52 protein-coding genes and 1 other RNA gene (1 of these 53 running past the window's edge) are annotated in these 48,532 nt (G+C 60.8%); 22 read left to right on the forward strand and 31 right to left on the reverse strand.

The window, feature by feature from the left end; genetic code table 11:
* The 4 genes in view from GRO01_RS11615 to GRO01_RS11630 are tightly spaced (at most 45 nt apart) and all read right to left on the reverse strand, a layout consistent with a single transcriptional unit that may run on beyond the window.
* Window positions 1-640 carry the 5' portion of a lysophospholipid acyltransferase family protein gene (locus GRO01_RS11615; protein WP_062509820.1) on the reverse strand. 110 nt of this gene lie to the left of the window's left edge, so 640 of the gene's 750 nt are visible here — the first part of the coding sequence; its start codon is at window positions 638-640; its stop codon lies off the left edge, out of view.
* A gap of 45 nt (window positions 641-685) precedes the next feature.
* Window positions 686-1,279: a YdcF family protein gene (locus GRO01_RS11620; protein WP_062509503.1), complete on the reverse strand. Its 594-nt coding sequence runs from the start codon at window positions 1,277-1,279 to the stop codon at window positions 686-688.
* Window positions 1,276-2,181, reverse strand: a complete 906-nt coding sequence (locus GRO01_RS11625) for a cell division protein FtsX (RefSeq protein WP_062509500.1) — start codon at window positions 2,179-2,181, stop codon at window positions 1,276-1,278. The genes GRO01_RS11620 and GRO01_RS11625 overlap by 4 nt, the downstream gene beginning before the upstream one ends.
* The gene (locus GRO01_RS11630; RefSeq protein ID WP_062509498.1) at window positions 2,178-2,879 is read right to left on the reverse strand and encodes a cell division ATP-binding protein FtsE; all 702 of its coding nucleotides are present in this window, start codon (window positions 2,877-2,879) and stop codon (window positions 2,178-2,180) included. The genes GRO01_RS11625 and GRO01_RS11630 overlap by 4 nt, the downstream gene beginning before the upstream one ends.
* A 123-nt stretch (window positions 2,880-3,002) precedes the next feature.
* On the opposite strand from GRO01_RS11630, the gene GRO01_RS11635 reads away from it, so the two are divergent.
* Complete coding sequence (locus GRO01_RS11635) at window positions 3,003-3,494, forward strand: zinc-ribbon domain-containing protein (RefSeq protein ID WP_062509497.1); 492 nt, start codon at window positions 3,003-3,005, stop codon at window positions 3,492-3,494.
* A gap of 12 nt (window positions 3,495-3,506) precedes the next feature.
* Here GRO01_RS11635 and GRO01_RS11640 read toward each other — a convergent pair whose 3' ends face one another.
* Window positions 3,507-3,917: a hypothetical protein gene (locus GRO01_RS11640; RefSeq protein ID WP_062509495.1), complete on the reverse strand. Its 411-nt coding sequence runs from the start codon at window positions 3,915-3,917 to the stop codon at window positions 3,507-3,509.
* Between the two features lie 158 nt (window positions 3,918-4,075).
* Here GRO01_RS11640 and GRO01_RS11645 point away from each other — a divergent pair, with 158 nt between their 5' ends.
* From GRO01_RS11645 to GRO01_RS11655, 3 genes are read left to right on the forward strand one after another with little or no spacing between them, the layout of a single operon-like run.
* Window positions 4,076-5,854 (forward strand): ATP-binding protein, encoded by a 1,779-nt coding sequence (locus GRO01_RS11645; protein WP_174787442.1) that lies wholly within the window; start codon window positions 4,076-4,078, stop codon window positions 5,852-5,854.
* Entirely contained in the window at window positions 5,851-7,788 is a 1,938-nt protein-coding gene (locus GRO01_RS11650) for an ATP-binding response regulator (protein ID WP_062509492.1), read from the forward strand. Before GRO01_RS11645 ends, GRO01_RS11650 begins: the two co-directional genes overlap by 4 nt.
* Before the next feature lie 54 nt (window positions 7,789-7,842).
* The gene (locus GRO01_RS11655; protein ID WP_062509490.1) at window positions 7,843-8,277 is read left to right on the forward strand and encodes a SufE family protein; all 435 of its coding nucleotides are present in this window, start codon (window positions 7,843-7,845) and stop codon (window positions 8,275-8,277) included.
* A gap of 49 nt (window positions 8,278-8,326) precedes the next feature.
* On the opposite strand, the gene GRO01_RS11660 is transcribed toward GRO01_RS11655, so the two are convergent.
* The 3 genes from GRO01_RS11660 to GRO01_RS11670 form a co-directional block, all read right to left on the reverse strand.
* Window positions 8,327-8,608 carry a hypothetical protein gene (locus GRO01_RS11660; RefSeq protein ID WP_062509489.1) on the reverse strand — a complete coding sequence of 94 codons (282 nt, stop codon included), beginning with the start codon at window positions 8,606-8,608 and terminating at the stop codon, window positions 8,327-8,329.
* A gap of 114 nt (window positions 8,609-8,722) precedes the next feature.
* Window positions 8,723-9,376 carry an energy transducer TonB gene (locus GRO01_RS11665; RefSeq protein ID WP_141307025.1) on the reverse strand — a complete coding sequence of 218 codons (654 nt, stop codon included), beginning with the start codon at window positions 9,374-9,376 and terminating at the stop codon, window positions 8,723-8,725.
* A 134-nt stretch (window positions 9,377-9,510) separates the two neighbouring features.
* Window positions 9,511-11,937, reverse strand: a complete 2,427-nt coding sequence (locus tag GRO01_RS11670; RefSeq protein WP_062509486.1) for a glucose/quinate/shikimate family membrane-bound PQQ-dependent dehydrogenase — start codon at window positions 11,935-11,937, stop codon at window positions 9,511-9,513.
* 308 nt (window positions 11,938-12,245) lie between these two features.
* Between GRO01_RS11670 and rpmI the strand changes: the two genes are divergently transcribed.
* From rpmI to lpxB, 5 genes are all read left to right on the forward strand, one after another.
* Window positions 12,246-12,449, forward strand: a complete 204-nt coding sequence (rpmI, locus tag GRO01_RS11675) for a 50S ribosomal protein L35 (protein ID WP_062509484.1) — start codon at window positions 12,246-12,248, stop codon at window positions 12,447-12,449.
* 13 nt (window positions 12,450-12,462) lie between these two features.
* Window positions 12,463-12,819 carry a 50S ribosomal protein L20 gene (rplT, locus tag GRO01_RS11680; RefSeq protein WP_011251849.1) on the forward strand — a complete coding sequence of 119 codons (357 nt, stop codon included), beginning with the start codon at window positions 12,463-12,465 and terminating at the stop codon, window positions 12,817-12,819.
* 97 nt (window positions 12,820-12,916) lie between these two features.
* On the forward strand, window positions 12,917-13,987 hold the full coding sequence (pheS, locus tag GRO01_RS11685; RefSeq protein WP_062509816.1) for a phenylalanine--tRNA ligase subunit alpha: 1,071 nt from the start codon (window positions 12,917-12,919) through the stop codon (window positions 13,985-13,987).
* Window position 13,988: 1 nt separating this feature from the next.
* Window positions 13,989-16,457, forward strand: coding sequence for a phenylalanine--tRNA ligase subunit beta (gene pheT, locus GRO01_RS11690; RefSeq protein WP_062509482.1), 2,469 nt, complete (start codon window positions 13,989-13,991; stop codon window positions 16,455-16,457).
* A complete protein-coding gene (gene lpxB / locus GRO01_RS11695) occupies window positions 16,454-17,701 on the forward strand; it encodes a lipid-A-disaccharide synthase (RefSeq protein ID WP_062509481.1) in 1,248 nt (415 codons plus the stop codon). The genes pheT and lpxB overlap by 4 nt, the downstream gene beginning before the upstream one ends.
* A gap of 4 nt (window positions 17,702-17,705) precedes the next feature.
* Here the strand turns inward: lpxB and trpS are convergent, their stop codons facing one another.
* Both trpS and GRO01_RS11705 read right to left on the reverse strand, forming a co-directional pair.
* On the reverse strand, window positions 17,706-18,695 hold the full coding sequence (trpS, locus tag GRO01_RS11700) for a tryptophan--tRNA ligase (RefSeq protein ID WP_062509479.1): 990 nt from the start codon (window positions 18,693-18,695) through the stop codon (window positions 17,706-17,708).
* A gap of 49 nt (window positions 18,696-18,744) precedes the next feature.
* Window positions 18,745-19,230, reverse strand: a complete 486-nt coding sequence (locus GRO01_RS11705; protein WP_062509478.1) for a c-type cytochrome — start codon at window positions 19,228-19,230, stop codon at window positions 18,745-18,747.
* A 94-nt stretch (window positions 19,231-19,324) separates the two neighbouring features.
* Here GRO01_RS11705 and GRO01_RS11710 point away from each other — a divergent pair, with 94 nt between their 5' ends.
* Window positions 19,325-19,867, forward strand: coding sequence for a thymidine kinase (locus GRO01_RS11710; RefSeq protein WP_062509476.1), 543 nt, complete (start codon window positions 19,325-19,327; stop codon window positions 19,865-19,867).
* A gap of 27 nt (window positions 19,868-19,894) precedes the next feature.
* Here GRO01_RS11710 and GRO01_RS11715 read toward each other — a convergent pair whose 3' ends face one another.
* From GRO01_RS11715 to GRO01_RS11750, 8 genes are all read right to left on the reverse strand, one after another.
* Complete coding sequence (locus GRO01_RS11715) at window positions 19,895-20,401, reverse strand: FKBP-type peptidyl-prolyl cis-trans isomerase (protein WP_062509474.1); 507 nt, start codon at window positions 20,399-20,401, stop codon at window positions 19,895-19,897.
* Window positions 20,402-20,427: 26 nt separating this feature from the next.
* Window positions 20,428-21,660 carry an argininosuccinate synthase gene (locus tag GRO01_RS11720; RefSeq protein ID WP_062509472.1) on the reverse strand — a complete coding sequence of 411 codons (1,233 nt, stop codon included), beginning with the start codon at window positions 21,658-21,660 and terminating at the stop codon, window positions 20,428-20,430.
* A 77-nt stretch (window positions 21,661-21,737) separates the two neighbouring features.
* Window positions 21,738-22,961 (reverse strand): 23S rRNA (adenine(2503)-C(2))-methyltransferase RlmN, encoded by a 1,224-nt coding sequence (gene rlmN, locus GRO01_RS11725; RefSeq protein ID WP_062509470.1) that lies wholly within the window; start codon window positions 22,959-22,961, stop codon window positions 21,738-21,740.
* Window positions 22,962-23,028: 67 nt separating this feature from the next.
* Window positions 23,029-23,790: a TlyA family RNA methyltransferase gene (locus GRO01_RS11730; RefSeq protein ID WP_062509468.1), complete on the reverse strand. Its 762-nt coding sequence runs from the start codon at window positions 23,788-23,790 to the stop codon at window positions 23,029-23,031.
* 7 nt (window positions 23,791-23,797) lie between these two features.
* A complete protein-coding gene (gene dxs, locus GRO01_RS11735) occupies window positions 23,798-25,780 on the reverse strand; it encodes a 1-deoxy-D-xylulose-5-phosphate synthase (protein WP_062509467.1) in 1,983 nt (660 codons plus the stop codon).
* A 4-nt stretch (window positions 25,781-25,784) separates the two neighbouring features.
* Window positions 25,785-26,690 carry a polyprenyl synthetase family protein gene (locus GRO01_RS11740; protein ID WP_062509466.1) on the reverse strand — a complete coding sequence of 302 codons (906 nt, stop codon included), beginning with the start codon at window positions 26,688-26,690 and terminating at the stop codon, window positions 25,785-25,787.
* On the reverse strand, window positions 26,687-26,938 hold the full coding sequence (locus tag GRO01_RS11745; protein WP_062509464.1) for an exodeoxyribonuclease VII small subunit: 252 nt from the start codon (window positions 26,936-26,938) through the stop codon (window positions 26,687-26,689). Before GRO01_RS11745 ends, GRO01_RS11740 begins: the two co-directional genes overlap by 4 nt.
* Window positions 26,939-27,035: 97 nt before the next feature.
* Entirely contained in the window at window positions 27,036-27,290 is a 255-nt protein-coding gene (locus GRO01_RS11750) for a sulfurtransferase TusA family protein (protein WP_062509462.1), read from the reverse strand.
* A 171-nt stretch (window positions 27,291-27,461) separates the two neighbouring features.
* On the opposite strand from GRO01_RS11750, the gene GRO01_RS11755 reads away from it, so the two are divergent.
* Together GRO01_RS11755 and GRO01_RS11760 are read left to right on the forward strand one after the other, a co-directional pair.
* On the forward strand, window positions 27,462-27,806 hold the full coding sequence (locus GRO01_RS11755; RefSeq protein ID WP_062509460.1) for a hypothetical protein: 345 nt from the start codon (window positions 27,462-27,464) through the stop codon (window positions 27,804-27,806).
* A 9-nt stretch (window positions 27,807-27,815) separates the two neighbouring features.
* Entirely contained in the window at window positions 27,816-28,295 is a 480-nt protein-coding gene (locus tag GRO01_RS11760) for a hypothetical protein (protein WP_062509458.1), read from the forward strand.
* Window positions 28,296-28,408: 113 nt separating this feature from the next.
* Here GRO01_RS11760 and GRO01_RS11765 read toward each other — a convergent pair whose 3' ends face one another.
* The 3 genes from GRO01_RS11765 to GRO01_RS11775 form a co-directional block, all read right to left on the reverse strand.
* On the reverse strand, window positions 28,409-29,197 hold the full coding sequence (locus tag GRO01_RS11765; protein ID WP_062509456.1) for a hypothetical protein: 789 nt from the start codon (window positions 29,195-29,197) through the stop codon (window positions 28,409-28,411).
* Window positions 29,198-29,257: 60 nt separating this feature from the next.
* On the reverse strand, window positions 29,258-30,589 hold the full coding sequence (locus GRO01_RS11770; RefSeq protein WP_062509814.1) for an NCS2 family permease: 1,332 nt from the start codon (window positions 30,587-30,589) through the stop codon (window positions 29,258-29,260).
* Window positions 30,590-30,674: 85 nt separating this feature from the next.
* The gene (locus GRO01_RS11775) at window positions 30,675-32,816 is read right to left on the reverse strand and encodes an AsmA family protein (RefSeq protein ID WP_062509454.1); all 2,142 of its coding nucleotides are present in this window, start codon (window positions 32,814-32,816) and stop codon (window positions 30,675-30,677) included.
* Window positions 32,817-32,930: 114 nt separating this feature from the next.
* On the opposite strand from GRO01_RS11775, the gene GRO01_RS11780 reads away from it, so the two are divergent.
* Window positions 32,931-33,494 (forward strand): biliverdin-producing heme oxygenase, encoded by a 564-nt coding sequence (locus GRO01_RS11780; RefSeq protein ID WP_062509452.1) that lies wholly within the window; start codon window positions 32,931-32,933, stop codon window positions 33,492-33,494.
* On the opposite strand, the gene GRO01_RS11785 is transcribed toward GRO01_RS11780, so the two are convergent.
* From GRO01_RS11785 to efp, 7 genes are all read right to left on the reverse strand, one after another.
* On the reverse strand, window positions 33,479-34,885 hold the full coding sequence (locus tag GRO01_RS11785; protein WP_062509450.1) for a glycosyltransferase family 2 protein: 1,407 nt from the start codon (window positions 34,883-34,885) through the stop codon (window positions 33,479-33,481). The genes GRO01_RS11780 and GRO01_RS11785 overlap by 16 nt on opposite strands.
* 10 nt (window positions 34,886-34,895) lie before the next feature.
* Window positions 34,896-36,698: a translation elongation factor 4 gene (lepA, locus tag GRO01_RS11790; protein ID WP_062509448.1), complete on the reverse strand. Its 1,803-nt coding sequence runs from the start codon at window positions 36,696-36,698 to the stop codon at window positions 34,896-34,898.
* Window positions 36,699-36,782: 84 nt separating this feature from the next.
* Entirely contained in the window at window positions 36,783-37,784 is a 1,002-nt protein-coding gene (locus GRO01_RS11795) for a peptidoglycan -binding protein (RefSeq protein WP_062509446.1), read from the reverse strand.
* Between the two features lie 3 nt (window positions 37,785-37,787).
* Window positions 37,788-38,924 carry a hypothetical protein gene (locus GRO01_RS11800; RefSeq protein ID WP_062509443.1) on the reverse strand — a complete coding sequence of 379 codons (1,137 nt, stop codon included), beginning with the start codon at window positions 38,922-38,924 and terminating at the stop codon, window positions 37,788-37,790.
* 18 nt (window positions 38,925-38,942) lie between these two features.
* Window positions 38,943-39,704 carry an OmpA family protein gene (locus GRO01_RS11805; protein ID WP_174787443.1) on the reverse strand — a complete coding sequence of 254 codons (762 nt, stop codon included), beginning with the start codon at window positions 39,702-39,704 and terminating at the stop codon, window positions 38,943-38,945.
* Window positions 39,705-39,764: 60 nt separating this feature from the next.
* Window positions 39,765-40,592, reverse strand: coding sequence for an inositol monophosphatase family protein (locus tag GRO01_RS11810; protein WP_062509441.1), 828 nt, complete (start codon window positions 40,590-40,592; stop codon window positions 39,765-39,767).
* Between the two features lie 6 nt (window positions 40,593-40,598).
* A complete protein-coding gene (gene efp / locus GRO01_RS11815) occupies window positions 40,599-41,165 on the reverse strand; it encodes an elongation factor P (protein ID WP_062509439.1) in 567 nt (188 codons plus the stop codon).
* A 216-nt stretch (window positions 41,166-41,381) separates the two neighbouring features.
* Here efp and GRO01_RS11820 point away from each other — a divergent pair, with 216 nt between their 5' ends.
* Window positions 41,382-41,690: a carboxymuconolactone decarboxylase family protein gene (locus tag GRO01_RS11820; protein ID WP_062501931.1), complete on the forward strand. Its 309-nt coding sequence runs from the start codon at window positions 41,382-41,384 to the stop codon at window positions 41,688-41,690.
* Window positions 41,691-41,714: 24 nt separating this feature from the next.
* Here the strand turns inward: GRO01_RS11820 and GRO01_RS11825 are convergent, their stop codons facing one another.
* The gene (locus tag GRO01_RS11825) at window positions 41,715-42,785 is read right to left on the reverse strand and encodes a lysine-2,3-aminomutase-like protein (protein ID WP_062509437.1); all 1,071 of its coding nucleotides are present in this window, start codon (window positions 42,783-42,785) and stop codon (window positions 41,715-41,717) included.
* A gap of 53 nt (window positions 42,786-42,838) precedes the next feature.
* Here GRO01_RS11825 and epmA point away from each other — a divergent pair, with 53 nt between their 5' ends.
* The 3 genes from epmA to GRO01_RS11840 all read left to right on the forward strand — a co-directional run bounded on the left by epmA (window position 42,839) and on the right by GRO01_RS11840 (window position 45,212).
* Window positions 42,839-43,834, forward strand: a complete 996-nt coding sequence (gene epmA / locus GRO01_RS11830; RefSeq protein WP_062509435.1) for an EF-P lysine aminoacylase EpmA — start codon at window positions 42,839-42,841, stop codon at window positions 43,832-43,834.
* A 104-nt stretch (window positions 43,835-43,938) separates the two neighbouring features.
* The gene (locus tag GRO01_RS13390; protein WP_176582814.1) at window positions 43,939-44,376 is read left to right on the forward strand and encodes a hypothetical protein; all 438 of its coding nucleotides are present in this window, start codon (window positions 43,939-43,941) and stop codon (window positions 44,374-44,376) included.
* 56 nt (window positions 44,377-44,432) lie between these two features.
* Window positions 44,433-45,212 carry a fasciclin domain-containing protein gene (locus GRO01_RS11840; RefSeq protein WP_062506842.1) on the forward strand — a complete coding sequence of 260 codons (780 nt, stop codon included), beginning with the start codon at window positions 44,433-44,435 and terminating at the stop codon, window positions 45,210-45,212.
* Here the strand turns inward: GRO01_RS11840 and GRO01_RS11845 are convergent.
* Window positions 45,183-45,761 carry a thiamine phosphate synthase gene (locus tag GRO01_RS11845; RefSeq protein WP_062506844.1) on the reverse strand — a complete coding sequence of 193 codons (579 nt, stop codon included), beginning with the start codon at window positions 45,759-45,761 and terminating at the stop codon, window positions 45,183-45,185. The two genes, GRO01_RS11840 and GRO01_RS11845, sit on opposite strands and share 30 nt — an antisense overlap.
* Window positions 45,748-46,182, reverse strand: coding sequence for a hypothetical protein (locus GRO01_RS11850; protein ID WP_231489980.1), 435 nt, complete (start codon window positions 46,180-46,182; stop codon window positions 45,748-45,750). Before GRO01_RS11850 ends, GRO01_RS11845 begins: the two co-directional genes overlap by 14 nt.
* A gap of 20 nt (window positions 46,183-46,202) precedes the next feature.
* Here GRO01_RS11850 and GRO01_RS11855 point away from each other — a divergent pair, with 20 nt between their 5' ends.
* The 5 genes from GRO01_RS11855 (at window position 46,203) to GRO01_RS11875 (ending at window position 48,382) form a co-directional block, all read left to right on the forward strand.
* Window positions 46,203-46,436 carry a hypothetical protein gene (locus GRO01_RS11855; RefSeq protein WP_062506846.1) on the forward strand — a complete coding sequence of 78 codons (234 nt, stop codon included), beginning with the start codon at window positions 46,203-46,205 and terminating at the stop codon, window positions 46,434-46,436.
* Between the two features lie 3 nt (window positions 46,437-46,439).
* Entirely contained in the window at window positions 46,440-46,784 is a 345-nt protein-coding gene (locus tag GRO01_RS11860; RefSeq protein ID WP_062506848.1) for a cell division protein ZapA, read from the forward strand.
* 49 nt (window positions 46,785-46,833) lie between these two features.
* A non-coding RNA gene (gene ssrS, locus GRO01_RS11865) (6S RNA) lies at window positions 46,834-46,990 on the forward strand.
* Window positions 46,977-47,552: a 5-formyltetrahydrofolate cyclo-ligase gene (locus tag GRO01_RS11870; RefSeq protein WP_062506850.1), complete on the forward strand. Its 576-nt coding sequence runs from the start codon at window positions 46,977-46,979 to the stop codon at window positions 47,550-47,552. The genes ssrS and GRO01_RS11870 overlap by 14 nt, the downstream gene beginning before the upstream one ends.
* Window positions 47,553-47,566: 14 nt before the next feature.
* Window positions 47,567-48,382, forward strand: a complete 816-nt coding sequence (locus GRO01_RS11875; protein ID WP_062506853.1) for a TIGR00282 family metallophosphoesterase — start codon at window positions 47,567-47,569, stop codon at window positions 48,380-48,382.
* Window positions 48,383-48,532 lie beyond the last annotated feature (150 nt).

The raw sequence follows: 48,532 nt of genomic DNA on the forward strand, positions 1-48,532 counted from the left end.
CCTGCTGTGGTGCAAGAGGTTGGCCGATGACGACATGCAGGACGCCCGGGTTTTTGATCCATGGATTGCGGTCCCAGAACAGTCCTGAATCAGTCGCGACGGGTACAACAGGAACGTCTGCCTGCCGTGCCAGGGCGATGATGCCCGGCTGGATCGGATGGCGCTCTCCGGGGAGGGTGCGCGTGCCCTCGGGGAAAATGATGATCTGGCGATTGGCAGCGTGAGCCGCCTTGGACGCCTGCATCATGTCGCGAAGGGCTTTTGAACCGGCTTTGCGGTCGACAGCGATCATGCCGGTCAGGAGCAGCATCGGGCCTACGACGGGGATGCGGGTCAGTTCGGATTTGATGATGTAATCGGGCCGGTCAACGAGGTTCATCCAGATGAAGCCATCGAAGAAAGACTGGTGCTGCGAGGCAATCAGCAGCGGACCGGAAGGCAAGTTTTCCTGCCCCGTGATCTCGATGCGGACCGAGCAGATCCGGGTGAAACCGGCCAGGACGGCCCGCGCCCAGAGTTTTGCATAGGACAGCGCCAGATCCTGCCGTTTCATCAGGCGGATCGGGATGGTCCCGAGGCCCATGAACAGAGTGATCCAGAACAGATAGAGATTGAACAGGACGCCGCGCAGAATGCTCATCATGACCGTCTGCACACCAGAAAAGCGGATTGGACACAAGGATTTTCAGGCACCATCCAGTCCCTCGCGCCCATCAGGAAGGCCGGTGAGGGCTCCGATTTGCGCACCGAGAAGCTTGTTATATTCACGGAACATCAGAAACAGGGTTCGTCGGGACATGGGCCCCTGAAGAGCAAGGGGGACAACCGGGTAGGCCACGAGATCCAGATCGGGGGCCATCCGGTGAATTTCGAGCATGGCGCGGCGAATATGGTAACCGGCCGTGACGATGAGGAGCCGTCGGAGGTGGTTGCCGTGGGCCCATTGCGCGGTTTCGTGGGCATTGCCGATCGTACTGGTGGCGCGGCGGCCGAGTGTGATCCGGTTTGCCAGCGGTGAGGACAGGGGTTCCTGCTGAAGATGCAGGATATGCTGGAGCGTGACGTGAGGGCCGACTCCCGAAATCAGGAGAAGGTGTCCATAACCGCCCCTAAGAAGCGAGATGGCTGTGTCAACGCGCTGCTCGCCTCCCGTCAGCGCGACGATGCCATCGCACATGGAAGCGGTTACGGACGTCTTGCCGGCATCCTGAATAAACCAGCCGAATCCCGCCAGCCAGAGGCCTCCCAGCGCCAGACATGCCGAGAGCAGGCGTTTCATGGCAGACGCCGGAGCCAGACGAGAACAACGGTCTGTGCAGTCATCCAGCCCAGACAAGCGGCAATCAGGGGTAAGGCTCCGAGCTCTTCAAGTAGCATGCGCGGCAGGACGTGCAGGGTTGCCCACCAGCTTGCGAACATGTCCGTCCATGTGTTCGTCGGAAGGGGCGGCGTAGCTTCATGCGAGAAAGGTGCCAGTTTCCGGGCCAGCATGGTGATGACCGGGCTGAGGAACAGCAGGCCCGTGAGACCTCCGGCGAGGCTCAGGAGTGCTGCGCGTCCTGCGATCCTGCTGGAGATCGTCAGATCGCCTGCGCCAAGAAAATGGACGATCTCGACGGCCTTGCGCTGGGCCATAACAGAACGCCGTACGGTCATGCCGACCGACAGGACTGCGATGGCTGCAATGAGGCTCACGGCCAGCCAGGCGCAGGCGACCAGACTGCTTCCCAGGCCGTTCAGGCGTTCACCCCAGCGGCGATCCTCTTCCACAACGGCTTCAGGAAGGGCTTCGTGAACGACGGCGCCGAGATCGGGTGTTCCTGTATGCGCGACGATCAGGACGACGGGCAGGGAAAGGCCCGGCAGGTGTCCGCTGCTGGAAACCTGACCCAGCCATGGCGCCAGAAGGGTCTGGACCTGCTGCGGGGAGAGTTCCCGGACGTTAGTGACCTCCGCTGTCCTGTGCAGGGTCTGGACCAGGGTGTGGGTGCGGTCTTCGAGTTGAGGTGTATCGGATGGGATCTCGATCGTGGTGGCGTTACGGGCAGCGCTCGACCAGCCTTCGGCAAGAGTTTGCACTCCCGTCAGTCCGGCGAGGGAGAGGCCAGCGAGCAGGGTCATCAGGGCCACAAGAAGGGGTAGGCTGCCGGAGCGCAGGCCGGGTGAGACAGGCGCGCTCACAGGGTTCCGCTCCTGTGGAGTGCGGGCTCGTCCTGCGGGGCTGGATCTGCGAGCGAACCGTCGCGAAGGTCAATGGATTTGGCCGGAGCTTCACGCACCAGAGCTTCGTTATGCGTGGCGACGATGACGGTTGTTCCCATGTCCACCAGTTCCTGAAACGTGCTCAGGAGGCGGCGGGCCTGTGCGTCTTCCAGGGCGTTAGTAGGTTCATCGGCGAGGAGCAGTTCCGGTCGGCCGATCAGGGCGCGGGCGATGGCGGCGCGCTGCTGCTCGCCACCGGACAGGGTGCCGGGCCGCTTGTCCGCGAGATGTACGACATCCAGCCATTCCAGCACGGCGAAGGCCTCTCGCCGTGTGTCGCGTTCGGAGGCGCCGCGCAGTCTCAGCGGAAGGGCCACATTGTCGAACACCGTCCATTCCCCGATCAGGCGATAATCCTGGGGTACAAACCCGATGCGTCGGCGCAGATTGCGCAGGGTGGATCGGCTGGCCTGACTGACGGAAACGCCGAGCAGGTCCATCTGACCTGCGGAGGGTCGTGTTTCGAGCGTCAGGAGACGAAGGAGACTCGATTTGCCGGCGCCCGATGGGCCGAGCAGCCAGCGGAACTCGCCCTTTGGTACGGTGAGCGTCAGATTCCGCAGAACGGGCTGTCCTACGCCGGGAGGCATCATCGAGACATTCAGAAGGCGGATCATAGCGCTTTCATTGAAAATACAGGCAATCTATTAACCATTTAATAACGATCTTTTCGTCATAACACAGAGGCACAAAGATCAGGCTATGCCGGATCGAAGCCGGCTGTCGAAGGGATTGATTGAATGCGCGTTGAATGCCCTCACTGTCATGCAGTCTTTGAGGTTCCGGAGGCACTGGCAAAGGGGGTCAAGCGGCTGCGCTGCGCCAACTGTGGAGACAGCTGGGATATCGCATCGCCGGCTGTCGCAGCTGAAGCGGCACCGGATGCCGGGGCGGCGGAACCTGCCATCTTCGAGGTTCCGGAAGAACCAGAAGCTCAGGCTCCTGCCGTGGCCGAAGCGCCGGTGTCCAGAAACGAGACGCAGGGGCCGGCGATCGGGAGCATGGCCAGCCGGAACAGTGCCCGTCGTTCTGCCGTGCTTCACTCGCGGTCTGCCGGCGATATCCGGACACGCACGGATAATGCCGGACCGTCGATGATCGGTTCCACGGGCGCCTGGATTGCAGCCTGGGGCGCCAGTCTTGTTGTGGCGGGATCGGGTGTTGCCGCGCTGTGGTACTGCAAGGGCGCAGGTATTTTCGGTTTTCTGCCCGGGGCCGGCCATCTTTCCTGACCCCGGCGCCGCTTACATGTTGCGGGCGGCGAGTGCCGAGACCGTGGCGCCAATGGCGGCGATGGCCATGAGCAGGATGCCGTCGAAAATGAGGGAACCTGGCGTGATCAGGTGACTGCCGATCTGCAGATGGTTCGGAAGCGTTCCGGCGACATGGTTCATGATGTCGCGGGCCTGGGGATCTGCGCTGGCCGCGCTTGTCGTAATGGCGTTGACGATATGCGGAAGGATGTACCAGCCAAGCCCCAGAATGAGCAGCAGGGGCGCCATGAGTTCCGCAACCTGCTGGGCCAGATAGAACGCGAAATAGCAGACGGACCACACGCCCATCCGGATCATGGATGAGGTTGTCACTGACGAATCACTTCGGCTTCTGCTGCCGAGCAGGCGGTCCGTGATATGGGGTGGGGGCTGCATGTCCATAGATATGGCTTCCAGTGGTCCGGCAACGGGAGTTAGTCTTCGCCCCTGAAATCGGACGAATGGTTTACTTCGGACTAGCTGCAAGAGAACGCCAATGCAAACTTTCCCGTGCTGTCATGCCTTTTCCTGAGTTCGAGATGCCTCCGGTGACGCCGAACATGCCTCGCGTCGTTCTGGTCGAGCCTGACTGTGATCATGCCCGCAAGATTGCCCGCGTTCTGGTCAAGGAAGGTTTTGCTCTGACCTGTGCCAGGAGCGGCGAAGAGGGGCTTGGTACGATCGAGGAGACCATGCCGGATCTGGTGGTTGCCTGTACCGAGCTGCCGGGCATGAGCGGAGGCCAGCTGGCGAGGCGCCTGCGTCTGGATGCGCTGACCCGCAATATCCCGATCCTAATGCTGACCGAGGATGCCTCGCCGGGCGTGGAGCGCGAGGGACTGGAGAGTGGCGCGGACGCCTATATCTCCAAATCGGCGCATCCGGATCTAATGGTTCTGCGGATGCGCGCTCTTCTGCGCGAAGGGCCGGAACTTCTGCAGGTTGACGAGGCATCGCGGTTGCGGCGGTCGCGGATCGTCATCGTCAATTCTCCACGGGAGGATGAGGACGAGGAAGATGTTGTCGAAGATGTGCCCGAGACCACGCTGGGCGAGTTGCTCTGGCGTGACGGGCATACTGTGACGTCTATCGAGCGGTCCGATGATCTGATCGAGGGCGGATGGCTGCGGGGGGCGGATAGTCCGGACTGTCTGGTGCTTGAACTGGGCAGCGGAGAGGAGGATTTGAAGTTCTGCCGTCTTCTGGATGCGCGTCGGCAGGCGGTGCTGGAAGCGGGTGGGATTCCGTTCCGGACGCTGGGCATCGTGGAGGCGTCGCGTTTTCGGCGGCAGTCTTCCGGTGAGTTCTTTGAGGCCGGGATTGATGATCTTGTGCCCAGCGATATTGCGCTTGAGGCTTTGGCCATGCGGATCCGCACGCTGGCGCAGCGCAGGATGGCGCAGGACGAGTTCCGTCAGCAGGAAATCGAGCGTCAGCAGAATGCCCTGACGCTGGAGGCTGCGCGTGCCAAGGCGGAAATGGCCGAAGCGCTGGCGCAGGCCAACATGGAACTGGCGCGAACGAACGAGCAGCTTCTTCAGGCCCAGTCCAAACTCGTGCAGACGGCGAAAATGGCGTCTCTGGGTGAACTGGTGGCGGGGATCGCGCATGAGATCAACAATCCGCTCGCCTTCACGATCGCTCATGCCGACACTGTGACGCGGACGCTCAAGCGGTTGCAGGGCGTCAATGCCTCTGACGAAGCGATGGCCCTGACGAAGAAAGGCATGTCCCGGCTGGAATCCATGAAGCTGGGATTGCAGCGCATCCAGAATCTGGTGCTGAGCCTGCGGAGATTTTCGCGTCTGGATGAAAGTTCGTTTCAGAAAGTCGATGTTCCGGCCGCTCTGGACACGGCACTTGCCCTTCTGGCTCACAAGCTGGGGCCGGGGATCGTGGTGGAGAAGGATCTTCAGGCGCCGGCTGAACTGGTCTGTCAGCCGGCATTTCTCAATCAGGTTGTCATGAACATCATCTCCAATGCGGCCGATGCGCTGGCGGACATGTCTGCGGATGGGGACGTGGTGCGGGGTCGGATTGTCATTGCATCGCGTCTTGAAAACGGACGTTATGAAATGAGCATCAGTGATGACGGGCCTGGCCTGCCGCATGAGCTTCGGACGCGGATTTTCGATCCGTTTTTCACGACGAAGCCTGTAGGAACCGGGACGGGTCTGGGTCTGGCCATTGCCTATAGCGTCATGGAGGCGCATGACGGTGCGATTGAGGTAACGGACGCCAATCTGCCGGGCGGGCATGGCATCGGAGCGTGTTTCCGGTTGAGTCTTCCCGTTCGCATGACCGAGGAGGGGCCGGTGGCGACTGGTCGCGCAGCATGACTTTCTGGAGCGCCAAAGGGCCGACACGGCCTTTGATCCTGCTTGTTGATGATGAGGAAGAAATCCTCGTTGCCCTGACGGATCTGCTGGAAGACCAGTATGAAATCCTGTCCACAACGGACCCGCTGCAGGCGCTGGAGCTGTTGCGTGAGCACCGAGACGTTGCGACCATCATTTCCGATCAGCGGATGCCGGGGCTGACCGGCGATCAACTGCTCATGCAGGCCCGGGCGTTTTCGGATGCCCGCAGTATTCTTCTGACGGGATATGCCGATCTGGAAGCCGTTGTGTCGGCCCTGAACCAGGGGCAGGTGCAGGCTTATGTGCATAAACCCTGGGATTCAGATGCACTGCGTTCTCTGGTTGGCGAAGTCACACAGCATTGTCTGGCGCAGCGGGCCCTGCGAACGGAACAGGCGCTTCTGCGTGGACTGATGGAAGCTTTGCCGATCGGGCTTGTTTTTTCGGACAGGGATGGCCGCTGCATTCGCAGCAATGTACGGGATGAAGCCGAAAGTGGAGCTGAAATCGAACAGGCTCATTTCTCGGAAACGCTGTGGCCCGAGATCACGGCCATGCGTGAAGACGTTCGTAGATCGGGGCAGGAAGAGCGTCTGGTCGGGGAAGTCCTGACCGAGGGAGATGGCAAGACATCCACGCGCTGGCATGAGCTGACACGGTTGGCGCTGGCCTGGCCGGAAGGGGCGTCTCCTGCGGATGCCTGGCAGGTCAGCATGGACCGGGACGTGACCTCGCGCGTCGTAATGGAGTCACGGCTTCGGCAGGCTGAGAAGCTCCAGTCGCTGGGAACGCTTGCGGGAGGGATTGCGCATGATTTCAACAATCTTCTTGCGGCGATTTCGGGGTCTCTCGAACTGTTGGAAGATATTGCCGATCTGGATGAGGCTTCGATGGCGCTGCTTCGTAATGCTGCGGACTCTGCACAGCGTGGGGCAGTACTGACGCGGAGGTTGCTGCAGTTTGGGCGTCCACGCGAAGCCCGTCTTTCGGCGGTGTCTCTGGAGCAGCTTCTGCCAGGTCTGGCGGATCTGCTGCGCCAGAGCCTCAAGAAGCGTGGTGTTCCGACGTCCTCGGCACCCTGTGCGCTGTGTATCGAGGAGTTTCCGCTGGATCTGCCGCCGGTCTGGTCAGATGCGGATCAATTGGAAATGGCGCTTCTGAATCTCTGTGTGAATGCGCGGGATGCGATGGCAGACGGTGGGACCGTGCGGATCAGCGTACGTGTTATCGAGCAGAAGCGGACCGATCTGCCGGCTGAGTGCTGTCCGGATCAAGCGGTGGCGCTTGAGGTCATCGATGAAGGTGCGGGCATGCCGCCGGAGGTTGCGGCGAGGATCTTTGACCCATTCTTTACGACCAAGGATGTCGGGCGCGGGACCGGGCTGGGTCTGTCGAGCGTTTATGGGTTTCTGAGCCGGAGTTATGGCGAGATCATTGTCGATAGTGTGGTGGGTGAAGGGACACGCATGACACTGGTGTTGCCGGTCGCGCGTGTCTCGCAGGAGCGGGTAGCGCTTCCTGAAGGCAGCACGGACGAAATCGGTCGGCCCCTGAAGGTTCTGGTGCTGGACGATGAGGCGCCGGTCCGGATGGTTACCGCAGGTTTCCTGTCTCAGGACGGACACGAGGTAACCGCTGTTGCATCGCTGGGCGATGCTCTGAAGCAGGTTGATCCAGCAGCGCCGTTCGAACTGGCGATTATTGACATGCGGATGCCCGATCATGACGGTCTGGCCTGTGCGCGAGCCTTGCTGGACGTTCTTCCCGACCTGAAGGTGTTGTTTATCAGCGGTCATACGGATGATATGCCGGTTCCGGAAAACGGGCTGCTTTTGCCGAAGCCTTTTACGCAGGACAGTCTGCGGAAGGCAGTTGCTGAGACCATGCAGTCTGTGAGCCCTGACGCTTCATAGCCGGCTTGTTCAGGACTGTATGACGGCATCAAGACTGAATGGAGATTGAGACGCGTGAGTGATGTCTATCTTGTGCCCCAGGAGGACACGGCTGCTGCTGCCATCGAGGAGATCGAGGCGGAGCTGGGTCTGTTTGATGACTGGATGGAGCGGTATCAGTATATCATCGAGATGGGGCGCAAGCTGCCGCCCTTCCCGGAAGAGTGGCAGGACGATGCCCACCGGGTTCCGGGCTGTCAGAGCCAGGTCTGGCTGGAAGCTGTTGAACGGGACGGGAAGCTGTTTTTTGCCGGTGCGTCCGATGCCGCGATCGTTCAGGGGCTCGTTGCACTTCTGCTGAGGGTTTATTCCGGCCGTCCGAAATCGGAGATCTTGGCGACAAGCCCGGTATTTCTGCACGATATGGGTCTGGTCAAGGCGCTGTCGACGAACCGGGGCAACGGGGTCGAGGCTATGGCGCAGGCTATTCAGAAGCGCGCATCCCGCTAGGTATGAAAAACCCCCGCTGGTCTGAACCGGCAGGGGTTTTTGCAAGAGCTTACTGCGGGTGATTTTCCGATGCGGACGGAATCTTGCCGCCGGTCATGCTGTATGGCGGTGCTGCTGACGGGGCAGGGCCATTTGCAGGCGGAGTTCCGCTTACAGGCGGAGGGCATTTGACGAACTTGCCCTGTCTATCACGGCAGGGTTTCGGCTTCTGCGGTGCTTCGCATTTGACGAACTTGCCCTTGTCGTCACGACAGGGAGGCTTGGCATGGGCCATCTGGGCGCCGAGCGCCAGAACGGCGAGAGCGGCGACGGAAAGTCGGCGGAAGGACATGGGCTTTGGTCTCCAGAGCAGAGCCAGGCCATGAGGCAGGAGCCCATGTCCTGGCGTTCCGAGAAGAATGCAATACGTTTCGAGCGTGGCGCAAGTTGCCTTGATTTCCGCTGATTAGCGGAAACCCTTCTGATCCACCGGGTGCGATGCATCCCAGTTGATATTGCCCCGATACTGGGCTGGAACGGGCTGCCCATTCTTGAGGGCAGGGTAGTAACGTGCGAGGCCGAAATAGGCGAGTGAGGCACGCTGCAGGATGGCAGGGCCGTCGCTGACGGTGCAGTCATGGGCTGCGCCGATCTGATCGATCTGGCAGATGACGGTGATACGCCCTCCAATTCCGGCGGCATCAGCAGCCTCGGGATAATGAGGCTGCGCCGAGTGGGTCTTGTCGAGCAGCGGTGTTGTCAGGTCGGGAGAAGCACGAAAGCTATAGGTCTTTTCCCATGTGCTCTGGACTGGCGTGCCGCCTTCATAGGCAGGCAGGAAATTTGACGTATAGGCCAGATTTTCGGCCGCGAGAGCAAAATCCGGTTCCGAGGCCGTGGCCTGACATTCGGTTGGAAATCCGGCGGGGCTGATGGTGCAGCGGATGTGGGCTGTTCCATCCTTATGCTGCTCGAGTTCGGCAGGCGGGTAAATGAGCTGTCCGTGATGATGAGGATCCAGCATGGCACCGAGAGGTCGGTCCTCGGCCTGTAAGGTCGTCGTACCGCTGGCCAGCAGCATGACTATGACAGGAGCGGGACGGATGACGGACAGCCTCATGATATGTCTCTCATCTGGAAATGCTTCTGTTACCTTATGTAACGATCTGCGCCTTTGCCAGTCTGTCGAAACGAAAAAAGGGGAAGTGCCCGAAAGCACTTCCCCTTTTTCATGACCTCAACGGTCCTGTCAGATCATTTCTGATCGGGCAGGGCGTAGGCGATGATGTCGTCGCCCATGCGGGTCGGGAACGAGTTGTGTCCGCCTGCATAGGTCACGATGTACTGCTTGCCGTTGATGGCATAGGTGATAGGCGTTGCCTGCGCACCAGCCGGCAGACGGTCCTGCCACAGCACCTTGCCCGTCGTCAGGTTGTACGCGCGGATGTAGTAATCCATGGACGCCGTCAGGAAACCGAGGTTGCCGGCCGTGGAGAGCGGGCCACCGAGGCTCGGGACACCGATCTTGATCGGCGGCAGCGGGATTGGCAGCGAGCTGCCATACATCGAGTCACGCAGGGTGCCGTTGCGGTGCTGCCAGACGACCTTGTTAGTCTTCAGGTCAATACCGGCGACATAGCCCCAGGGCGGCGTACGGCAGGGCATCTTGATGCCGAACGGTAGCAGCACCGGATCCAGGAACGGATGCAGGTTAACGGCATACGGGATGCCATAGTTGTGCTGCAGGCCGGTTTCGCCACCTGTGCCCTTAGCGTCCTTCTCAGGCCAGAGCGGATTGCCCGGTCCACGGGGAACAAGCTGGGAGACGAACGGCAGGGAGATCGGGTTGGCGAAAGCCACCTGACGCTGCGGATCGACGGCCAGACCACCCCATTCGAACATTCCCAGATCGCCCGGGAAGATGAGCGAGCCCTTGAGCGATGGCGGCGTGAAGGGGCCTTCGTAGCGCAGGGTGTGGAAATAGATGCTGCAGAACATCTGGTCGAAGATCGTGCCGCCCCAGATATCTGAGTCGTTCAGCGGGTTCTTCGGACGCAGGGTCAGCTGCGACATCGGCTGGGTCGGATTGGTGTGATCGCCCGGAGCAGCGCCTTGGGGAACCGGGGTTTCCGGAGCCGGGACGATTTCCTTGCCGGTGCGACGGTCGAGGACGAAGATGTCGCCGGTCTTGGTCGGAGCGTAGATGGCCGGAACAAGCGTGCCGTCCTTCTGCGTTACGTCCACGAGGCTCGGCTGGGACGGAACGTCCATGTCCCACAGATCGTGATGAACGGTCTGGTAGAACCAGGCAAGCTTGCCCGTATCGGCGTTCAGCGCGACGATACCCGGAGCGAAACGCTCGGAATCCTTCGTGCGGTCACCGCCCCACTGGTCGGGAGTACCCACGCCCATCGGGATGTACACGAGGTTCAGATTCTTGTCGTAGGACGACACGATCCAGGAGTTCGGGGAGTTCGGGTGGAAGACGGGGTGGCTTTCATCCGGAAGCTGGTTCGGATCCGGGTTGGACGCATCGAATACCCAGACGCGCTTGCCGGTGTAGACGTCGAATGCCTGCGTGGCGCCCGAAGCCTGCTTGACCGAACCGTTATCAGTGACGGCGCTGTTGGCGATGATCAGCTTGTCCGTGATGACCGGCGGGGACGTCGGCTCGTACTGGCCGGGCGTCGTGTAAGGCTGGTTCGGGACGCGCAGATCGATCTCGCCATTATTGCCGAAGCCTGAGCAGGTCTTGCCTGTGGCAGCATCGACTTCAACCAGACGGCCATCGTTGACCGGCAGGATGATGCGCTTGGCGCAGTCCGTCGGAGCGGGATTGCCATCGGAATCCGTGGCATTGGCCGGCGTTTCGTGGAAGCTGACGCCACGGCAGGTCAGATGCTGGAAGCCCGGATTGATCTGAAGCTTGGGATCGTAGGTCCACTTGATGTTGCCGGTGGCACCATCAACCGCAAACAGCTTCTGGTGCAGTGAGCACATGTAAAGCGTGTTGTTGAACTCGATCGGGGTCGCTTCGTTCGTCGCTTCACCCGGGTCGTTGGAGTTCATCATATCCTTGGTATGGATATGCCAAGCGACCTTGAGGTTGCTGACGTTGGACGCGTTGATCTGGTTCAGCGGTGACCAGCGGTCACCAGCCTGCGTACGACCATAAGCGTGCCACTCGCTGGCCGGGACGTTGTCCGGATCGGCGGGGGAGGCGTTTGCGATCTGCGTCGGCAGTTCGCCGCTGATGTCATGCGGATCGGTGAAGAGGCTGGCAAACAGGGCCAGAACTGCAACGCCAACGGCGCCGGCGAGCGGCAGAACGGTCGTCCGCGTGCCGCCGATCTGGCGGGAGACGAACGGCAGCAGCAGCCAGATGCCGAGGATGATGACGATGTCCGAGCGCGGGATCAGGGCCCAGATGTCGAGACCGACAACCGTGAGTTCCCAGATAACCGTTGCGAACACGACGACTGCGAACAGGTAGAGAGCAGCCGGATTGCGCCGGAATGAGAGGAAAGCCGTGGCAAGGAGCGCCAGGCCAAGGAGGACATAGTAGAGAGGGCCGCCGATGGCAGCGACCCATGCGCCGCCAACGGTAAGGATCGCGCCGCAAAGCGCGAATACCGCGGCCGTAATCAGGGCCCAGAGCCCTGGCCGGGATGTTGTGCTCATGTTGTTCCTGGATCTGTTGTTCTGATGAAGCACGGTGACTTCGGGAGAAAGCACATGGAAGGACGACAAGGGTCAAGATGTCAGAAGGTTCATATTGCTCACGTCACTGTGAGTTCTCTCACGTCCTCGGGACTTGAGGAAAGGAAGCACTTATGATTGAGCGTTCAAGAAAATAATGCGCTTGCAGAGCACTTTGCCTTGAGATAAGGACACCGCTCCGCGCACGCGTCCGGGCCACAAGTGGCATGCCCGGCCGTGCAGAGTCCCGCTGCATGCAGGACCAATCGTTTACGGCGAGGGAGACCGAAATGCCCAAGATGAAGACCAAGTCGTCGGTCAAGAAGCGGTTCAAGATCACCGCGACCGGCAAAGTGATGTGCGGCCCGGGCAACAAGCGCCATGGCCTTATCAACCGTCCGCAGAAGATGAAGCGCACCAACCGTGGTCCCCAGACCATGACGGACATGGATGCGAAGACAGTCAAGCAGTGGGCGCCCTACGGGCTTTCGTAAGGAGATAAGGTAAATGGCACGTGTCAAGCGGGGCGTAACGTCGCACGCCCGTCACAAGAAGGTTCTCGAGCTCGCCAAGGGCTATCGCGGCCGTTCATCCACGAACTACCGCATTGCTCTGGAGCGCGTCGAGAAGGCGCTGCGTTATGCGTATCGTGACCGTCGCAACAAGAAGCGTGATTTCCGCGCCCTGTGGATCCAGCGTATCAACGCTGCCGTCCGCGAGCATGGTCTGACGTACAGCCGCTTCATCAATGGTCTGGACAAGGCTGGCATCGAGATCGACCGTAAGGTCCTCGCCGCCATCGCTTTTGACGATAGCGCCGCTTTCGGTGAAATCGTGAAGAAGGCCCAGGCCGCTCTCGGCTGAGCTTTTCCGGCTTGATCCCTTTGGGGGTCTGGTGACTGGCGGGCCGTCCTGTTATCAGGACGGCCCGTTTTGTTTTGTGCTGCAGGGGATGGGCGGTATGGCTGACGATCTCGATACACTCAGGAATGACACGCTGGCTGCGCTGGCCGGAGCGCAGGACCGCGCGCAGTGGGATGCGATCCGCGTCGGAACGCTGGGCAAGTCCGGTGCGCTGACCGGGCTGCTCAAACAGCTGGGCAAGCTGGAGCCGCAGGAGCGCAAGGAGCGTGGTCAGGCGCTGAACCGTCTGCGCGACGAGCTGACGGCTGCTGTCGAGGCGCGTGGCCGCGATATCGAGGAAGAGGCGCTTCAGGCCCGTCTGCGCTCCGAGCGTGTGGACGTGACGATGCCGGCGCCTGCGATCGTCACGGGCACCATCCATCCCATCAGCCGCACTATTGAGGAAATGACGGCCATTTTTGGCGCGATGGGTTTTTCCGTTGCCGAAGGGCCGGATATCGAAAGCCAGTGGCACAATTTCTCGGCGCTCAACACGCCGGATCATCACCCTGCGCGCACCGAGCATGATACGTTCTATCTGCCGCCGAAGGCCGAGGGTGGAGAGCCGCGGGTTCTGCGCACACAGACCTCTGGCGTGCAGATCCGCACGATGCTTGGCGAAAAGCCGCCGATCCGGATCATTGCACCCGGCCGCACCTATCGCGCCGATCATGACGCCACCCATTCGCCGATGTTCCATCAGTGCGAAGGTCTTGTGGTCGATCGCAACATCACGCTCGGCCACCTCAAGGGCTGTCTGATCGAGTTCCTGCGCGTCTATTTCGACAAGCCGAACCTGCCTGTGCGGTTCCGGGCGTCTTACTTCCCGTTCACCGAGCCTTCCATGGAAGTTGATATCGGCTGGTCGAAGGCGACCGGTGAAATCGGTGGCGGGTCCGACTGGCTGGAAGTTCTGGGATCAGGGATGATCCATCCGCGGGTTCTGGCGAATTGCGGGCTTGATCCGTCCGAATGGCAGGGCTTTGCGTTCGGGATGGGAATCGAGCGTCTGGCGATGCTGAAGAATGGCATCCCCGATCTGCGGTCTTTCTACGAAAGCGATCTGCGCTGGCTGCGTCATTACGGATTTTCGGCATTCTCGCCTGCCACGCTGACGGAGGGCGTGTGACATGAAGTTCTCTCTTTCCTGGCTGCGCGAACATCTTGATTTTACGGCTTCTGTTGAAGAGATCTGTGCCCGGCTGAATGTCATCGGGCTTGAGGTCGAGAGCGTTGAGAACCCTGCTGACCGTCTGGTGGGCTTCCGGACCGCCAAGATCGTCGAAGCGCATCGCCATCCGGATGCGGACCGGCTTCAGGTCTGTCGGGTTGCTGCTGGCGGCGGTTTTGAGGATGTGCAGGTCGTCTGCGGTGCGCCGAATGCTCGGGCCGGTCTGCATGTGATCTTTGCGGCTCCGGGGACTTATATTCCTGGCCTCGACATCACCATCAAGAAGGGCAAGATCCGGGGGCAGGAGAGCGGCGGCATGCTGTGCTCCCTGCGTGAGCTAGGGCTTGGCGAGGAAAGCAATGGCATTGCCGAGCTTTCCGAAACGGCGCCGATCGGAGAGTCCTATGCCGTTTATGCCGAGCTGGATGATCCTGTCATTGAGATCGCGATTACGCCCAACCGTGGCGATGCTTTGAGCATCCGTGGTATTGCGCGGGATCTGGCCGCGGCTGGTATTGGCCGACTGAAGCCCTGGCTGACAGAAGCGGTGGAGGGAGATTTCCCGTCTGCGCTGACGTGGAAGACCGAGCATCCGGCCTGTCCGTATATTGTCGGGCGTGTCATCCGGGGTGTGAAGAACGGGCCGAGCCCGGACTGGCTGCAGCGCCGTCTGGAATCAGTCGGGGTCAAGCCGATCTCGGCACTCGTTGATGTGACGAACTACCTCACATACGATCTTGGCCGTCCGCTGCATGTCTTTGATGTTGCAAAACTTAAAGGCGATACGCTGACGGTGACGCATGCGGCCCGCGAGACCTTCACAGGTCTTGATGGCCGGGAATATGTGCTCGGCACCGAGGACATGGTCATCGTTGATGAGGCTGGTGTGCAGTCGCTTGCCGGTCTGATTGGTGGTGAGCACAGCGGCGTTGACGAGAACACGACTGATGTTTTCGTGGAATCTGCGCTGTTCGATCCTGTGCGGATTGCGCTGACAGGGCGTCGTCTGGCTATCCATACCGATGCACGGCAGCGTTTTGAGCGTGGGATCGACCCGGCGCAGGTACTCAACGGACTTGAAGCCGCGACGACCATGATCCGGGACCTGTGTGGCGGTGAGGTGAGCGAGATCACCGAAGCCGGTGCCCTGCCGGACTGGAAGCGGACGGCGACGCTGCGTTTCGAGCGCCTCAAGACGCTCGGTGGCGTGGATATTGCGGCTGACGATGCCGTGCGCTCGCTGGAGCATCTTGGCTTCGAAGTGACGGAGCGCTCAGACGAGGCGGCAACGTTCCTTGTGCCGTCCTGGCGGAATGACGTTGCCTCCGGTCAGGTTCTGGCGCAGGCGCCGACACTGGATGAAGATGTGGCGGTCAAGGCTGCAAATCGTGTTCAGGCGATGGAAGCAGAGTGCGATCTGCTTGAGGAAGTGCTGCGGCTTTACGGGCTGGACAATGTTCCGGCAGTGGCACTGCCGCAGGTGACGGTTGTGCCGGCTCCGGCCGTTACGCCCCTGCAGGCTCGTGCGGCTCTGCTGCGTCGTGTCTGTGCGGCACGCGGGCTGACGGAGACGGTCGGGTTCTCGTTCGTGGCGCAGGATGATGCCGCACTGTTCGGGGATGTGCCGGAAACGCAGCATCTGCTGAATCCGATTGCTACCGATCTGGATCAGCTGCGTCCGACGCCGCTGATCAATCTGGCGCGGGCTCTTTCTCGTAATCTGGCCCGTGGTTTGGGTCTGTCTGGCGAAGGTGCGCTGTTCGAGGTCGGACCGAGCTTCGATGCGACTGGGCAGCATCTGCGTCTAGCGGGTTTGCGGGCTGGCCTGACGGCACGTGAGCCGGGTGTGGCAGCGCATGAAGCAACGCTTTGGGAGGCAAAAGCCGACCTGACGGCGGCTCTTGTTTCGCTGGGCGTGCCGGAAGCGGCGCTGTCGGTCACGGCTGATGCACCGGGGTTCTATCATCCGGGTCGGTCAGGTCAGGTGCGGCAGGGGCCGAAGATGGTCCTGGGGACGTTCGGTGAACTGCACCCGCGTGTTACGCGGGCGCTGGGGCTGAGCGGGACCGTGGTGGCCTTCGAGGTCTATCTGGATCAGGTGCCGCAGCCGAAAGCGAAGCGTAAATCCGCACCCGTCCTGTCGCCGTTGCAGCCCGTTCGCCGGGACTTTGCTTTCGTGGCGGGTCCGGATGTGGAAATCCAGGCGGTTCTGAAAGCTGTTCGGATGGCGGATCGCAATCTGGTGCAGGAAGTGCGTCTGTTTGACGTGTTCGAGGGTGGCAGTCTGCCGGAGGGGCATCGTTCGCTCGGTGTGGAAGTGGTCTTGCAGCCACAGACCGAGAGTCTTACGGATACGCAGCTTGAAGCGGTTTCCAAATCAGTGGAAGCTGCGGTTCTCAAGGCAACAGGGGCTGTGCTGCGTCGATGAACTCTCTTCCAGAATCCGGATCTGACGGACAGTCTTCAGGGGATCCTTCCCAAAAGACCACGCCCATGCCCCGTTACGGGCGGGTGATCTGGATTCTGGCGGGTGAGGCCAGTGGGGACGTGATTGGTGCGCGTCTCATGCAGGCGCTCCATGCGCAGGACCCGTCACTGGTTTTTGCCGGCGTCGGGGGCGGGCGCATGGAAGCGCTCGGGCTGCACAGTCTGTTCCCCATGAGCGATCTGGCCGTCATGGGGCTGGTCGAGGTCGTGCCCCGTCTGCGGCAGCTGTCGCAGCGTCTGCTCGAAGCCGTGCAGGATATCGAGCTGCGCAAGCCCGATCTGGTCGTGACGATCGACAGTCCGGGCTTCGCTCTGCGGCTGTTGCAGAAAATCGAGCGCTCCGGGATCAAGCGCGTTCATTACGTTGCACCGCAGGTCTGGGCTTGGCGGGAAAAGCGGGTCAAGGAGTTTCCGGGGCTCTGGGACCGGCTTCTGTGTCTGCTGCCGTTCGAGCCGGAATGGTTTGCGCAGCGCGGGCTGGAAGGACGCTTTGTCGGTCATCCCGTCCTTCAGTCAGGTGTCCGGAATGGAGACGGGCAGCGGTTCCGGCTGCGGCATAATATTCCGGCCCATGCGCCGGTTGTGATCCTTATGCCGGGAAGCCGGCGTTCGGAAGCGCCCCGACTTCTGCCTGTGTTCCGCAAGATGTTGGATATCCTGCGTGTGCAGTATCCGGATATCTGCCCGGTTATTCCGGTCGCACCCGTCATTGCGCCAACTATCCGTCAGCTGATCCGCAAATGGCCGATCCAGCCGCATATTGTCACCGATATTCACGACAAGCATGATGCGTTTGCAGCCGCCCAGTGCGCGCTGACGAAATCAGGGACGTCCACGCTGGAACTGGCAATGGGCAATGTGCCGATGGCGGTGACGTATCGCGTCAATCCGGTGACGGCGACGATTGCGCGGCGTCTGATCAAGGTGCCGCATGTCGCGATGGTCAATCTGCTGGCAGGGCGGGAGGTGGTGCCTGAACTGCTTCAGGAAAACTGCACGCCGAAGAAGCTGGCCGAGACGGTTTCGAAGCTGCTGAGCGATCCGCAGATGGTGGAAAAGCAGCGTATGGCGTTTGCCGACGTGCTCGACATGCTCTCGCCGCCTGTGGGAACGCCTGCGGATGCGGCGGCGGCCGAGATCATGGACCTTCTGAACGAACCGGTGTCCCGGTCGTCCAGAAGCTGAAATTTTAGCGCAGGAAGCCGACCAGGCGTTCGGCTTCCTGAACGATCGGTTCAGAAATGCTGTTGGCACGTTCCGCACCTGCGCGCAGGACGGACAGAAGATGCGCTTCGTCCTGTAACAGGCGCTGTGTTTCGCTGGCAACCGGGGCCAGACGCTCGACCAAAAGATCCGCAAGAGCGTTTTTGAACGGGCCAAAGCCCTGACCGCTGAAGCGGCTGAGAACGGCGGCGGGCGTTTCATCTGACATCGCCGCATAGATGGAAACAAGGTTGCGGGCCTCAGGGCGGTCGATCAGGCCATCCATCTCGCCGGGAAGCGGTTCGGAGTCGGTTTTGGCGCGGCGGATCTTCAGGGCGATGTCGTCAGCCGTGTCGGTCAGGACGATGCGGCTCTGTTCTGACGGATCGGACTTGGACATCTTCTTGCTGCCGTCGCGCAGGCTCATGACGCGGGCTGCAGCGGGCGGAATAAATGCCTCGACCTGTGGGAAGAACTCCACGCCCATGTCGTGATTGAATTTCTGGGCGATGTCGTTGGTGAGCTCGATGTGCTGACGCTGGTCTTCGCCCACGGGCACGCGGGTAGCATGAAAGGCCAGAATGTCGGCGGCCATCAGGTTCGGATAAACATACAGACCAGCCGAATGGTTTTCACGGTTCTTGCCAGCCTTGTCCTTGAACTGGGTCATGCGGTTCAGCCAGCCGAGGCGGGAGACGCAGTTGAAGATCCAGCCGAGGCGGGCATGGGCACTGACGGCGGACTGGTTGTACAGGCGCGTGGGCTCGATTCCTGCTGCGAGGAGGCATGCTGCCGAGCCGAGCGTCTGCTCACGCAGGGTTTGCGGATCCCACGGCATGGTAATGGAATGCAGGTCCACCAGACAAAAGACGCAGTCATGATCTGCCTGCAGCGTGACCCAGTTGCGGATTGCTCCGAGATAGTTGCCCAGATGGGGAATGCCGGTTGGCTGAATGCCGGAAAATACGCGCTGCATGAATTCAGTCTTCAGTTTCTGAAAAAATCAGGGAAAGGGATGATGCATTTCATCGAACGGGTGTCTGCAGGTCCAGCTTCTGGCGTTCCTGCAGAACCTCGGATGCCGACATCGGATGCGTGCGGGCGGCGGCAATGTCCGCAGCAGTGAAGGTTGGAGCACTGCCAGACATTTCCTGACTCGCGACGAAGGTCAGGATACGGGCGATTTCGTCGTCTGGCAGGCGCTGGAAAGACGGCATGGCACCGTTGTAATGGCCGCCGCCTGCCGTGATGGAGCCATCCAGTCCGTAAAGCAGGACATCGACGAGATAGTGATGACCGGCAGGAGTTTGGGCAATCGGGCCGACGCGTCCGAAAATGGGGGCGATTTCAGAGACCTGACCGTGGCCGCCGTGGTGGCAGATACTGCACTCATTGGAGTATTCGCGCGGAGCCTGAACACGATTTTCCCAGGCATGGCCGATCACGAAGACTATCACCATGGAAATGGCGAGAAACAGGGGAAGCCGGACAGCGGGGTCAATTCTGATCACACTGTCGTTGTGGCATTTTCAGAGGCGTTTCAGCAAGGCCGGGCTTGGCAAAACACTCGGAATAGGGCTCATGGCGCTATCGGAAGGAGATCCCATGACCGTCAAAGGACGTCTTGTAGTGTATGTCGGGCCCATGTTTGCCGGCAAATCCGCGCATCTGATTGCTGCTGCAAAAAGGGAGACAGACGTTCTGGCGCTCAAGCCCGATTTTGATACACGCGATGGTTCCGAGCTTGTGAGTCGCGACGGGTCGCATCTGGCCGCTGTGTCTGCGAATGTCTGGCCCGCGGATGCCGACCGCTACGATCACATCGTGCTTGATGAAGGGCAGTTCTGGGTTTCGCCGCATTATAATGGCGATATTGTTCAGGACATCCTGCAGGCGCGTTTACGCGGCGCGCATGTAACGGTCGGTGGGCTGGATACCGACTACCGTCGTGTGCCGTTCGACGTCATGACGCGACTGATGGATGAAGCGGATGAAGTCATTGTCCTGAAGGCGCACTGTCACGTCTGCGGAGCGCCTGCGGCCTGGACCGCAAAAACCCATGAGACTGGTCATCTGCTCGAGACGGGCGATCAGGAGCTTTATGAAGCGCGCTGTGATGCGCATTGGACCCTTCCAGACAGACCCTGAGGTCTGAACCGGAAGGGCAGGCGGTTTTTACTGGCCGCCGCCACCGCCATTATTAACGCCCAGAAGACGGATCTTGAAGATCAGCGGGCTGTTGGGCGGGATGATGCCCATGGAACGCTTGCCGTAGCCGAGGTTCGGCGGAAGGTAGAGCATCCACTCATCGCCGACATGCATCATGGGCAGGGCTTCGAGCCAGCCCTGAACCAGACCGTCCAGCGGCATTTCCATATAGGCGCCATTTCCGTGCTGATCGGAACTGTCAAAGATGCCGCCATCCGGCAGGCGCCCCTCATAGATCACCATGATGGTGGAGCCGTGATGGGGGCTGTCACCATCCTTGGGGCCCGACTGGAGAACCTTGTAGGACAGGCCATCCGGCAGGGTCTTGATGCCCGGGGTCGCATGGATTTTCGCCATGAACTGTTCAGGCGTCAGGTCGGAATCATCCACCTGCTTGTGGCCACCCGCGCACCCTGTCAGGGCGAGAGCGCCGCACAGGGCGAAAGCGGACGTAAGACGGATCAGACTGGTCATGGTCCCCCGGGGAGTCAGTTGAGAAATCAGAGCGTGCCGCCGCGACGGCCGATCTGACCGCCGAGGCGCAGGCGCAGGGCGTTGAGCTTGATGAAGCCCTGGGCATCCTGCTGATTATAGGCGCCTTCGTCGTCCTCGAAAGTCACGACGCGGGTATCATACAGGCTGTTGGGACTTTCACGACCCACACAGGTCACATTGCCCTTGTACAGGCGCATGCGGACACGGCCGGTCACGGAATGCTGGCTGGTGTCGATGAGGGCCTGAAGCATCCGGCGCTCGGGCGAGAACCAGAAGCCGTTATAGATGATCTCGGCATAGCGCGGCATGATGCTGTCCTTGAGATGGGCAGCTTCGCGGTCGAGCGTGATGCTTTCGATGGAACGGTGCGCGGCCAGCAGGATCGTACCGCCCGGCGTTTCGTAGATGCCGCGGGACTTCATGCCCACGAAACGGTTCTCCACGATATCGAGACGGCCGATGCCGTTGTCACGGCCCAGTTCGTTCAGACGGGTCAGCAGGGTGGCCGGGGTCATCTCGACGCCGTTGATGGCTACCGGGTCACCGCTGACGAAATCAATGGTGATTTCGGTTGCGACGTCCGGAGCGGCTTCCGGCGAGATCGTACGCTGGAAGACGATTTCCTCAGCACCGATCGACGGATCTTCAAGCAGCTTGCCTTCGGAAGAGGAGTGCAGAAGGTTCGCGTCCACGGAGAAGGGGGCTTCGCCGCGCTTGTCCTTCGTGACGGGGATCTGGTTCTCTTCGGCAAAAGCGAGGAGCTTCGTGCGGGACGTCAGATCCCACTCGCGCCACGGTGCGATGACCTTCACGTCCGGCTTGAGCGAATAATAGCCGAGTTCGAAGCGGACCTGATCGTTGCCCTTGCCGGTTGCGCCATGAGCCACGGCGTCGGCGCCGACAGCTTCGGCGATCTCGATCTGGCGCTGTGCGATCAGCGGGCGGGCGATGGACGTACCCAGCAGGTACTGGCCTTCATAAAGCGTGTTGGCCCGGAACATCGGGAACACGAAATCCTTGACGAAGGTTTCGCGCAGATCTTCGACGAAGATCTCCTTGACGCCGAACATCTCGGCCTTCTTGCGGGCCGGTTCGAGCTCTTCGCCCTGGCCGAGATCGGCGGTGAAGGTGACGACCTCGCAGTTATAGGTCTTCTGGAGCCAGCGGAGGATAACCGAAGTGTCCAGGCCGCCAGAATAGGCGAGCACAACTTTCTTGACGTCCTGGTGGGCGCTCATAACTGCGTGGTCCTTGGTGTGTTTCGTTTGAGAAGCGTTTCTAGCATCTCGGGGAGAAGAGGGAAACCGGGCGAATGTCAGGCTTCCGGGGTGGCGGAGCGGCGCTGGCGCTCGCTTTCGGTCTTCAGCTGACCGCAGGCCGCGAGGATGTCCTGACCGCGTGGCGTGCGGATGGGAGAGGCGAAGCCGGCATCCATCACGATATTGGCGAATTTCGCGAGCTGCTGTCTGGTCGAGGGCTGGAAATCCGAGCCCGGCCAGGGGTTGAACGGGATCAGGTTCACCTTGGCCGGCAGGTCACGGATCAGCCGCACGAGTTCGCGGGCATCGGCTTCGCTGTCATTCACGCCGCGGAGCATGATGTATTCGAATGTGATGCGGCGGGAGTTGGATGCGGCCGGATAGCGGCGGCAGGCAGCGATCAGTTCTTCGATCGGGTATTTGCGGTTGAGCGGCACGATTTGGTCGCGCAGTTCGTTGGTGACGGCGTGCAGCGAAATCGCGAGATTGATGCCAAGCTCATCGCCGCAACGGTCCATCATCGGGACCACGCCGGACGTCGAGAGCGTGATGCGGCGGCGGGACAGGGCGATGCCTTCGCCGTCCATGATGATCCGCATGGCTTTGGCAACATTTTCGTAATTGTAGAGCGGCTCCCCCATACCCATCAGGACGATGGTGGACAGGTAGCGTGGCATGTCTGCGCTCGGGCTGGGCCATTCGCCGTAGCTGTCGCGGGCTGCCATGAACTGGCCGACGATCTCGGCCGGGCCGAGGTTGCGGACGAGCTTCTGCGTGCCGGTGTGACAGAAGGTGCAGGAGAGGGTGCAGCCGACCTGCGAGGAAATGCAGACGGCGCCGCGGTCTTCCCGGCGGTCCGGAATGTAGACGGTTTCGGCTTCCTGACCATCACGAAAGCGGAAGAGGAACTTGCGCGTCTCGTCCACGGAGGTCTGTTCGGTCGCGGTGGTGGGGCGGCTGACGACGAAATGCTCGGCCAGTTTGGCCTGCATGGGCTTGGCGATGGTCGTCATGGCCGAGAAATCGGTCGCGCCCTGATGGTAGATCCAGTGCCAGAGCTGCTTGGCCCGGAAGGGCTTTTCGCCGATTTCCGTCATGAGTACGGCCAGCTCTTCGCGTGACAGGCCCACCAGATCACGCCGCCCGTCTGCAAGGCGTGCCTCGGGCGGCGCGAACAGGGCGGATTTCGCATGGATGCGCTCGCGCTCGGCAGCGTTCAGGTCGTCAGAGGCGACGGAATTGATTCGGGGGCGGATATCGGGATGGATTACGGCTGTCATGGCGGCGGAGCCATAGCACGGGGAAGACCCGCAGTTCCAAAGGAAAAGCGCAGTCTTCCCCGTAAAACTATTCTGCCGCTGGCATGGTTGTGCTGGTCTTGCGGGCCGCGATCAGGAACTCGCGATTGCCTTCAGGACCGGTAATGGGGCTTGCCTCGATCCCTAGGACTTCCCAGCCGGGGAGAGCTGCGAACCATTCCCGGATTTCTTCACAGACACGGTCGTGGACGGCAGGATCCCGGACGACACCTTTTGCGCCGACTTCCCCGCGTCCGGCTTCGAACTGGGGCTTGATAAGCGCGACGGCCCAGGCGTCCGGCGTCGTAAGTTCAAGGGCGGCAGGCAGGACGGTGCGCAGGCCGATGAAGCTGGCATCGCAGACCACGATCCCGGCGGGTTCGGGGATCTGTTCGGCCGTCAGGGCACGGGCGTTCGTCTTTTCCAGGACGACGACGCGTTCGTCCGAGCGGATTTTCCAGGCAAGTTGGCCATGCCCGACATCCACGGCATAGACCTTTTCGGCCCCATGGGTCAGCAGGACATCCGTGAAACCGCCGGTTGAGGCGCCGACATCGATGGCGATGCGGTCTTTCGGGTCCAGCCCGAAATGTTCGATGGCGTGGATCAGCTTCAGGCCGCCACGTGACACCCAGGGATGATCCTGCCCTTTGAGGGCGAGGGGCGCGTCTTCGGGGAGCTGGTCGCCGGCCTTCGCGATCCGGCGGTCACTCGTATAGACGAGGCCCGCCATGATCAGGGCCTGCGCCCGTGTCCGGCTTTCGACCAGCCCCCGGTCAACGAGGAGCTGGTCGGCGCGGCGTTTGGCCATCAGTCGTTCAGGCGGACTGCTGGGCGACTTCGACGCCAAGGGCGTCTGCCGCAGTGCGTACGATATGCGGTGCGGTCAGGCCTGCGTCTTCGTACTGGGCGTCCTGCGTGTTGTGATCGATGTAGCGATCCGGCAGAGCCATCGGACGGAACTTCACCTTGTCCAGCAGGCCGGTCTCGGCGAGGTGCTGAACGACGAGGCTGCTGAAGCCGCCAATGGCGCCTTCTTCCAACGTGATGAAGACTTCGTGCTGGCGCGCGAGGTCCTCGGCGAGTGCCTTGTCGATCGGCTTGGCGAAGCGGGCATCGGCAACCGTGACAGGAACACCCTGTGCGGCAAGCTGATCGGCTGCGCGCAGGGAGTCGTGCATGCGGGGACCAAGCGACAGGATGGCAACGCCACCGCGGGCATTCGGCGCACGGCGTGCTTCGCGCACGATGCGGCCCTTGCCGATTTCCAGAACTTCGCCCTTTTCCGGGAGATCCAGACCAATGCCGCTGCCACGCGGATAGCGGAAGGCGATCGGGCCGGCATCGTACTCGCAGGCCGTGGCCGTTGCGTGGAGCAGTTCGACTTCGTCGGACGGCGCCATGACCACCATGTTCGGCAGGCAGCACAGATAGTTCAGGTCAAAGGCACCGGCATGGGTGGCGCCATCGGCACCGACCAGACCTGCGCGGTCAATGGCGAAGCGGACCGGCAGGTTCTGCAGGGCGACGTCATGCACGACCTGATCGTAGGCGCGCTGCAGGAAGGTTGAATAGATCGCGCAGAACGGGCGCAGACCTTCGGACGCGATACCGGCAGCAAAGGTAACGGCGTGCTGCTCGGCAATGCCGACGTCGAAGAAACGGTCCGGATAGGCCTTGGCGAAAGCGCTCAGGCCCGTGCCGGACGGCATGGCAGCCGTGATGGTAATCAGCTTGTCGTCGGTCTTGGCGCGACGCATGAGTTCGCGGCTGAAGATGGACGTGTAGCTCGGCGGACCGGCCGGGGCCTTCTTCTGCTCGCCCGTAACCACGTTGAACTTGCTGACGGCGTGGTACTTGTCACCGGCGGCTTCGGCGGGTTTGTAGCCGCGGCCTTTCTCGGTGATGATGTGCAGCAGGATCGGACCCTGATCGTCGGCATCGCGCAGATTGCGCAGGATTGGCACGAGCTGGCTCATGTCATGGCCGTTGACCGGGCCGACATAGTAGAAGCCGAGTTCTTCGAACAGCGTGCCGCCCGTGATCATGCCGCGGGCATATTCCTCGGCGCGCTTGGCGGTGCGTTCGATCTTGCCCGGAAGACGCTTGGCGACCTTGCCGGCGAGATCGCGCAGGCTGAAGAACTGGCGCGAGGACATGAGGCGGGACAGGTAGTCCGACATCGAGCCGACGGGCGGGGCGATCGACATCTCGTTGTCGTTCAGCACCACGATCAGGCGGTTCGCACCGGGGCCTGCGACAGCCGCGTTGTTCATGGCTTCATAGGCCATGCCAGCGGAAATCGAGCCGTCACCGATCACGGCGATGACGTTGCGTTCGTGATAGCTCGGGTCTTCTTCCGCGCGCAGGTGGTGCGCCACGGCCATGCCGAGGCCGGCCGAAATCGACGTGGAGGAATGAGCGGCGCCGAACGGGTCGTATTCGCTTTCTGCGCGGCGGGTGAAGCCGGACAGGCCTTCGGGCTGGCGCAGGGTGCGGATGCGGTCGCGGCGGCCCGTCAGGATCTTGTGCGGATAGGCCTGGTGGCCGACGTCCCAGATGATGCGGTCGTCTGGCGTGTTGAAGACGGCGTGCAGGGCAACGGTCAGTTCGACCACGCCGAGGGACGCGCCGAGATGGCCGCCCGTGGTGGAGACGGCATCAACGGTTTCTGAGCGCAATTCGTCGGCAAGCTGCTTGAGCTGGTCGACGGACAGGTTCCGCATGTCGGCAGGGAAGCGGACGCGATCCAGCTCCGGATAGCGGCCATAGGTGGGAATCGTGGAGGACTTCTTGCTCATGGGATCAGTTCCTGCGCTCGACGACATAATCTGCCAGAGCCCTGAGGGCGTCGGCCTGTGCACCGAAAGATGAAAGGGCCTCCCGGGCCCGGTCGCTCAGGCGACGGGCTTCGGCGCGGGCACCGTCAATGCCAAGCAGGGAGACATAGGTTGATTTGCCGCTGGCTTCGTCCTTGCCTGCGGTTTTGCCGAGTTCCTCGGCGGTTGCTGTGGAGTCCAGAACGTCGTCCGCAACCTGGAAGGCGGTCCCGAGATCGCGGCCATAGGCAACGATGGCAGCGCGGCGGGCGTCGTCCACATCGGCGAGAATGGCGCCAGACTCGGCGGCATAGCGGATGAGGGCGCCGGTCTTCAGGGCGTGCAGACGACGAACCTGGTCCAGCGGGAGGGCGCGGCCTTCGCCGCGGATATCAATAACCTGACCGCCGACCATGCCGGCCGATCCGGATGCCTGTGCAAGCGCAAGCGCCAGATTGGCGCGGACGGACGCGTTGGGGCTGGTTTCGGGCTCGACGAGAATTTCGAAGGCGCGGGTCTGAAGGGCGTCACCGGCCAGAATCGCGATGGCTTCGTCAAACTGCTTGTGCGTAGACGGCTGGCCACGTCGCAGATCGTCATCATCCATGGACGGCAGATCGTCATGCACCAGCGAATAGGCGTGAAGCAGTTCAACCGATGCGGCGACACGCAGGGCGGCCTTGCGGTCTGCGCCGAACAGCGTTGCCACTTCGACAGCCAGGAAGCCGCGCAGACGCTTGCCGCCGCCGAGGGCTGCGTAGCGCATGGCTTCAATAAGAACGGACTCGTCTCCCGGCACCATGGGCAGCAGGGTGTCGATCGTGTTTTCGATCTCGGAACAGGCGCGGGCAAGCGCGTCCTTCAGGGAAACAGACGTGGTAGGGGCATTCATCGGCCGGAGTCTCCGGTATCGGCAAGAGGCTCCGTGCCTGTCGTGCCGTCATCGTTCTGCACGATGGCGCGGACACGCATCTCGGCCTCTCCCAGCTTCGCATCACAGTGCCTGCGCAGGGCGGCGCCGCGTTCATAGGCGGAAATAGCGTCCTCGAGCTTCATCTGGCCGCCTTCAAGGCCGCGGACGATCCGCTCCAGTTCGGAGAGGGCATCCTCGAAAGACATGGCATCAATGGGTTCGGGCATGAAAAGCCTCAAGGCACACTTTGGAACAAGGTAGCGAGGGGATTACAGGCAGAAGACAGGTTTTGCCAGCCCCGAGCATGGGAACGCTGGAGTTTCTTCAGGACGGTGACGTTTCTGCACGTCGTCGGATCATGAAGGAAAGCACGCCTGCGGTGTCCGTGAACGCGATGAGTGCATGGCCGGTTTCGCGGCAGTAAGACTGGAAATCCGCCACGGAAGCGCGGTCTGTTGCCAGGATGCGCAGCTTCGCACCCGGTGGCATGTCCCGAAGCGCACGATTGGCTTTGAGAACGGGCATGGGGCAGGCCAGTCCACGCAGATCAAGAAGTGTTTCTGTCGGAGGAGCGCTCATGGGTTTTCAGTATGCGCCCATCTGCAGAGGTGGCCAAGCCGGGTTTTCCGACATCGGGCAGTGGATTTCAGGTTTTCGTTGATAAACCATGAGTTTATTTCTATATTAATGGCTCAATGCCACAAAAAGCGTTCCCCTTGGGGAGCGCTTTTTTTTATTTGGGGGAACGGCATGGCGGAGATGGAAGGTCTGACTGTCAGTCAGATCGATGGAAATGAGAGACGCGCTTATACGCTGCGGATGCTTGAGGACCGGGTGCTGCGGCTGGAGACCATCGCGGGGGGGTTGTCGGATCGATATGAGGAACTGCGTACCGAGATGCGGCAGGAAATCTCATCGCTCCGGGATCAGATGAAACTTCTGGAGACGAAGGTTGATGAGGGGAATCGCGTCGTCAACGGGAAGCTGGATCGCCTGATTGGAGGGCGGGCGGTCATTACGGGGATCATCACGCTGGCAACATCCATTCTTGGGACGGGCATGGTGCATTTTGCCCTGTCCCTGAGCACGAGGTGAGGGGGCAGCATGAGCGGAATTGATGCGGGCCAGCTCAAGCATCTGGTTGTCGCGCCCGCACTTGCGGCGCTGGGACTTGGTGGAGACGTTGCGGTCAATCTGGTGACGGGCACGGCTTTGGCGGAAAGTCGGGGGACTTATGTGAGGCAGATCGGTGGGGGGCCGGCTCTGGGGCTGTGGCAGATGGAGCCTGCAACCCATGACGACTGCTGGGTCAATTTTCTGTGTTACCCGGTCGGGAAACGGTTTGAGCGGGTTCTGGAGGGGATGCTTTCACAGGATCTGCCCCGCAGCGCGCAACTGGTTTCAAATCTGAGATATGCGTCCGCGATGGCCCGTATCCGGTATTACCGGGTCAAGGCGTCCTTGCCGGCGACGAGCGATCCGGCTGCTCTCAGCTATTTTCACAAGCAGTATTACAACACGGCTGCGGGTGCGGCGGACCCGGTGAGTAATATCTCGTATTTCCGGCAGGCGGTCATGGTCTGAATGGGGGAGCGGTGTCGGGGAATGTATGCATCACGCTCCCGACACCGCAAGGGAGCTTAAACCGTCTTATTATGACGGAATAGTGGCAAGTAGCGTCCTGCGGAATAATCGCTTCATACAGGCAACGCTGACAGCGGCAAGGTTCGTGCGGACAGATCACCCTTGAATGTCGTGCTTCCGGTGTGGGTGAGAGACAGGCCCTTATGCAGGGATACGGTGCCACCAATATTGATCCAGCGGCGGCAGAAGGCAAAATCCTCCGAAAGATAGGTTCGGGTTTCCGGGTCGATCAGGCAGTCAAACAGGGCGTAGGCGTCTGAAGACGGCGTGTTCGGAGTTTTGCCCTCAGTCTGGGCGTCGATACGGCTGTACCGGGTTTCTGGATAATGGGCGATCATGTCGAGAACCATCTGGCGGGTCATGAGCATGAAGCCGGTGCCAATATAGGAGAGGGTCGCGATCTCGCCGGAAGTATTGCCATCGTGCAGTGCGGCGCAGTCTCCGACATAGCGCAGACTGGCCGTGGAAGCGGATTCTCCGGCTGCGATGAAACGGTCTGTATTCTGGTCCCAGTAATGGGATTTGAGGGGGTAGGCGCCACCGATCAGGGGGCGGTCTGCATCCAGAAGGGCGAGAATATCGGTGATTGAAAAACCGATATCGCTGTCGATGAAAAGAAGATGGGTCGCATCGGTCATGGTTACGAACTGATGCAGCAGTGTGTTGCGTGCCCGCGTGATGAGGGCATCACTTCCGATCGTGGAAAGCGTGAGTTGAAGAGCGTGGGCCGGTGCCGCTGCCATGCAGCCGATGATGGACTGCATGTAGTCCAGCGTGACGGTGCCCCCGAAACAGGGTGTGGCGATGAAGACGTGGCGCGGTTGGGCAGGGCAGGAAGTCATATGAGGCATCCTGCCCGGAAGCCATGAAAAAAGGATTAAAACCTGCGACGGGAAAAGTCTTCAGGCCCCCATATGTGCCTGAAGGAGCATGTAAAAGACGAAGGCGGCATCCAGACCGAGAACGATCGGCGTCAGACGCTGGAACTGACGTGTCGCGATTGCAAGCGCCGTGTAGATCAGCAGGCCGCAGGAAAGGCTGAGCATGAAATTGCCAGTGACGCCGGCGATGAGCAGCATTGTTAGCGGCGGAATGGCTTCGGATGGTGTTTCAGCCACACGGCTGAGGCTGCCCAGCATGTTCAGACCAACGAGAATAAGCACGGGGGCTGTGGCAATGGCCGGAATGGCGGTGATGAGCGGCCAGAAGACCGAGGACAGGGCGAACAGGACGGCGACGACCAGTGCGCTCAGACCTGTACGGCCGCCGGCTTCGACGCCTGCAAGGCTCTCGACATAGGCGGAGACGGTGCAGGTTCCGAGCGAGGCGCCAATGATGCTCGCGGCACCATCAGAGCCGAAGGCGCGATGATCGAGAGCGGGTTTCTCGACCGTTCCGTCCAGACCGGCGCGGTGGGCGACGCTCATCATGGTCGCGGTTGCGTCGAAGAAATCACTCAGCAGGAAGTACAGGGTGATGGGGACGAGCAGTCCGAGATGGGAAAAATATTCGTGGAAATCGAAGGGCAGGAAGAGGTTGGTCGGGTAGTGCGGCCAGTCCAGAAGCTGTGCCGGCAGATGCGTGATTGGGCCGGAAGGCGTCTGGATGAAGAGTCCGGCAATAGTGATTGCCAGAATGGCGATGAGCAGACCTGCCGGAACGCGCAGCACCACGAGGATGGCGCTCAGGACGACACCTGCCATGCTGAGCAGAACGGACGGGTTGCTCAGGGCGCCGAAGGTCAGGCCTTCGGATGAGGGAACGGCGATCCCGCCTGTTGTCAGTCCGATCCGGGCAATGAAGGCACCGAGGGCGATCTGGATGCCGAGGACGATTGAAGGCGGGAAGCCGCGGATGATGCGCTGGCGGATCTGGCTGAGGGAAAGGGCCGTGAAGCAGAGTCCGCTGAACAGAACGACCGTGAAGGCCGTGCGCGGGCTGACATGGGCCTGCTGGACGACGACCTGCGCAAACAGGACGTTGCTGCTCATGGCCGGAGCCAGGGCGATGGGAAGTCTGGCCCAGAGCGCCATGAGCAATGTGCCGGCAACGGCGCCCGCGATCGTGGTCATGACCATGTCATGGCGATCCAGACCCGCAGCCGAGAGAATGGCGGGATTGACGGCCACGATATAGGCCATGGCCCCGAAAACCGTCAGTCCGGCAATGATCTCACGCGGGATCGTTGAACCGCGGGCCGTGACATGAAACCAGCGGTCGAGTCTGGATAGCAGCAAGCGGGCACTCCGGAGGCAGGGGGGATCTGGGCCCAGCTATAGTCAAAAAACTTTCCCCTGCCACGGTCCGGAGCGTATCTTTTCATTTCGGGTTCGATTTTTTCTCCCAGGCCTTGCGGACTTCTGCCGGGCTGAGGTGGCGATGGCTTGTTTTTGCATGAGTTCCACTTTTGGCCTGCGCAGGGTGCGGAACGCTGCTGGGGCCGGAGCCGGTCGTCCGGCCGGGAGCAATTCCGGCGGCCGGGTGTTCGTTGGCTTCCAGAATGGCCTTCTCACAGGCCGATCCCTTGCCGACACCGAGCTGGATGGTCGGGATAAGGGCAGCAGGCGGGAAGACGATCCCGAGGCCTACGGATGCGGCGACCCGGCCAAGCAGTTCTGCGCCGGGCATGATCGTCGGGCTTTTCATGGAACCGAAGATGTGAACCGCGCCGGGCAGGGACAGGATCTGTGGGCCGATCGAGCGCGTCGTGACGGCGTAGTCGAGGGTGTCCTTATGGAAATTAACGGTCCCGGTGCCCATCGTGCGCGTGGTGCCAGTCTGCAGAAGCATCGAATTGGTATGCACGATGCCGTCTTTCAGCGGCAGGTCTGCTACAAGACATTGCAGTTTCGAGCGATCGGGGATGCCTAGTGCGGACAGGACGGCCGAGCCGAGTTTAAGGCCCAGAAGATCGGGAAGAAGGGCTGTGACATCGCCGCCGCGATCCAGAACCAGAGTGGTGCCGCCATCGCCGTTTTCGACCAGGGTTGCGACCGAGTTACCGGTTGAGGTGAGGGTAACATGACCGCCGATGGTGCCGTCGCCCTGGAACATGTCCTTTGACGTCATGATGCGCGAGAGCGGCAGTCGGGAGACGTCCAGGCGGAAATGGGTGTGGAACTGTTCATCCTTTGTGGGATTGAGCGTGGCATTTGCTGAGATGGTGCCTGTCCCCGTGGCGAAGGTCAGGTGCTTGAGGTCAATCGCACCGTCCCGGACTTCCAGCTCGGTATCAATATTATCTAGTGGCCAGTTCTTATTGCGGATGTGATCGCCGTGATAAGTCAGGTGCGCGTTGGCGGCATTAAGCTTGGGGACATTGATTTTTTTGTCCGGAAGCACGCGTGCGCTGGCTGGTTCGGCTTTCTTGCCTTCGCCGGGCTGGGCGCCGATGAAGCCGCCTAGATCCGCAAGATCGACTGAATGAGAATGAAGGACTGATTCTATGAAAATCGGCTTCTGATGCGGGTCGACATTGATATCTCCTCCAATATCCGAAGATCCCATGTGACCTTCGAATTTCTGGAAGCGGATCGCACGGTCCGAATAGGCCAGATTGCCTGTGACGCTGTAAGGCGGCGTCTGGGGAATGGGGACACCTGTGAGCGGGTACAGGAGCGACATGTCCGGTCCTGCGAAGTGCAGGGCAAGATTGGTGCCCTGAAAGTGGATCGGGTCATCGACCGTGCCGCGAAGCGTGACATAGGTCGGCCCGTTGGCGAGGCGTCCGTCGATCGGATAGGGGTGTGTGGCGTCCGTCAGGCCGAGAAGAGCGCCGCCGACAATGTGGCCCGTGATGGGAGCCTGCGCATAACGTCCCTTGAGGTCGATCACGAGATGTCCGTCATCGCCGTCTTTCGGGTCTTCAGTGTGAATCAGGACATGCATGTCCGTTTTCAGCTTTGCCAGCGCCAGACGGATATCGCCGTCATTGATCTCGATTTTGCCTAGTTTGGGCAGGGTTGTCGTTGAGGACGATGATGTCTGGCTGGATGCGTCTGACGATGATGTGAACGTGTAGTTATTTGTCCCGTTGAGCAGGGAGACGATGTCGCCTTTGGGCGCGTCGGCGCGGATGAGCGGCAGGGACAGACCTCCACCCGTCAGATAGCGCCAGACATCGGCTGTGACTGTGATGGCATGGGCGGACGCGAAATCGTCCTTTTCTTTTTCGAAGCCTTCGGGTTGACCGATTTTCAGGTCGTCCACGGTCACCGTTGTCTTGAAGCCCAGGCGGACATGCAAATGAGCAATGCTGACCGGGCGATGCAGGGCTGCGGTCGCCTTTCGATCGATATAGGGAACGAACCAGTCCCATTGCCACACCAGGATCAGAATGATGATGGCAGCAGCCAGTGCTCCCAGCACGCCTCCGACAGTTTTCAGGACCAGATGTCGTCTGCCCGGTCTGGGAGAACGCGTGTCTGATGGGGAGGGCTGCCGGGGTGGGGTGCTGCTCAACGGGGTGTTCTCCGAAATCCGGGGGCGTGACAGACAGGATCTGGTTATTGCAAGTCACTCTAATTACGGACAGAACCGGCAACGGTTTCACAACGCACGGGAAGATCGGCAGGAATGGAAACAGCAGGACGTGCGGATGAGCGGAAGAATTCCGGTCTGGAGGAGCTGCGGCGTGTCAGCCGGAAAGCTCATGACGCTGTTGATGAGGCTTTTTCGCGTTTTGAACTTACGGACCGGAAATCCTACGGCGCCTTTCTAACGGCACATGCCCGCGCGCTTGTCGTCACGGAGGCCTATCTAGGCCGGTATTCCGCATCGGTGCCGCCGTGGCGCCCGCGGGCAGAGCTGTTGAAACAGGATCTGCGCGACATGGGACTCCCGATGCCCGTCAGTCAGCGGCACGTGCTGTCCGACTGCTCGGGTACGGCATTTGGAGTCCTGTATGTTCTCGAGGGCTCGCGACTTGGCGGGCGGATCCTGTCAGGGCGTGTGGGCGAAGGATTGCCGAGGGCCTATCTGTCGGCCGTGCATCAGAAGGGCGAATGGTCCGCGTTTCTGGAGCGGCTTGGGCAGTTTCTGGACGAAAGCCCTGTAGCGCGAAGACAGGCCGTGACCGATGGTGCTGTCGCGGCGTTTGCCCTGTTCCGTGACAGCGCGCTGCTTCAGTTCAGCGACTGAGGGGCAGGCAGGATGCTGCGCGGCACGAGACCCGGAAAGGTTTGCACAAGGCGCTGGGCCTCCGCAGATGGCAGCATGGCGATCGCGCAGCCCAGAGCGCTGGCATCCGGGGCCGGAAGCCGGTCGAGCCCGCGCAGCAGTCCAGCCAGCGTATGGCCTTCCGCCGTCAGAACCATGAAGTGTGTCATCCGGCTATAAAGCGCCATGGTCGAGTCAATGGTGGTCAGGGCGTGATCGGGAAGAGCGATGTGAATCTCTGCGTCAGTGACAGGTGACAGGATTCGGTTTTCCGCGATCATGACTTTCAGTGGGATCAACGGCAGAAGTGTTGGCGAGCCAGCTACGGAAAGATGACGTCCAAGGACGGGATTTTCCGCGAAAAGGCAGGCATGCCAGATATCGGAATCGGAGACTTCAAGCGCCATAACAAGCGGATTATAACGGCCGAAATTCGTATCTCCGGGACCGACAGATACGAATGAACCGGTCTGCATATCCAGCATCAGCCGCTTTTCCGGACCCAGCATGCAGAAACGGAACTGGGGTGGCGCCCGGTCAGATGATGGAACGGAAAGCTGGGCCGGGGTCAGCCCGAGTCCTTGAAGGACAGACTTGTCTGCATGCGTCATGGCGGATTTGAGACGCCAGTAGAGATCCGTCAGCGAGGCCTGAACGATGGATGATGCGATCCGGCGGCTTTCAGGAAGCCAGCGGCTGGCCCGGGTATATTCTGCATCGTTGCGATCGAAGTGCTGCCAGGCCTTTTCCGGTGTGGCGCTCGCATTGCGCCTGAGAAAACTTGCATGGTCACCGGCTGCAAAATGCAGGATGCGACTTTCGGCCCAGCTGGCATTTCGCTCAAGCGCGGAAAACGGGTCGGGCAGTTCGTTACCAATCTGGCGCGGCTGGACAAAATGTCGGACGACACGATGGTCGGGCAGGCTCAGCAGGCCGTGGTGAGTAAAGATCTCGACCGGGGAAAACGGCGAGGGCGCCTGATGTCCCGAAGAACCGAACAGACACCAGTTGACCGGGAACGTTGGGGTTGTGATGCCAGCTGTAAATTCAGCGACGGATCCGGCATTTTCGAAATGCAGATATTCATCTGCTGCCAGGATCATCATCCAGTCGAATTCGCTCTTTCCCTGTTCCAGAGCCTGTTTGTGAAAGCGGGTCTGGCGGTCCAGTCTTGCCGGTAGTGACATATCGGATGACTGGACGCGGATGTCGTAAAGCGTGGCCGCGTTGGAGAGAACCGCGCCGGTTCCATCTGTCGAATGATCATCACAGACGATCAGCGTTGAAAAACCGATGGTCGCATGATGCGCGAGCCACCATCCGATCGTGTCGACTTCATTGTGAACGAACAGGATGGCGGCGCTTTTCGACATAAGGCAGGGATCAGTCCATTTTCAGGGCGGCGAGGAAGGCGCTCTGGGGGATTTCGACCTTGCCGAACTGCCGCATGCGCTTCTTGCCTTCCTTCTGCTTGTCCAGAAGCTTGCGCTTGCGGGAAATGTCACCGCCATAACACTTGGCCGTCACGTCCTTGGACAGTGCACCGATCGTTTCACGGGCAATGACCTTGGAACCGATGGCCGCCTGAATGGCGATCTTGAAGAGCTGCTTGGGGATCAGATCCTTGAGCTTGGCGCAGATGGAGCGGCCACGCTGTTCGGCGACGGTGCGATGCGAGATGAAGGACAGCGCATCGACCGGTTCGTGGTTCACGAGGATAGAGATGCGGACGAGATCGCTCTCTTCGTAGCCATCCATCTGATAATCGAACGAGGCATAGCCGCGGCTGATGGATTTCAGGCGGTCGTAGAAATCGAACACCACTTCATTCAGCGGCAGGCGATAAACGGCCATGGCGCGGTTGCCGACATAGGTCAGATCCACCTGCACGCCACGGCGCTCGGAGCACAGCGTCAGGACCGGGCCGAGATATTCGTCCTGCACCATGATGGTGGCCTTGATCCACGGCTCTTCGATCATCTCGATCTTGCTGAGCTCGGGCATGTCGGCCGGGTTGTGCAGTTCCTCGACCGTACCGTCCGTCATGTGCATCTTGTAGACCACGGACGGCGCGGTTGCGATCAGATCCAGATTGAACTCGCGGGACAGGCGCTCCTGGATGATTTCCAGATGCAGCAGTCCGAGGAAGCCGCAGCGGAAACCGAAGCCCAGAGCCGCTGAGGTCTCGGCCTCGAAGTGGAACGAGGCGTCGTTCAGGCGCAGCTTGCCGAGGCTGTCACGCAGCTTTTCGAAATCGTCCGCGTCGATCGGGAAGAGGCCACACCACACCACGGGAATGGAGGGCTTGAAGCCTGGCAGGGCCTTTTCGGCAGGGCGCTTGTCGAGCGTGACGGTATCACCGACATTGCAGTCCGCGACGGTCTTGATGGCGGCGTTGATATAGCCCATCTCGCCCGGGCCGAGGCTTTCGACCGACTGCATCTTGGGCAGGAATACGCCAACCTGATCGACATGGTAGGTGGCGCCGGTCTGCATCATGCGGATGCGGTCACCGCGCTTGAGGCGGCCGTCCTTGATACGCACGAGGATGATGACGCCAAGATAGGCATCGTACCAGCTGTCCACCAGCAGGGCCTGAAGCGGGGCTTCGGCGTCACCCGTGGGGGCGGGGAGACGCTGGACCAGAGCTTCGAGAACGCCTTCGATGTTCAGGCCGGTCTTGGCGCTGATTTCGACCGCATCATCGGCCGGAATGCCGACCACATCCTCGATCTGGGCGCGGACGCGCTCGGGTTCAGCGGCCGGCAGATCAACCTTGTTCAGGACCGGGACGATCTCGTGATTGGCATCGAGAGCCTGATAGACGTTCGCCAGCGTCTGGGCTTCCACGCCCTGCGAGGCGTCCACGACCAGCAGCGAACCTTCACAGGCGGCGAGCGAGCGGCTGACTTCATAGGCGAAGTCGACATGGCCCGGCGTGTCCATCAGGTTCAGCGTATAAACCTTGCCGTCCTTGGCCGGATAGGTCAGGCGCACGGTCTGCGCCTTGATGGTGATCCCGCGCTCCTGCTCGAGCTCCATCGAATCGAGGACCTGGTTTTTCATCTCACGCGCGGTCAGCGCGCCACAGGCCTGGATCAGGCGATCGGCCAGCGTCGATTTGCCGTGATCGATATGAGCGATGATCGAGAAATTGCGGATAAGGGAGAGCGGGGTATCGGTCATGGCTGCTACATAAGGGATTATCGCAGAAATGTCAGTAGATCTGCGCAAAAGCCTGCCTTTGTGAAAAGGCAGGCGGGGGAGGGATCAGCGATCCGTCAGACGGAACTCGATCCTGCGGTTTCTGGCATAGGCCGCCGATGTGCTGGCAGCGTCCAGAGGCTGGTAGTCGGCAAAGCCTGTCGCGGCCAGATGGTGCGGGTCAACACCTTCGGCAATGAGTAGCTTGACCACGGTGATGGCACGTTCGGATGACAGTTCCCAGTTGCTGGGAAAGGCGCTGTGGATGGGTTGGCGATCGGCATGGCCATCCACCCGCAGAATCCACGGAAGATCCGTCGGGATTGTTGAGGCGATCTGTTTGAACGTATGGGCGAGGGTTGTGATTTCCTTGCGGCCTTCCTGTGTCAGGTCGGCACTTCCCTGCGGGAACAGGATTTCCGACTGGAAGACGAAGCGGTCTCCCACGACGTTCACGCCCTTCTGGTCTTTCAGCAGGTCGCGCAGGCGTCCGAAGAACTCCGAACGGTAGCGTTTGAGCTGATTGACCTTGTCCGCAAGTGCCAGATTGAGCTTGCTGCCAAGATCCGCAATCTGGGCGTCCTTGCCCTGTTCGGCCTTCTTTTCGATGTCGAGGGCGTTGCTGATCGCCTGAAGCTGGCGGGTCAGTTCTTCGATCTGGGCCTGAAGGTCCGAGATCTTGCTGTTCTGCTGCTTGCTCGTGTCATCAGCCGAGGCGAGTGCCTGATCTTTTGACTGGAGCTGCCCTGTCAGGGCGGCGATCTGGGTCGAAAGGGTCTGGAGCTGGGCCTGATTATGCTGCTTTTCGTCCGCCAGCGTGGCGACGGTGGAAGACAGGCTTTTGTTCTTGTCTTCCGTCATCGACAGCATGTGCGACAGTTCGGCCAGCTGTTTCTGCAGGGCATCCAGCGTGTGCTCGCGTCGGGACAGCGACACCGAGAGGAACTGCTGCCCCACGACGAACACCAGCAGGACGAAGGTGACGACCATCAGCAGAGTGGACAGGGCATCCACATAGCCGGGCCAGGCATCGAGGGCGTTGTGAGATCCGCGTCTGCGCCGGGCCATGGATCAGCCCTGCCTGCCGGGAGGGGGCGTCGTGCTGCCGGAGGCCGCCGCAATCGTGCGGGCCAGAACGCGGAGATCGTTGCGAAGCTCTCCGATCGTCTGGGCGCGGCCTTCATGCAGTTCCTGGATCAGGCGGCTGAGATGCGTCTCGATCCGCAGGAGCGCCGTGCCTTGCGAGCCCGGGCCTTCATCTCCCATGTGCCGCAGAAGAGTGGTCTGAGTTTCGGCCGTGCGGGTCATGAGCGTCTGGTTGGCGGCAAGCAGATCCGTCATGCCACGCAGGCGCTCCTGAAGGCTGTCGAGCATGTGCAGTTCGCGGACGCGGTTTTCCTCGCTGCGGGAGACGGCGTTCTGGAGCGTTTCCAGATTTTCGGCAGTCTGTTCGAGCAGGGCCTGAACATAGGCCGGAACGGGTGCGCCGTCGCTGTCGATGGACGTGCTGCCGCTGACACGCGTGACGCCAGCCAGCCATTCTTCCAGTTCATTGAAGAAACGTGTCTGCGCCTGTCCGGCTGTGAGATCGAGAAAGCCGAGGACCAGTGCGCCGGCCAGACCGAACATCGAGCCTGAAAACGCCGTGGACATGCCGGCAAGCGGGCCGGCCAGTCCGGTCTTGAGCTGGTTGAACATGACGTCCATATCCCCGCCGCCTGCGGACATGCCGCCGATGACAGATGCAATGGAGCTGACCGTCAGCAGAAGCCCGTAGAACGTGCCCAGCAGACCCAGGAAGATCAGGAGCTGCGTCATGTAGCGGGAGATTTCCCGGCTTTCATCCAGACGCGAGGACAGGCTGTCGAGCATGGCCTGTGTGGTCTGTGTCGAGAGCGTCAGGCGGTCCGTGCGATTGCGGGCTGCCAGCATGCTGGCCATGGGCGCGAGCAGGCGGGGCGCTTTTGGTGCGGCCAGACCGGCGCGGGGCTGACGCAGAAGCTCAACCCACTGCACTTCCGGCATCAGGCGCTGGACGACATGAAGGTTCCACAGGATGCCCAGCAGGAGCACACCGAGGATAATGGCGTCGAGTTTCGGGTTGGCGTTGAACGCGTGGAGCAGGGTCGTGCCCATTGTCGCGGCCAGAAGGCCGACCGCGACAAGGAAAACGGCCATTCGCAGAAGATAGGTCGTAGGACGTGTCACGGCGTGTCTTTCCTGATTTTATGGCATGCCGTTTGCGGAAGGGGAGGGGTCGACAGGATTTGTCTCGATGACAGCATCCAGTCTGTCAGCAGGCGCGCTGTCTCCCTTGTCGGGACGTCCCAGCGCCTGCGGGTAGAGACGCGTGGTAGCAACGCCTGCGTGAATGAAGATCGAGCGGACAGCCAGTGCTCGTGCCAGCGCGATACGGCGCGGCATGGAGACGTCATCACCCGGCAGCGTTGCATGCGCAATCAGGAGCACACGCTGTTCCGGATGGTGAGCCAGTTCGGTTCCGTAAGCCTGAAGGGCCTTGATACTGTCGGCATTCAGGGCCTCGCTTCCCGAGGGAAACAGAACGCGGATTCCGCCATCAGGCAGGGTCTCCGTGTGGCTGGCCGCATCGGCAACGGGTGTGACCTCGGCCGGGGGAACAGGCGGATGGATCTGGATGGGTACGAAGGGTGGTGGCAGGACGACCGGCGGCGGCGGGGCCGGGGGAACGCCGGGCACTGTTGTGTGCGTCGGTGCGCTTCTGGCGGGAGCTGCAACTGCTGGCGTGGCCGTAGGTGCGGGAGCCTTCGTTGCCGGCTTCCGTGCTGCGGATTTCCGTGCGGCATGTCCTGCTGGATGGGGTGCCGAGGCTGGTTTTTTCGCAGGAGAAGCTGATTTGGCCTGAGGCAGATCATACAGATTGCTGGTGACCTGTGCCTGTGCGGCGGACAGCGGAAGGCTGGCCAGAAAGGCCGCCAGAGGAAGGGAGAAGAGGATCGGCCTGTACATGTCAGGCCGATCCTAGACGACGCCTCACGACTCCCGCAATGGGGCGTGAGGGCAGTTTCGTCAGCTCCGGTTCAGAGCCTCATGCACCAGGGCGCGCAGGGGGCCGTGAAGGTTGGTGTTTCCGGCAACGACATTGACGTCATCGGGAACGTCATGAAGCTCGTTTCCGTCCGGATCGGTCGCATAGCCACCGGCCTCGCGGACCAGAAGCAAACCGGCTGCGCAGTCCCACGGCTTGATACCGAATTCCCAGTATCCGTCGTAACGGCCTGCTGCGACCCATGCGAGATCCAGGGCAGCGGCGCCGAAGCGGCGAATCCCTGCAACCTGCGGCATCAGGGCGCCGAGGACGCGGGCAAAGGGCAGACGGCTGCTGCTCGGAACCTTCGCAAACGGAATGCCGGTTGCGAACAGGGCTTCGTGCATGTTGCGGCGGCCGGAGACGCGCAGGCGGCGTTCATTGAGGAACGCGCCAACGCCCTTTTCGGCCCAGAACATCTCGTTGGCGGCCGGATTGTAGACAACCGCGGCGGCTAGCTCGATCGTTCCGTCCTGAAGCTTGCGCTGCAGGCCGATTGAAATGGCCCAGTGCGGGATGCCGTGCAGGAAGTTCGTCGTGCCGTCGAGCGGATCGACGATCCAGCGCCAGGTCCAGTTGTCCCCGCCCGAAGCGCCGCTTTCTTCCATCAGGAAGGCGTAGCCGGGACGGGCGCGGCTCAGTTCCTCGCGGAGGATGGTCTCGGCGCGCAGGTCTGCCTGGGAAACGAAATCTCCGGGCCCCTTGATGCTGACCTGAAGCTGTTCGACCTCTGCAAAGTCACGGAGCAGACGGCGCGAGGCCTTCTGTGCCGCGCCCTGCATGACGGCCATGTGCGGGGAAAGACGCATGCTGGATCAGTCCTTCGCGCGTTCGACGTAGGATCCGTCTTCCGTGCGGACAACGATGCGCTCACCGGCTTCGATGAACGGCGGCACCAGCGTCTTTACGCCATTGGACAGCATGGCGGGCTTGTAGGAGGAGCTGGCCGTCTGGCCCTTGACCACCGGGTCGGCTTCCGTGACTTCCAGCGTCACGTGCGGCGGCAGCTCGACGCCCACCGGGTCGCCTTCGACCAGCTTGACGTTCAGCGGCATGTTGTCCTGCAGGAAGGCGAACTGGTCGCCGAAGATGTCCTTGGCGAGGATCAACTGCTCGAACGTTTCCGGATCCATCAGGACGACATTGTCACCGTCCATGTAGGAATAGGTGTAGTCCTTGTCTTCCGTCATCAGACGCTCGACGGAATCTGCTGTTCTCCAGCGTTCGTTGGTCTTGTTGCCTGTCTTGAGGTCGCGCATTTCGACCTGGATGAAGGCGCCACCCTTGCCCGGGGTGATGATCTGCTGCTTGAGAACCGTCCAGCGGCGGCCGTCATGCTCGATGACCTGGCCGGCCCGGATAAGGTTGGCTTGCTGTTTCATGCTTGTGTCCTGATGCCCCTTGGATAGGGATTTTCTGTCACGTCTTGTGGGCTTCTAGCGCCGCACGGGGGCTCTAAGCAAGGCACAAGGGGCGCATGGCGGTCACCAGCTTCAGGAAAGTGTGAAGGGCAGGGGGCTTGGGACACGGCGCCGGACGGTTCATGTCAGACTGTGTGTCTGTCCTGAGGATCAGGGCGAACCGCAAGGAGAAGCCGCATGTACGATATGAAGAACCTCTCGCGCATTTCCCATCTTGAAGCCAATGCCTCCAAGGGCATGGACGCCTTCTGGCAGTTCGACCGTGCCGCATTCGAGGAAGGCGAGGTCAGCGCCCTGACTAAGCAGCTCGCGGCCGTGGCTGTCGCGCTGACGACCCAGTGCCCGTACTGTATCGAACTGCATGTGAAGGCTGCGCGCGAAGCCGGTGCGACGGACGCCCAGCTTTCCGAAATCGCTCTTGTCGCCGCGGCCATCCGCGCGGGCGGGGCGATCACGCATGCGACCCATATGTTCGAAGCAAAATAAGGACCGGCGCCGTGTTGGGGCGTGTCAGGTGAAGCTGCACGCCTCTCCATCGGGCGTTGAGACCGTGCCCGGAGACGCAGGGTCCAGATATTCCGGCCCGATCGGGACTTTGCCCCGGCCACCAGGAATATCGAGAACATAGGTTGGCCAGGCCAGACCGGTCACGCGTCCGCGAAGCTGTCTCAGCAGGGCCTGGCCTTCCGCAACCGGGACGTGGAAATGTCCCGTTCCGGCTGCTGCATCGAGATGGTGCAGATAATAGGGTTTGACCCGCGCTTTCAGGAACGCCCGCAGCAGGGCCTCCAGACTTTCGACCGTATCATTGACGCCGCGTAGCAGAACCGACTGCGAGAGCACCGGAATGGCGCGGGACAGAACGGCGCGGATGGCTTTTGTGGCCTGCGGGGTCAGCTCGCTGGCATGGTTGGCGTGAACGACCAGCCACATGGCGCGGTCCGTTTCCATCGCATCCAGAAGTTCTTCCGTCATGCGGGCCGGATCGGCGACCGGGACGCGGGAATGGATGCGGATGGTCTCGATATGGGGAATGTCCGACAGGGACTGCACGATATGCTTCAGCCGGCGCGGGGCGAGCATGAGTGGATCGCCGCCCGTGAGGATGATTTCGCGGATATCGGGATGCTGCCGCACCCAGTCGAGCGCGGTTTCGAGTTGTGCATCGCTCAGCAGACCACCGCCGGGCCCGACATGTTCGCGCCGGAAGCAGAACCGGCAATAGAGCGGGCAGACCAGTAATGGTTTGAGCAGGGCCCGGTCGGCATAGCGGTGCACGATGCCGGGGACGGGGGACAGGGCATCATCGCCGATCGGGTCCGCGTCTTCGTAGGGCAGGGTGACGAGTTCGCGGGCGTCGGGAATAACCTGTCGGGCGATGGGATCGTCCGGATGCGTGATCAGATCCTGAAAAGCTGGGGGAATGGCCATTGTGAAGCGCTCGCCGACAGCTTCGAGCGTTGTCCGGTCGGCTTCGGGGGCCAGGCCCGCGTCGATCAGGTCGGACGGTGTGCGAAGCGTGTGACGTTTTGCAGAACGTTCCGCGGAATGTTGCGGGGCTGTCTTGACCATATCATGCATGTGATGCCTCTAGCGGTGCGGGTCCCCGTTTTGCAACAGGAGCAATAGACGCCATGACCGTATTGTCTGCTGATCCGGCCCGGATTGCGGAACGCTTTCCCCTGCTTGAGCGTCGCTCGCAGATGGTAAAAGCCGTCCGCGCCTTCTTTGAAGATCGTGGCTATCTGGAAGTGGAAACGCCGTTCGCTGTTCCTGTGCCGGGTGAAGAAGTGCATCTGCGCTGTTTCAGAACGGAACTGGAGCGGCCGGACGGCTCACGTGAGGCGCGCTTCCTGCATACGAGTCCGGAATTTGCGATGAAACGCATCGTGGCGGCGACGGGGAAGGCCGTTTTCCAGATGGCGCGTGTCTGGCGCAATGGTGAGGCCAGCAATACGCATGCTCCGGAGTTCACCATGCTCGAATGGTATCGGCCGGGCGCGGATCTTTCGTCGCTTATGGATGAAACCGAGGCTTTCGTGCGGGCTCTGCTGCCGTCCGTGGTCCATCGGGGCACGGATGTCATTGATCTTTCACTCCCTTTCGAGCGGCTGACGATGCAGGCTGCATTCGCACGTTATGTGGGGGCGGACCTGCTAGGCACGGCCGGGGATGCAGAGGCTTTGGCCGCGCAGGCGCATGTCGGGCTGCGGAACGGGGAAAACTGGGAAGACCTGTTTTTCCGGCTGTTGCTGGAGCGTGTCGAACCCATGATCGGGCGCGAGCGTCCCACGTTCCTGACGCACTGGCCAGCCGAGCAGGCAGCGCTCGCGCGACGGGATCCGGCAGACGACCGGGCCGCGCTGCGGTTCGAGCTTTATATTGGTGGTCTGGAGCTGGCCAACGCCTTTGAGGAGCTGACCGATCCGGTGGAGCAACGGGAACGTTTTGTAACGGATCGTAAGCGTCGTATGGAGCTGTCGCCGGATCAGGATTGGGCCGTGGATGAGGATTTTCTGGCGGCCTTGCCGGAGCTGCCGCCCTGTTCAGGCATCGCGCTTGGGTTTGACCGGCTGGTCATGCTGGCGACCGGAGCGCCGCGGATCAGTGACATTTTGTGGTTGGCCTGATCTTTTCGGAACTTGCAGGAGTTTTAATCCTTCTTTTGCGTCAGAAGGGCTAGAACGTGTCGAAAGAGGAACATGACCGCGTTGCCGCGGCACAGTCGGGGAAGATGATGATGAAAAAAGTTGGACTGCTGTCTGTCCTGGTGCTGCTGGGCCTTTCCGCCTGTGACGTTCCGACCCTTCAGCAACGCAAGGTTCTGGATTCCATGGTCGGCAAGTCCGAAGTGGACGTGCTGCGCCAGTTTGGTGTCCCGACCCGCAATTACGATGCGCAGGGCCACACTTTCCTCGCCTATATCGATAACCAGACCCAGTATTCCGGCGGCGGTGGCTGGGGCTGGGATGGCTGGGGCGGCGGCTGGGGCGGCATGGGCATGGGCATGGGCGGCTGGGGTGGCGGCTGGGGCGGCATGGGTGGCTGGGGCGGCATGGGCGGCTGGGGTGGCGGTTTTCCTGCAACCTATTACAACACCAGCTGTCAGACGACATTCGAGCTGGTCAGCGGCAAGGTCGTCGGATGGACCATGCGCGGGGATGGGTGCTGAATCGGCCAGCCTGCTCTATGGTCGTTTTTCCCGCTCACAGGATGGTACGATCAGGCATGGATGTGCGACTCGATATTTTCTCTTCAGGACGGTTTCCGGGCTGGGAGAAGGGGCTGAAACTCGGCGTGGGGCTTCTTCTTGGAGCCTCGCTCTCCGCCTGTGGCGATCCTGACTGGCAGGGCACGGACTGGACGAAGAATTACCAGGACAGCTTCGAAACGCAGATCAGCAGCCGTGCATCCTTCATGCCCGGAAATACGGACAAGGCGTATCAGCCAAGCGCTGATGGAGTGCCCAATAGCCCGGTGGCCTATCATTCGCCGCCCATGCTGTCCTATGAAGACCGGCCGCTCGATGAGAATATTACGGGCTCACTGGAACTCGCCGATTACGTCAAGGCAATCCGCGTTGCGAAGCTCGATCCCTGGATAAGCGGTCCGGGGCCTTATACACTCTTTGCCATTCCCAATGCTGCCATGGAACGTCTGAATACCCGGTGGCACGGCGGTCTGCTTGCACCCGAAAACCGTGGGCAGCTTGTGCATATTCTGGGCTATACGATTGCTTACGGAAAATGGGACGAAGCCGCATTGCGCAAGGCAATCGCCCGCAATCATGGTCATGCCATTGGCCTGAAGACCCTGTATGGCGACCTGCTGGGCGTTCAGGTTTCTCCCCGGACTGGTGAACTTGTTCTTGAGAACACGGCAGGCGAGACCAACCGTCTGTGGGGTAAGTCTTTCGCTCAGTCCAACGGCGTCCTTTACTTCACGCAGGACACGCTTCTGCCGACGCCTGTGCCTGTTTCAGCCGGCCGCAAGCACGGCCATCGCTGAAAACCGCTCTGCATCCTTGCCATCGAACTGAAGGGGGATGGCAAGGAAATCGGCGGTGGCCGCAATGCCAGCCGAGGCATCTTCCGTGCTCATGATGCCTTCGGCCACCCCGGGCAGTTCCATGACGGAACTCCACCACTTCACCAGATCAAGCTCTCCGGCAGGAAAAGCGACGTAATCGGCGCCCGACTCGCCCGCTTTCATGGCGTCGTCGCGGTTGGTGCAGAGGCAGCCGATTGGCATGTCGCTTCCGACTTTGCCGCGCAGGGTCACGAGCTCTTCGACATTTCCCGCATGCAGTCCGTCGCAGATCCCCAGAAGTGACTTCGGAACGTCTGAAAGCGATCCCGGGACCTCAAGGATCATGGCCACACCGTTGGCGTGCAGCAGATCCACGAGTTGTGAAAGCTGCGCCTTTTCCGGTGTCCAGCCGAATGGAAGTCGAAGTGCTGTTATTGCAGGCAGAGTGAGAATGTCGCGCAGCACCCCAAGGGCTGCCTCCATGCTGAAACCAGCGGGAAGAACGGGATAGAGATCACAGGCTGTCATGAGCGTCTTCTCGCAGATTGTGGCGTGGGGAGCTAGGCGGTCTGGTGGTCAGGATACGTCCGCGATAACGGTCATATGTTTCCAGCGCCCGGAACTGTGCAGCGTTGATACGGCAGACGGCCCAACCAATTCCGGCATCCAGCGCTTGGCGGGCAATGGCAGGTGAGCCGCCGCAATCCAGAATGGACTGATGTTTTTGCGTCTCTGTAATCTCAAGCCACCAGGGAATGCCAAAGCTGTTTCCTGCACTTTCCATCGAAAGGGCAAGAAACCGGTTTCCGTGAGACAGGATAACCTGCTCCATCTCACGACGAGACGAAATCACGAAAACAGGATAGTGAACGGGCAGGGATGTCCTTGACCCCGTGCCGGGATCGGGTCTTTCCTGATGAACGGGCCGGAGCGGGTCTGTATTGGGCATTCTGCTGACGTAGTGATTGCATGAACGGGAAGATCGTGGCGGTAAACGAGACAGGTATCCGGCAGGACGATAAGGCGGTTGAACGTCTTGAGGAAGCAATGATGCGGATTGCCGCTGCGTCTGAGCGTCAGGTTCTGGTAAAGGAAGCCAGCGAGCGCGCCCTTCGCTCCATCCCGGACCTGTCGGAAGTTGCAGCCAATATCGACGCGCTGTGTGCCCGCATTCAGGGTGTGCTGGACAGGAAGGAGGGCTGATCGATGGGACAGGTATCCATCCGTCTTAATGGTTATGTCTATAATGTCGGCTGTCAGGATGGCGAGGAAGCCCATCTCTACGATATGGCCCGTCATGTGGAAGGCTGGCTTCAGCGCGCACGGACCTTGGGTGGAGCTGCAAGCGAATCCAAGACGCTCATGATGGCGGCTCTGCTCATGGCCGATGAGATTTTCGAACTGAAGCAGCGGCAGATCTCACCACAGGCCGAAACGCAGATCCAGCAGGCCGAGCAGCTGCTTCAGCTTGAGAAGGCCCGGCAGGATCGTCTGGCCCGGCTGGCGGGGCAGGCGGAGCTTCTGGCTACTGAACTCGAGCGCGCGTCCTGATTTAAAAACGTTTGCATTGAACATCGGGCCGGACAGTCTAATATAGGTGATGGAGCTGCCTGGTGCGTCAGGCAAATCATCCCCCGGGCCGATAAGCATTCCTTAGGGAACTGGCTCTGTCGTGGCCCTGGTCACGTTAACCGGTGCCCACCTGCACTTGCAGGTCTAGGAGGGCTGAAAAGACCAACGGCTTTGGCGGCTCCACAGATTTCCGACCTTGACCTGCTGAAAAAAGAGCTGCGCCTGAAAATGGCCCAGCTCCGCCAGACGGCCTCTCCCACTGATGAAGAGGCTCTGAGCACATTCCTGCTTCAGGAAATACTCACACGACCTGCCCGTAAAGTGGCGGCGGTCTGGCCGCTGGCTGGAGAAGTTGATCTCCGGCCTTTATGCCATGATCTATATGCTGCCGGGCGCGATGTTCTGCTGCCCGAGACCACGCCAAAAGGCTCTCCCCTGATTTTCAGGCGGTGGTTTCCGACCAGTGGAATGAATGTCGGCCGCTTCGGCACATTGCATCCTGACGGTGAAATCGACATCCCGGACCTTATTCTGGTGCCGTTTCTGGCCTTTGACCGCTTCGGGTATCGGCTTGGATATGGCGGTGGCTATTATGACCGCACTCTGGCTGAACTGAACGTGCCGGCAATCGGATTTGGCCTGTCTGGCCAGCAGGTCAGCACTCTTCCCAAAGGTCCTTACGATATTCCGCTGGAAACGATCGTAACCGAGCGCGGCGTCATTAGGACCGATCCTCCAAAATCATAATGAAAGACTGACTGTTGAGACTGCTGTTTCTTGGCGACATTATCGGACGTAGCGGGCGTGAAGCCATAATTCGGAACCTGGCCGACTGGCGGCAGAAACTCTCGCTGGATCTGGTGGTGGCTAATGGGGAAAACGCCTCACACGGATATGGCCTGTCTCCCGATATTGCCAAGAACCTGCATAATGCGGGGGTCGATGTGATCACGCTGGGCAATCATGCGTGGGACCGTCGCGACATGATCGGCTACATCAATCAGGCTCCTCATATCGTCAGACCAGCCAATTATCCCGCCGGAACGCCGGGGCAGGGGAGCCATATCGTTGAAATCAGCCGTGGACGCCGTGCTCTGGTTATCAACGTCATGGGTCGCATCTTCATGGACCCGCTGGACGATCCTTTCCGCGTCGTCAGTGAAATCCTGTCCCGGCATCGGCTGGGCGTGACGGTTCATGCGATCCTGATTGACGTTCACGCGGAAGCCACCAGCGAGAAAATGGGCTTCGGTGCCTATTTCGACGGAAAGGTATCCGTCGTGGTTGGAACACATACGCATGTTCCAACCGCTGACCATCGCATTCTGCCTGCGGGGACAGCGTACCAGACGGATGCTGGAATGTGCGGGGACTACGACAGCGTGATCGGAATGGGGAAGCCGGCCTCGCTTCACAGATTAATTCGCAAGATTCCCGGAGATCGTCCTCAGCCTGCAGAAGGGGAAGCGACCGTCTGTGGCCTCATGGTCGAGACTGACGATGCGACAGGACTGGCCCGAAAGGTCGCTCCGCTGCGGATGGGTGGGCATCTGGCTTCCAACTGGCCGGACTTCTGAGAAAAGCAGAAAAATTGAGAAAAATCCGTCTTTTTTCGAGTTCGATTCGCAATGAATAACGGGGGTTAGTCTTTTTTACCGCAGAAAACCGGCATTTTTCCTGTTGATAAGTGCCTTGTGAATTCTGTTTGACACTATGCTGAGCTCCCC

This window comes from Gluconobacter roseus NBRC 3990, from assembly GCF_006538885.1.
Taxonomy (GTDB): domain Bacteria; phylum Pseudomonadota; class Alphaproteobacteria; order Acetobacterales; family Acetobacteraceae; genus Gluconobacter; species Gluconobacter roseus.

Bases quoted from the DNA above. Each gene is read 5' to 3' on its own strand.
- GRO01_RS11620 (WP_062509503.1), bottom strand. From the start codon at position 1,279: ATGAAACGCCTGCTCTCGGCATGTCTGGCGCTGGGAGGCCTCTGGCTG.
- GRO01_RS11630 (WP_062509498.1), bottom strand. From the start codon at position 2,879: ATGATCCGCCTTCTGAATGTCTCGATGATGCCTCCCGGCGTAGGACAG.
- GRO01_RS11635 (WP_062509497.1), top strand. From the start codon at position 3,003: ATGCGCGTTGAATGCCCTCACTGTCATGCAGTCTTTGAGGTTCCGGAG.
- GRO01_RS11640 (WP_062509495.1), bottom strand. From the start codon at position 3,917: ATGGACATGCAGCCCCCACCCCATATCACGGACCGCCTGCTCGGCAGC.
- GRO01_RS11645 (WP_174787442.1), top strand. From the start codon at position 4,076: ATGCCTCGCGTCGTTCTGGTCGAGCCTGACTGTGATCATGCCCGCAAG.
- GRO01_RS11650 (WP_062509492.1), top strand. From the start codon at position 5,851: ATGACTTTCTGGAGCGCCAAAGGGCCGACACGGCCTTTGATCCTGCTT.
- GRO01_RS11660 (WP_062509489.1), bottom strand. From the start codon at position 8,608: ATGTCCTTCCGCCGACTTTCCGTCGCCGCTCTCGCCGTTCTGGCGCTC.
- GRO01_RS11665 (WP_141307025.1), bottom strand. From the start codon at position 9,376: ATGAGGCTGTCCGTCATCCGTCCCGCTCCTGTCATAGTCATGCTGCTG.
- GRO01_RS11670 (WP_062509486.1), bottom strand. From the start codon at position 11,937: ATGAGCACAACATCCCGGCCAGGGCTCTGGGCCCTGATTACGGCCGCG.
- rpmI (WP_062509484.1), top strand. From the start codon at position 12,246: ATGCCCAAGATGAAGACCAAGTCGTCGGTCAAGAAGCGGTTCAAGATC.
- rplT (WP_011251849.1), top strand. From the start codon at position 12,463: ATGGCACGTGTCAAGCGGGGCGTAACGTCGCACGCCCGTCACAAGAAG.
- pheS (WP_062509816.1), top strand. From the start codon at position 12,917: ATGGCTGACGATCTCGATACACTCAGGAATGACACGCTGGCTGCGCTG.
- pheT (WP_062509482.1), top strand. From the start codon at position 13,989: ATGAAGTTCTCTCTTTCCTGGCTGCGCGAACATCTTGATTTTACGGCT.
- lpxB (WP_062509481.1), top strand. From the start codon at position 16,454: ATGAACTCTCTTCCAGAATCCGGATCTGACGGACAGTCTTCAGGGGAT.
- trpS (WP_062509479.1), bottom strand. From the start codon at position 18,695: ATGCAGCGCGTATTTTCCGGCATTCAGCCAACCGGCATTCCCCATCTG.
- GRO01_RS11710 (WP_062509476.1), top strand. From the start codon at position 19,325: ATGACCGTCAAAGGACGTCTTGTAGTGTATGTCGGGCCCATGTTTGCC.
- GRO01_RS11715 (WP_062509474.1), bottom strand. From the start codon at position 20,401: ATGACCAGTCTGATCCGTCTTACGTCCGCTTTCGCCCTGTGCGGCGCT.
- GRO01_RS11720 (WP_062509472.1), bottom strand. From the start codon at position 21,660: ATGAGCGCCCACCAGGACGTCAAGAAAGTTGTGCTCGCCTATTCTGGC.
- rlmN (WP_062509470.1), bottom strand. From the start codon at position 22,961: ATGACAGCCGTAATCCATCCCGATATCCGCCCCCGAATCAATTCCGTC.
- GRO01_RS11730 (WP_062509468.1), bottom strand. From the start codon at position 23,790: ATGGCCAAACGCCGCGCCGACCAGCTCCTCGTTGACCGGGGGCTGGTC.
- dxs (WP_062509467.1), bottom strand. From the start codon at position 25,780: ATGAGCAAGAAGTCCTCCACGATTCCCACCTATGGCCGCTATCCGGAG.
- GRO01_RS11740 (WP_062509466.1), bottom strand. From the start codon at position 26,690: ATGAATGCCCCTACCACGTCTGTTTCCCTGAAGGACGCGCTTGCCCGC.
- GRO01_RS11745 (WP_062509464.1), bottom strand. From the start codon at position 26,938: ATGCCCGAACCCATTGATGCCATGTCTTTCGAGGATGCCCTCTCCGAA.
- GRO01_RS11750 (WP_062509462.1), bottom strand. From the start codon at position 27,290: ATGAGCGCTCCTCCGACAGAAACACTTCTTGATCTGCGTGGACTGGCC.
- GRO01_RS11755 (WP_062509460.1), top strand. From the start codon at position 27,462: ATGGCGGAGATGGAAGGTCTGACTGTCAGTCAGATCGATGGAAATGAG.
- GRO01_RS11760 (WP_062509458.1), top strand. From the start codon at position 27,816: ATGAGCGGAATTGATGCGGGCCAGCTCAAGCATCTGGTTGTCGCGCCC.
- GRO01_RS11765 (WP_062509456.1), bottom strand. From the start codon at position 29,197: ATGACTTCCTGCCCTGCCCAACCGCGCCACGTCTTCATCGCCACACCC.
- GRO01_RS11780 (WP_062509452.1), top strand. From the start codon at position 32,931: ATGGAAACAGCAGGACGTGCGGATGAGCGGAAGAATTCCGGTCTGGAG.
- GRO01_RS11785 (WP_062509450.1), bottom strand. From the start codon at position 34,885: ATGTCGAAAAGCGCCGCCATCCTGTTCGTTCACAATGAAGTCGACACG.
- lepA (WP_062509448.1), bottom strand. From the start codon at position 36,698: ATGACCGATACCCCGCTCTCCCTTATCCGCAATTTCTCGATCATCGCT.
- GRO01_RS11795 (WP_062509446.1), bottom strand. From the start codon at position 37,784: ATGGCCCGGCGCAGACGCGGATCTCACAACGCCCTCGATGCCTGGCCC.
- GRO01_RS11805 (WP_174787443.1), bottom strand. From the start codon at position 39,704: ATGTACAGGCCGATCCTCTTCTCCCTTCCTCTGGCGGCCTTTCTGGCC.
- GRO01_RS11810 (WP_062509441.1), bottom strand. From the start codon at position 40,592: ATGCGTCTTTCCCCGCACATGGCCGTCATGCAGGGCGCGGCACAGAAG.
- efp (WP_062509439.1), bottom strand. From the start codon at position 41,165: ATGAAACAGCAAGCCAACCTTATCCGGGCCGGCCAGGTCATCGAGCAT.
- GRO01_RS11820 (WP_062501931.1), top strand. From the start codon at position 41,382: ATGTACGATATGAAGAACCTCTCGCGCATTTCCCATCTTGAAGCCAAT.
- GRO01_RS11825 (WP_062509437.1), bottom strand. From the start codon at position 42,785: ATGCATGATATGGTCAAGACAGCCCCGCAACATTCCGCGGAACGTTCT.
- epmA (WP_062509435.1), top strand. From the start codon at position 42,839: ATGACCGTATTGTCTGCTGATCCGGCCCGGATTGCGGAACGCTTTCCC.
- GRO01_RS13390 (WP_176582814.1), top strand. From the start codon at position 43,939: ATGATGATGAAAAAAGTTGGACTGCTGTCTGTCCTGGTGCTGCTGGGC.
- GRO01_RS11840 (WP_062506842.1), top strand. From the start codon at position 44,433: ATGGATGTGCGACTCGATATTTTCTCTTCAGGACGGTTTCCGGGCTGG.
- GRO01_RS11845 (WP_062506844.1), bottom strand. From the start codon at position 45,761: ATGACAGCCTGTGATCTCTATCCCGTTCTTCCCGCTGGTTTCAGCATG.
- GRO01_RS11850 (WP_231489980.1), bottom strand. From the start codon at position 46,182: ATGCCCAATACAGACCCGCTCCGGCCCGTTCATCAGGAAAGACCCGAT.
- GRO01_RS11855 (WP_062506846.1), top strand. From the start codon at position 46,203: ATGAACGGGAAGATCGTGGCGGTAAACGAGACAGGTATCCGGCAGGAC.
- GRO01_RS11860 (WP_062506848.1), top strand. From the start codon at position 46,440: ATGGGACAGGTATCCATCCGTCTTAATGGTTATGTCTATAATGTCGGC.